General features: G+C 58.3%; 47 protein-coding genes, 1 tRNA gene and 1 pseudogene (1 of these 49 only partly in view). 12 read left to right on the plus strand and 37 right to left on the minus strand.

Annotation, left to right across the window (positions count from 1 at the left end; genetic code table 11):
* The 6 genes and pseudogenes from HMPREF2857_RS08160 to HMPREF2857_RS08185 form a co-directional block, all read left to right on the plus strand.
* Positions 1-636 (plus strand): annotated as a pseudogene (locus HMPREF2857_RS08160) (bifunctional hydroxymethylpyrimidine kinase/phosphomethylpyrimidine kinase); the annotation flags it as partial.
* 80 nt (positions 637-716) lie between these two features.
* Entirely contained in the window at positions 717-2,051 is a 1,335-nt protein-coding gene (locus HMPREF2857_RS08165; protein WP_241482410.1) for a DEAD/DEAH box helicase, read from the plus strand.
* 3 nt (positions 2,052-2,054) lie between these two features.
* On the plus strand, positions 2,055-3,440 hold the full coding sequence (locus tag HMPREF2857_RS08170) for a hemolysin family protein (RefSeq protein WP_016422831.1): 1,386 nt from the start codon (positions 2,055-2,057) through the stop codon (positions 3,438-3,440).
* Positions 3,437-4,651, plus strand: a complete 1,215-nt coding sequence (locus tag HMPREF2857_RS08175) for a hemolysin family protein (protein ID WP_049193547.1) — start codon at positions 3,437-3,439, stop codon at positions 4,649-4,651. Before HMPREF2857_RS08170 ends, HMPREF2857_RS08175 begins: the two co-directional genes overlap by 4 nt.
* Positions 4,648-5,565 carry a 3-methyladenine DNA glycosylase gene (locus tag HMPREF2857_RS08180; protein WP_070643532.1) on the plus strand — a complete coding sequence of 306 codons (918 nt, stop codon included), beginning with the start codon at positions 4,648-4,650 and terminating at the stop codon, positions 5,563-5,565. Before HMPREF2857_RS08175 ends, HMPREF2857_RS08180 begins: the two co-directional genes overlap by 4 nt.
* 97 nt (positions 5,566-5,662) lie before the next feature.
* Complete coding sequence (locus HMPREF2857_RS08185) at positions 5,663-7,261, plus strand: vWA domain-containing protein (RefSeq protein ID WP_070643534.1); 1,599 nt, start codon at positions 5,663-5,665, stop codon at positions 7,259-7,261.
* 143 nt (positions 7,262-7,404) lie between these two features.
* On the opposite strand, the gene HMPREF2857_RS08190 is transcribed toward HMPREF2857_RS08185, so the two are convergent.
* From HMPREF2857_RS08190 to secA2, 5 genes are all read right to left on the minus strand, one after another.
* On the minus strand, positions 7,405-7,908 hold the full coding sequence (locus tag HMPREF2857_RS08190; RefSeq protein WP_172620271.1) for a MerR family transcriptional regulator: 504 nt from the start codon (positions 7,906-7,908) through the stop codon (positions 7,405-7,407).
* A gap of 388 nt (positions 7,909-8,296) precedes the next feature.
* Positions 8,297-8,896, minus strand: coding sequence for a bifunctional nuclease family protein (locus tag HMPREF2857_RS08195; RefSeq protein WP_048734014.1), 600 nt, complete (start codon positions 8,894-8,896; stop codon positions 8,297-8,299).
* Positions 8,897-8,941: 45 nt separating this feature from the next.
* Positions 8,942-9,700: a transcriptional regulator FtsR gene (locus HMPREF2857_RS08200; protein WP_049170471.1), complete on the minus strand. Its 759-nt coding sequence runs from the start codon at positions 9,698-9,700 to the stop codon at positions 8,942-8,944.
* Between the two features lie 70 nt (positions 9,701-9,770).
* A complete protein-coding gene (odhI, locus tag HMPREF2857_RS08205) occupies positions 9,771-10,196 on the minus strand; it encodes an oxoglutarate dehydrogenase inhibitor Odhl (RefSeq protein ID WP_016422837.1) in 426 nt (141 codons plus the stop codon).
* A 238-nt stretch (positions 10,197-10,434) separates the two neighbouring features.
* Positions 10,435-12,714: an accessory Sec system translocase SecA2 gene (gene secA2, locus HMPREF2857_RS08210; protein ID WP_070643535.1), complete on the minus strand. Its 2,280-nt coding sequence runs from the start codon at positions 12,712-12,714 to the stop codon at positions 10,435-10,437.
* A 190-nt stretch (positions 12,715-12,904) separates the two neighbouring features.
* On the opposite strand from secA2, the gene rraA reads away from it, so the two are divergent.
* On the plus strand, positions 12,905-13,378 hold the full coding sequence (gene rraA / locus HMPREF2857_RS08215; RefSeq protein WP_016422839.1) for a ribonuclease E activity regulator RraA: 474 nt from the start codon (positions 12,905-12,907) through the stop codon (positions 13,376-13,378).
* 98 nt (positions 13,379-13,476) lie between these two features.
* Here rraA and HMPREF2857_RS08220 read toward each other — a convergent pair.
* From HMPREF2857_RS08220 to HMPREF2857_RS08280, 13 genes are all read right to left on the minus strand, one after another.
* A tRNA-Pro gene (locus HMPREF2857_RS08220) sits at positions 13,477-13,550 on the minus strand.
* Positions 13,551-13,636: 86 nt separating this feature from the next.
* Positions 13,637-14,641, minus strand: coding sequence for a PASTA domain-containing protein (locus tag HMPREF2857_RS08225; RefSeq protein WP_070643538.1), 1,005 nt, complete (start codon positions 14,639-14,641; stop codon positions 13,637-13,639).
* A gap of 157 nt (positions 14,642-14,798) precedes the next feature.
* Entirely contained in the window at positions 14,799-17,129 is a 2,331-nt protein-coding gene (gene der, locus HMPREF2857_RS08230; protein ID WP_070643606.1) for a bifunctional cytidylate kinase/GTPase Der, read from the minus strand.
* Positions 17,130-17,180: 51 nt separating this feature from the next.
* The gene (locus tag HMPREF2857_RS08235) at positions 17,181-18,032 is read right to left on the minus strand and encodes a pseudouridine synthase (RefSeq protein ID WP_042389329.1); all 852 of its coding nucleotides are present in this window, start codon (positions 18,030-18,032) and stop codon (positions 17,181-17,183) included.
* A gap of 372 nt (positions 18,033-18,404) precedes the next feature.
* On the minus strand, positions 18,405-19,094 hold the full coding sequence (bioD, locus tag HMPREF2857_RS08240) for a dethiobiotin synthase (RefSeq protein WP_070643541.1): 690 nt from the start codon (positions 19,092-19,094) through the stop codon (positions 18,405-18,407).
* A gap of 128 nt (positions 19,095-19,222) precedes the next feature.
* Positions 19,223-20,593 carry an adenosylmethionine--8-amino-7-oxononanoate transaminase gene (locus tag HMPREF2857_RS08245; RefSeq protein WP_083310539.1) on the minus strand — a complete coding sequence of 457 codons (1,371 nt, stop codon included), beginning with the start codon at positions 20,591-20,593 and terminating at the stop codon, positions 19,223-19,225.
* 296 nt (positions 20,594-20,889) lie between these two features.
* Complete coding sequence (locus HMPREF2857_RS08250; protein WP_141752748.1) at positions 20,890-22,023, minus strand: PDDEXK family nuclease; 1,134 nt, start codon at positions 22,021-22,023, stop codon at positions 20,890-20,892.
* Positions 22,024-22,398: 375 nt separating this feature from the next.
* On the minus strand, positions 22,399-23,013 hold the full coding sequence (gene scpB / locus HMPREF2857_RS08255; protein WP_049189939.1) for an SMC-Scp complex subunit ScpB: 615 nt from the start codon (positions 23,011-23,013) through the stop codon (positions 22,399-22,401).
* A 105-nt stretch (positions 23,014-23,118) separates the two neighbouring features.
* Complete coding sequence (locus HMPREF2857_RS08260; protein ID WP_210384785.1) at positions 23,119-23,961, minus strand: segregation and condensation protein A; 843 nt, start codon at positions 23,959-23,961, stop codon at positions 23,119-23,121.
* A 3-nt stretch (positions 23,962-23,964) separates the two neighbouring features.
* On the minus strand, positions 23,965-24,840 hold the full coding sequence (locus tag HMPREF2857_RS08265; RefSeq protein ID WP_049189940.1) for a ParA family protein: 876 nt from the start codon (positions 24,838-24,840) through the stop codon (positions 23,965-23,967).
* Positions 24,841-24,904: 64 nt separating this feature from the next.
* Complete coding sequence (locus HMPREF2857_RS08270; protein WP_070643548.1) at positions 24,905-25,843, minus strand: site-specific tyrosine recombinase XerD; 939 nt, start codon at positions 25,841-25,843, stop codon at positions 24,905-24,907.
* On the minus strand, positions 25,840-26,493 hold the full coding sequence (locus tag HMPREF2857_RS08275) for an NUDIX domain-containing protein (RefSeq protein ID WP_070643551.1): 654 nt from the start codon (positions 26,491-26,493) through the stop codon (positions 25,840-25,842). The genes HMPREF2857_RS08270 and HMPREF2857_RS08275 overlap by 4 nt, the downstream gene beginning before the upstream one ends.
* 48 nt (positions 26,494-26,541) lie before the next feature.
* On the minus strand, positions 26,542-28,173 hold the full coding sequence (locus tag HMPREF2857_RS08280; RefSeq protein ID WP_070643554.1) for a CTP synthase: 1,632 nt from the start codon (positions 28,171-28,173) through the stop codon (positions 26,542-26,544).
* Between the two features lie 143 nt (positions 28,174-28,316).
* On the opposite strand from HMPREF2857_RS08280, the gene HMPREF2857_RS08285 reads away from it, so the two are divergent.
* Both HMPREF2857_RS08285 and HMPREF2857_RS08290 read left to right on the plus strand, forming a co-directional pair.
* Positions 28,317-28,835 (plus strand): type 1 glutamine amidotransferase domain-containing protein, encoded by a 519-nt coding sequence (locus HMPREF2857_RS08285; protein ID WP_070643612.1) that lies wholly within the window; start codon positions 28,317-28,319, stop codon positions 28,833-28,835.
* A gap of 43 nt (positions 28,836-28,878) precedes the next feature.
* Positions 28,879-29,652, plus strand: a complete 774-nt coding sequence (locus HMPREF2857_RS08290; protein ID WP_070643557.1) for an LURP-one-related/scramblase family protein — start codon at positions 28,879-28,881, stop codon at positions 29,650-29,652.
* A gap of 73 nt (positions 29,653-29,725) precedes the next feature.
* Here the strand turns inward: HMPREF2857_RS08290 and HMPREF2857_RS08295 are convergent, their stop codons facing one another.
* The gene (locus HMPREF2857_RS08295) at positions 29,726-30,841 is read right to left on the minus strand and encodes an esterase/lipase family protein (RefSeq protein ID WP_070643559.1); all 1,116 of its coding nucleotides are present in this window, start codon (positions 30,839-30,841) and stop codon (positions 29,726-29,728) included.
* A gap of 754 nt (positions 30,842-31,595) precedes the next feature.
* Between HMPREF2857_RS08295 and phnE the strand changes: the two genes are divergently transcribed.
* The 3 genes from phnE (at position 31,596) to HMPREF2857_RS08310 (ending at position 34,276) form a co-directional block, all read left to right on the plus strand.
* Positions 31,596-32,489 carry a phosphonate ABC transporter, permease protein PhnE gene (gene phnE / locus HMPREF2857_RS08300; protein ID WP_246819668.1) on the plus strand — a complete coding sequence of 298 codons (894 nt, stop codon included), beginning with the start codon at positions 31,596-31,598 and terminating at the stop codon, positions 32,487-32,489.
* A gap of 48 nt (positions 32,490-32,537) precedes the next feature.
* Positions 32,538-33,152 (plus strand): HAD hydrolase-like protein, encoded by a 615-nt coding sequence (locus HMPREF2857_RS08305; protein WP_070643562.1) that lies wholly within the window; start codon positions 32,538-32,540, stop codon positions 33,150-33,152.
* Between the two features lie 146 nt (positions 33,153-33,298).
* Positions 33,299-34,276, plus strand: coding sequence for a zinc-binding dehydrogenase (locus HMPREF2857_RS08310; RefSeq protein WP_246819670.1), 978 nt, complete (start codon positions 33,299-33,301; stop codon positions 34,274-34,276).
* 1,108 nt (positions 34,277-35,384) lie between these two features.
* Here HMPREF2857_RS08310 and HMPREF2857_RS08315 read toward each other — a convergent pair.
* From HMPREF2857_RS08315 to HMPREF2857_RS08400, 18 genes are all read right to left on the minus strand, one after another.
* Entirely contained in the window at positions 35,385-38,396 is a 3,012-nt protein-coding gene (locus tag HMPREF2857_RS08315; RefSeq protein WP_070643565.1) for a type I restriction endonuclease subunit R, read from the minus strand.
* Complete coding sequence (locus HMPREF2857_RS08320; protein WP_070643568.1) at positions 38,396-39,739, minus strand: restriction endonuclease subunit S; 1,344 nt, start codon at positions 39,737-39,739, stop codon at positions 38,396-38,398. Before HMPREF2857_RS08320 ends, HMPREF2857_RS08315 begins: the two co-directional genes overlap by 1 nt.
* Entirely contained in the window at positions 39,736-41,820 is a 2,085-nt protein-coding gene (locus HMPREF2857_RS08325; RefSeq protein WP_070643571.1) for a type I restriction-modification system subunit M, read from the minus strand. Before HMPREF2857_RS08325 ends, HMPREF2857_RS08320 begins: the two co-directional genes overlap by 4 nt.
* A 662-nt stretch (positions 41,821-42,482) precedes the next feature.
* The gene (locus HMPREF2857_RS08330) at positions 42,483-44,165 is read right to left on the minus strand and encodes an AAA family ATPase (protein ID WP_141752750.1); all 1,683 of its coding nucleotides are present in this window, start codon (positions 44,163-44,165) and stop codon (positions 42,483-42,485) included.
* Positions 44,166-44,209: 44 nt separating this feature from the next.
* Positions 44,210-45,085 (minus strand): DNA adenine methylase, encoded by an 876-nt coding sequence (locus HMPREF2857_RS08335; protein ID WP_168165029.1) that lies wholly within the window; start codon positions 45,083-45,085, stop codon positions 44,210-44,212.
* 114 nt (positions 45,086-45,199) lie between these two features.
* Positions 45,200-46,111: a copper transporter gene (locus HMPREF2857_RS08340; protein WP_070643576.1), complete on the minus strand. Its 912-nt coding sequence runs from the start codon at positions 46,109-46,111 to the stop codon at positions 45,200-45,202.
* Between the two features lie 90 nt (positions 46,112-46,201).
* Entirely contained in the window at positions 46,202-47,386 is a 1,185-nt protein-coding gene (gene steA / locus HMPREF2857_RS08345; protein WP_070643579.1) for a putative cytokinetic ring protein SteA, read from the minus strand.
* A 25-nt stretch (positions 47,387-47,411) separates the two neighbouring features.
* Complete coding sequence (gene recN / locus HMPREF2857_RS08350; protein WP_070643581.1) at positions 47,412-49,151, minus strand: DNA repair protein RecN; 1,740 nt, start codon at positions 49,149-49,151, stop codon at positions 47,412-47,414.
* A 57-nt stretch (positions 49,152-49,208) separates the two neighbouring features.
* Positions 49,209-50,171, minus strand: coding sequence for an NAD kinase (locus HMPREF2857_RS08355; protein ID WP_049171641.1), 963 nt, complete (start codon positions 50,169-50,171; stop codon positions 49,209-49,211).
* Entirely contained in the window at positions 50,164-51,003 is an 840-nt protein-coding gene (locus HMPREF2857_RS08360) for a TlyA family RNA methyltransferase (protein WP_070643620.1), read from the minus strand. Before HMPREF2857_RS08360 ends, HMPREF2857_RS08355 begins: the two co-directional genes overlap by 8 nt.
* 5 nt (positions 51,004-51,008) lie before the next feature.
* Positions 51,009-51,260 (minus strand): hypothetical protein, encoded by a 252-nt coding sequence (locus HMPREF2857_RS08365; protein WP_070643584.1) that lies wholly within the window; start codon positions 51,258-51,260, stop codon positions 51,009-51,011.
* A gap of 6 nt (positions 51,261-51,266) precedes the next feature.
* Entirely contained in the window at positions 51,267-52,307 is a 1,041-nt protein-coding gene (locus HMPREF2857_RS08370) for an HAD-IIA family hydrolase (RefSeq protein WP_070643586.1), read from the minus strand.
* A 120-nt stretch (positions 52,308-52,427) separates the two neighbouring features.
* Entirely contained in the window at positions 52,428-53,567 is a 1,140-nt protein-coding gene (locus HMPREF2857_RS08375; RefSeq protein ID WP_070643589.1) for a tetratricopeptide repeat protein, read from the minus strand.
* A gap of 112 nt (positions 53,568-53,679) precedes the next feature.
* Positions 53,680-54,576, minus strand: coding sequence for an RNase H family protein (locus tag HMPREF2857_RS08380; protein ID WP_070643592.1), 897 nt, complete (start codon positions 54,574-54,576; stop codon positions 53,680-53,682).
* A gap of 44 nt (positions 54,577-54,620) precedes the next feature.
* Complete coding sequence (locus HMPREF2857_RS08385; protein WP_070643594.1) at positions 54,621-55,379, minus strand: iron ABC transporter ATP-binding protein; 759 nt, start codon at positions 55,377-55,379, stop codon at positions 54,621-54,623.
* Positions 55,376-56,419, minus strand: a complete 1,044-nt coding sequence (locus tag HMPREF2857_RS08390) for an iron chelate uptake ABC transporter family permease subunit (RefSeq protein WP_070643598.1) — start codon at positions 56,417-56,419, stop codon at positions 55,376-55,378. The genes HMPREF2857_RS08385 and HMPREF2857_RS08390 overlap by 4 nt, the downstream gene beginning before the upstream one ends.
* Positions 56,412-57,359, minus strand: a complete 948-nt coding sequence (locus HMPREF2857_RS08395; protein WP_070602722.1) for an ABC transporter permease — start codon at positions 57,357-57,359, stop codon at positions 56,412-56,414. The genes HMPREF2857_RS08390 and HMPREF2857_RS08395 overlap by 8 nt, the downstream gene beginning before the upstream one ends.
* A gap of 39 nt (positions 57,360-57,398) precedes the next feature.
* Positions 57,399-57,671, minus strand: the 3' portion of a protein-coding gene (locus tag HMPREF2857_RS08400; protein ID WP_070643600.1) for a siderophore ABC transporter substrate-binding protein. 744 nt of this gene lie beyond the right edge of the window; the window shows 273 of its 1,017 coding nt (coding positions 745-1,017); the start codon falls outside the window, past its right edge — the gene reads right to left on this strand; it ends in the stop codon at positions 57,399-57,401.

Raw genomic sequence — 57,671 nt, forward strand, 5'->3', positions numbered from 1 at the left:
TTTACTTCCCAGCTGTGGCAGGACATCGAGGACATCGTTGCCGAGATTGGCGGAATGTTCAGCGTCCCCACGATGCTCCGCGGCGACCTTTCCTCGGAAGAAACCAACTTCTTCGTAGCGCAAGAGGCCTGGTACTTGCACCAGGTTTTCCCAGTCCTGTCGCATCTGGCAACCAAAGCACCCTGCGCTAAGGAACAGGTTCTGTGGTCGTCACTCGCACAGGAAGCCCTGGTACGTGCGTTGGAATTGAGCAATAACGCGCTGGAAGAGACTTCTTCGGCGCTCGAGGACATCGAGCCGACAACCATCACACAGCTTTTGCTGGATGTGCATTCTTCCTGTAGCGCTTTCAATCCATATCGGGTCGCCGTAACCAGTATCGTCGCCGAAATGTGGATTGCAACCGAATTGACTCTGCAAGGAAAATCGCTGGTTGATGGGGATTCCGCGATCGCGAACTGGGTGGAGGTGTATTCCGACCCCGAGTATGTTGACAGTGTTCAGCAGGCTCTCGAGGTTCTTGAAGAGAATATGTCCACGGCCAGCGATGCGGAGCTCAAATCTATCCGCAACATCTTCCGTCGAGCCGCTGTGCTTGAGCGCGAGGCCTATGCGCAACCGGGTCGCGGTTGGTAAATCTCATGGGCTGGTAGTTTTCCAGTTCACCGGACGTGCCTATTGCATGGCAGTCCGTGGATAGCGGTATTCTAACAAGCATGCCCCCTCCTGCTGAGTCCAGTGATTTCAGACAGTTGGGCACGCCGGAAGCAATTGTGAGTATTCTGCGTGCCCAGCACATAACTTCGCCCACCGCCGTGCAGGTGGCGACTTTGCCAGATGCTTTCGCTGGCAAGGACGTTCTTGCACAGGCACCCACAGGCTCGGGCAAAACGCTCGCATTCGGCATTCCGCTGGTCGCGTTACTCAATAACGCCTCTCCAGCGCTTCCCGGCTACCCGCGCGCGCTCATTATTTCGCCAACGCGCGAACTCGCAGATCAGATTGCTGATGTCCTCGCTGACATCGGTGCCGCTGCAGGTCTGCGTGTCTTGAGCTTGGTCGGCGGTGATTCCGTGGCCAAGCAGCAGACTCTGCTCGCGGCACCAGTCGATATCGCTGTGGTCACACCGGGTCGCGCACACGATTTGCGCCGCCGCGGTCTACTCAGCCTTGAGCACGTCCTCGCTGTCGTCGTCGACGAAGCGGACATGCTCGCTGACATGGGCTTTCTGCCCGATGTTCTGGGCCTGGTCCGTGCGTGCCCGAAGTCGGCACAACGCATGGTCTTTTCCGCCACGATTAACGACGACGCCGCGGGGCTTATCCGCGATCGTCGCGCAAGTAGCACTGAAGTTGCGAAGCACAAGGTCACTGCCTCCCGGTTGACCATGCGCAATATGCGGCATCTGTTACTTCGGGTGGAGGACAACAACGAAGCCGACGAAGTGGTCGCCTGGATTGCCTCCCGCAAGGATCAGTGCGTCATCTTCGCCAACTCTAAGGCGCGTGTCGTGCAGCTGGCTAAGTTTCTACAGTTCTATGACATCAAGTTAGGCTTCCTCCACGGCGATCGCGGCCAGGCAACTCGCCGCGCAGTCCTCAAGGCCTTTGCCGACGGTGAAATCAACGTCCTCGTCACCACGGATGTGGCCGCTCGTGGCATTGATATCGATGCTCTTGACTTGGTTGTGCACGCGGATCCGCCAAGGGATTCCGCGACGTATATTCACCGCTCGGGTCGGACGGCTCGTGCAGGTGCTTCCGGCACGGTAGCGATGATTGTGCGTGACCGCCAGGTTGATCAGGCCCGCGAACTGCTGTCAGGGGCCGGCGTTGAAGCTGAAGAGCTGCGTGCCGCTCCGGGACTGCCGCGATTTGTCAAGGAACTGGGCGCACGACGTCCGCGCCGGGCTCGTCAAGATCAGAGCCAATCGGCAGGCGGTGCTAGTGGTGCCGGTTACCGCGGGCGCGGCGGTCCGTCGGCAAGCGGAAAGAATCGTGCTGGCGGTCGCGTACACCGCCCCAAGCGAGGGAAAAAGAAGAAGAGATAATCAGTGGATATTGTTCTCAATATTGTCGCGGTTGTCGGATTTATCGCGCTAACCGCTGGCACCGGCCTCTTTGTGGCGTTTGAATTCGCGCTGACGGGACTGGAGCGGTCTACGATTGACGCCGACCGCGCCCGTTCAGCGGATGCGCCTGCTGAGGCCGTTCACAAGGCGCATAATCGACTGTCCTTCCACCTCTCCGGTGCACAGCTGGGCATTACGTTGACCACGCTGGCAACTGGTTTCCTCGCGGAACCGGTGCTGGCGCAGTACTTCACGCCGATGTTGCATTGGATGGGGCTCAGCGAGTCTGCAGCGGGACCGACCGCGCTGATTCTTGCGCTCATTGTGGCCACGATGTTGTCGATGGTCTACGGCGAATTGGTGCCAAAGAATGTCGCGATTACAGAGCCGCTGGCAGTAGCGCGAGTTACGGCTCGTCCGGTGATGGCGTTTAACTGGGTGTTCCACTACTTCATCCATTCGCTGAATGCCACGGCGAACTGGCTGGTGCGCAAGCTCGGTATTGAACCGGCGGATGAGCTGGCTTCGGCGCGTTCCCCGCAGGAGCTGGAAGCACTGGTGCGCAATTCTGCGGAGCAGGGTGCATTGGATGAGTCGAAGGCCGCTGTACTCGAGTCGTCGTTACGCTTTGGCGAAACGACGGCGGAGGATCTAATGACGCCGCGGTCGACGATCACCTCCCTCGATGTCGATGACACGGCGCTGGATCTGCTGGCTGTCGCTATCGAATCGGGGCATTCCCGCTTCCCCATTACTGACGGGGACCTCGATGCCACTGTCGGTGTTGTCCACGTCAAGGACGCATTTGCGGTGCCTGCGGCGAAGCGCTCAACCACCACCATGCGGGAGATTGCACGGCCTGTGCCGACGCTGCCGCAGTCGCTGGACGGCGATGCCGTACTGGAGGCCGTGCGTTCGGCCGGTTCGCAGATTGCGCTGGTCGCGGACGAGTACGGCGGTATCGCCGGCATTGTCACCATCGAGGATGTCGTCGAGGAAATTCTTGGCGAGGTCTGGGATGAGTACGACGACAAGGAGTCCGAGCAGGAAGTCAAACGCGCGATCGAAGGGTGGAACTGCTCTGGCCTGGTGCGTACCGACGAGCTGCCGACCAAGGTCGGATACTTCGCCCCAGAAGGTAGCTTCGAAACGCTCGGTGGATTGATTATGTTTGCGCTCGGTCGCATCCCGGAGGTCGGTGACGTCGTCTTGCTGCCGGAGACCGAACGCGATTTCATGGACGAGTTCGAATCGGGTATCGCCGGACGCTGGTACGCCCGCATTCTGGCGATGGATGACCGCCGCGTGGACCGTGCCATTTTGATTCCTGTGACCAACGAGCGCGCTAAGGAGATGTTCAACCTATGAGTGACTGGTTTGGAATCCTCCTGACTTTCTTCTTGCTGTTGGTCAACGCGTTTTTCGTGGGCGCGGAGTTCTCACTTATTGCTGCGCGCCGTGACCGTTTGGAAGCGCTGCTGGCTCAGGGAAAGAAACGCGCTCGCACAGTTATCAATGCTTCTGAGCACCTGTCGATGATGCTCGCCGCCGCACAGCTGGGCATCACCATTGCCTCGCTACTGCTGGGTAAGGTCTCTGAGCCGGCGCTGGCACATCTGCTGGAAGCTCCCTTCCAGGCGATGGGTATTCCGGAATCGCTGCTGCACCCGCTGAGCTTTGCCATCGCATTGATGCTGGTGTCAGTGCTGCACATCATGCTCGGTGAGATGGTGCCGAAGAATATCGCGCTGGCAGGACCGGAAACGATGGCCATGCTGCTTATTCCGGTTCATATGGTCTTCTACCGTCTGACCAAGCCGCTGTTGCTGCTGTTTAACTGGATGGCTCGCCATACGCTTAAGCTGTTCGGCATTGAGCAGCGCGATGAGCTCGACACCACTGTCGATTCCACTGAGTTGGCATCGATGATTGCGGAGTCTCGTCAAGAGGGGCTCCTTGACAGCGAGGAGCACGTCCGCCTTCGTCGCACGCTGGCTTCGGCCACGCGCACCATTGAGGAGGTACTGATTCCGCACGAGCAGATTCGGCGCCTCCCCACCGCACCGACTGTCGGCGATCTAGAGACGGCGGTCACCGAAACTGGCTTCTCCCGGTTCCCCGTCGCTGCGGCCAACAATGAGCCCAACGAGTACCGCGGCTATGTTCACGTGAAAGATGTCCTCGACCGCGTCATGGATCCTGCCTCCGGCCCAGAGACAGCCATCCCCGATGACGAGATTCGCCCGATGATCGAGATTCCGATCGATGCCACGCTGGATGAGGGATTGCGCATCATGCGCCGCTACAGCGCCCACATGGCAGTGGCTGTACGCGCTCGCATGCCAAAGCCGCACCTGCGCGCAAACGCCCCGGCAAGCATCGCCCCGAAGACCGGTGCTTTCTCCGGCGCGGAGCAGATCGGCATCGTGGCTCTGGAGGACCTCATCGAGGAGCAGGTCGGTGTCGTGCGCGACTGGACCCACGAGGTCTCCCCGCGTCGCAGCGGTGCGCCAAAGCAGCACTCGACCGTGAACCAGCCCCGGACCCGACCGGGCAGCACGCAGGGACGCCAGCAGTGACGCCTACGCCCGATTCGTCTTTCGATTGGCGTGAAGCCAAAGCAAGGCATATCGCCCGCGTCGATGTCCTGACCCGCGATCACCTGTCCCGTCGCAGTCGCGGCCAGCGCCACCCGGTCTGGGACTTCATCTTCGAGTACTACCCCGTCAAGCCCGGCCAACTCCGCCGCTGGTCACCGGGCATCGGCGTAGATCTTCCCGGTGCGACGGCCAAGGACATCAGTCACCTGAAGTTCTTTACCCTCGACACGGGCAGCGCTACCGACAGTCCTGCCAGCAAGGACCCCACCGATACCGCCTCTGGGACGGCGCGCATGGATGTTTCGGCGTACGTCGATAAGCGAGGTACGACGGTGGCGTACATCGGCAATCTGTTGCGTTCGACGCGCGCGAATCCGGCGCACTTTGACTGCTTCGGTCTGCATGAATGGGCGATGGTGTATCGCCAGCCCGAGCATCGTCATCCGGAGCCACTGCGGCTGGGTCAGGCAGGCACGGACGAGGTCGTCGAGGCCCACACGGTTCGATGTACGCACTTCGACGCCTTCCGTTTCTTCACGCCCGACGCCGTGCCGCTCAACGAGTTTGCCCCGACGCGCGAGACACAGCCGCACTGTGAGCAGATGGGGTGTCTGCACGCCAACATGGACTTGTATAAGTGGGCGACCAAGCTCGGCGAGGCGGTCCCCGGCGACCTGTGGCTGGATACTTTCGAGCTCGCGTGCAGTGCCCGTGAGTTGGATATGCGCGCCGCTCCCTACGATCTGCGGGATTGGGGTTTTGCGCCCATTCGCATCGAAACGCCCGAAGGCAAGGCCGAGTACGTCCGCCGCCAGCGTGAGCTCAGTGCGCGTGCCGATGTTCTGCGCGGCCGTCTTCTCGAAGTGGTAGATGTCGCATTGTCCACGCAGTAAAGTTGGCAGGAGTTACGTGCGCGTTTGTGCTTTACGACGAGGTCTGCTGCGAGTCGACAGTGCCGAGCACACTCAGCATAGAAAGGGCTAGAACGACATGGGACGACACGCCTCGGGTGAGAACAACTATCGAGTGGCTAAGGGGCCTTTTATTGCCGTCTTGGTCGTAATTGTTTTGGTCGCTGCGGTTTTTGCCTGGGTTAATCTGCGCAAGAGCAACGATTCGTCGATTGATGCTGACCGTGCACGGTGTACGAAGGGTGACCTGACGCTGGTGGTGACCGCTGATCCTGCTGCGGTGGGCTCGGCACAGAAACTTGTGCAGGACTATGGCGAGTCGAATCCCGTGGTGAGGGACTTCTGTGTGCGGCCACAGATTACGGTGGCGGGCTCGCAGGAGGTTGTGAACGCCCTGTCTGAGGCTGGCGGTGCTGAAGCTGATGAGGGAGCTCCGGAGGACCCCGCTGCGGATGAAGCCGGTACCGGAATTATGACTCCGGGCGTATGGATTCCCGCCGATATCTCTTTCGTTGACCGGGCGAAGAACTCAGACAAGGTCAAGGTCAACAACCCCAAGACGTGGTTGCCGCCGATTGCTAGCGGCGTGGCCTTCACAACCAATCGTGCTGACCAGCTGAACAACGCCACCTGGGAAGAGCTTGCAGGATTGCGCGTGGCCGCCCCCGGTGGCTCCGATGCGGCGCTGTCGGCCGTGATTAGTGCTCGACTTGGCGGTGGCCCGGATGTCGCTCGCGAACGCGCAGACTTGGGTGAGGTCTACACCTCCAATACCCTGCTGACCATGCTCAGCCAGAATGTCGCTGACTTCGACGGCGTGGCCGCGACCCAGCCCATGCTGCAGATGGCCGGCGAAGGGCTGAAGCTGGTCTCCCCTGCGGATGCACCCCAGTTGCACGCGCCAGTTGTCACTTTTGGCTCCGGCGGCAAGATCGACGAGAACACGGCTCGCGCGGCCGAGGACTTCCGGAACTTCGCAGCAGATCACGGCGCCGACGGCGAAGCTGCTGAAAGCACTTTCAGCCCTGAAGTAGCGGAGAACTTTGGAGTGCTCTCGCAGATTCAGACGGATTCTTTTGCGCTGCCGCCAGCACTGGAGCAGCCGGACGCGCAACAGCCCGCAACTGCGGTGGGTTCGGCGCTCCTGCTCGCTGATACCTCCGAGGGCGTCGATGTTGGGGCGCTGTCTGCGGCACTGACCGGCGCTATCGATGCGGCACCTGGTGGCCGCTACGGCCTGTGGACATTCGCACCTGAGGTGAACCGCCTCGCGGAACTTCCCGCGCCCGATGACGAGGCCAACAACGGCGCGGACGCCGTAAAGGGTTCGCTGGCCGAACTTCCGGCTGGTGGTGAGGCACAGTTCTGGCCAGCGCTTATCGATGCCTACCAGGCCGCCCGCGACACCTACTCCCCTGACAAGCCGAACCGTCTCGTCGTGCTCACCTCGGGTCGCGATGCCTCGGGCGCCGATGCCGCCGAGTCTGTCGAGAGGATCAAGGAACTCATTAGCCCGGACCGCCCGGTAACGATTGAGGTCATCGTGCTTCCCGACGGGGACAGCTCCAGCCCCGAGCTGCAGGAAGTGGCAAATATGACCACTGGCTCTCTGCGCATTGCGGCTGACTACGGCGATGGCCTGGCCTCTCAGTTGGCTGCGGCTATCGGTACGGAGTAAGTAGAAAAACCGCCTCCATCTGGTCCAACCTCGGGAGAGGTAAGACGGAACCAGTTGTGGAAGGCGGTTTTCGTTTAGTTTGTTTCGGCTATTTGAGCGGCGGCCGTAGCAGCAACGCCGCTATCCAGCCAAATAGTTGGCTGTTAGGAGATGCGACGGCGACGACGCTCAGCCAGCTCGTCGATGCCAGTGCCTGGGTTCTCCTGAGTACCGTCGATACGCTCAGACGGGAAGGAGGCGATGGTGCCAGTCAGTTCCTTCATAATGCCCGGAACAGCAATGCCGAACACTCCCTGGCCACCGTTGAGCAGGTCGATGACCTCTTCATTGGAGCGGCACTGGTAGACGGTGCGACCGTCGGAAACCAGCGTGATGGTAGCCAGGTCATCGACGCCGAGGTCGCGCAGGCGGTCGACAGCCAGACGGATATTCTGCAAGGAAATACCGGTGTCCAGCAGACCGCGGACAATCTTCAAAACGAGGATGTCACGGAAGGAGTACAGACGCTGGGTACCTGAGCCCTTGGCGGTACGAATAGAAGGCTCCACCAGCTTGGTGCGTGCCCAGTAGTCCAGCTGGCGGTAAGAAATGCCCGCTACCTGACATGCGATAGGAACGCGGTAGCCAACCTGCTCGTCCGGCCCCATGTCGAACAGGGATTCCTGGACCGCGCGCGGCTCTTGCGAGTCCGACGCACGGAGCTCATTGTCGCCAAAGAGCGAACCGCTGTTGTCGTCGACCATATAAATTCTCCCGAGGTAGTTTCACTGCCGTTATTTATCTTTCGCCAAGGTTAATCGGCTGTCAATACATCACAGCACGACACGCCGAATCTCTAAACCTAAAGTTTAGGTTTAGAGTTTGGAGTCACAGTTTCCCCAGCTCAAGCACGACCCGGGAGCAAAACCGCAGGACGGGATGAAACTATAACTTACGAAAAGTTACCCCTTTTATGGGGTCATTCAGCGACACGCCGGAGGAAATAAGCGTCACAACTACCTCAAAAGTAGCCAGCTATTCACTCCAGTCACACGTTTAACGGTCGCCATCGGAAGCTGAATCGGCGCCACCGTCGGCTTCACCATCAGACTTCTTGTCCTCCGCATCACCATGCGGCTCGGCGAAGTAGTCAGCATCAATGCTGTCGAGGAATTCCGCAAACTCCGACACCGATGCCTCGACGGAGTCGGTCTCCGACTCGTCGGCAAGTGAACCGCCATTGGTTGCGACGAGACGCGCCGCTACCGACGTGGCGTCGAGCACATCACGCGCGACATACAGCGGAACCTCAAGCTCGCTAGCGATAAGGATGAGGTCGGAGGGCCGCATATCAATCTCTGCGCCACCTTCGAGCACCAGGCTGGCGATGAAAACGCCCTCATGCACGCCCGTAATCTGGCCGCGCAGGGCGCTCTGCCCCACCATGTCCAGCGTATCGACGAAGACCTCATGCATGCCCGGGCGACGCTGCGTAGCGCCGGTCTCACGGGCGGAGTACTCCGTCGCCGTCGCCAAATCAATCCAAATCGGGATAATCCGATTGGTCTCTTCGGCATGCAGGAGCAGCACTGGATCGTCCTCAGGAGGATGCGCCATCCAGTCTAGAAACTTGACTTCTACGAGTTTTTCGTCCATAACAGCGATAATTGTAGCGAGCCGCTATTTACGCGGGACTACCGACTACTTCCCCAGGTCCTTGTTGACCTGGCGCTTGACCAAAGTGCCGTGCAGCGTGACCATCAGCGCAGTCATCTCACGGCCCATCTCCACAGCCTTCTGCTTGCCGCTAGCCGCACGCGACTTACTCAGCGGACTAGCAGCGAGCGACACCAAATCTGCCTCACGGGCCGCAGCGGTACGCACAGTTTTGAGGTGGCGGGCATCCAGGCCAAACTCAGCCAGCTTGACCGCCGTCTCAGTGATGAGCAGGTCATCGCCGTCGAACATGTTCAGCGTGTCCGGAGTAATCAAGCCGACTCGAACCAGTTCAGTGATGAACTTCTCGCTAGCGCCGGTGCGCTCTGCCAGCTCCGCCTGCGTCAGCGAAACCACTGCGGCTTCGCGGAACTGATCCGCCGTCACCAGCGGCGTGACCGATGCCAGCCCGTCGCCGCCAGCGTTGCCCGCATCAATTTCGTCGAGCTGCTCTTTAATAACCTTCAGCGGCAAGTAGTTATCGCGCTGAACGGTGAGAATGTAGCGCAGGCGGTCAATGTCCGCCTGGCTGTAGCGACGATAACCCGAGGAGCTACGCGACGGGCACAGCAGCCCCTCCGACTCGAGAAAACGAATTTTGGACAGCGTTACATCAGGGAACTCAACCTTGACTTCCTTCAGCACAGCACCGATGGTCTTCTTCTTGCCCACCGAGCGTGCTTGCTTCGCAGTGCTTTCCGACGACGCCGGCTGCGCAACTGCTGATTTGCGTACTGCTGCCACTGGTCTTTTCCGAGCCTTTACAAAAATAAGGGGTTAATGCCGACAGGCGTCGACATTAACCGATGTCGAATTAGTTACCGATCAGGAAGACGAGGCGGAACTTACCGACCTGAACCTCGTCACCATTAGCCAGAACCGCGGAGTTCTTCGGCTCGCGGTTAACGTAGGTACCGTTCAGCGATCCCACGTCGACGACCTCGTAGGAGTCACCGTTCTTGCGGAACTCTGCGTGACGACGGGAAACAGTCACATCATCGAGGAAGATGTCGCTGTCCGGGTGACGACCAGCGGTGGTGACTGCCTGATCGAGCAGGAAACGCGAACCCGCATTTGGCCCCCGCTTGACAACCAAGAGTGCCGAGCCCGCCGGAAGTCCTTCAACACCGGAGACCGTGGAGTCCGTGTTAGAGCCGGACTCCATTTCCTTCAGCAAATCTGCACGGAAGACCGAGGTGGTCTCGACCGATGCCTCTGGCTGGCCGCTATTGCTAGTCATATCTTTCCCTCCGGGATAACCTTGGGCGATTTACTCGTTACTTTTTAGATAATAGCGCCCCAACCGCTTTCATGTTGTTATCTAATCCCAACCATGTTGTGACGCAGCTCACCGACAGGGTATGTACAACATGATTGATATGCGTAAATACCGACATCTGAGAGCTTTCTCTGTGGGTGTACCTAGGCCGGTCACCTGAGAAATATTTTCAAATTGTTACCAAACTTGTGGTTACGGCTTACCTAAACATCGCGGCAATCGAGCCGACGACCGAGCCACCACCATTGCTCAATGGGTTGTCGTTGACCATGTAAGTCCACGTCGAGCTCGGGCGAGCAAGACCCGTGTCCTCCAGATGTGCGCCTTCGCCGTCGATTTCGACCTCTTGGAAGGTCTGCACCGACTCGGTAACGGCATTGTTCACCAGGTTCTTAAAGGCGCCGATGGCGGCGCGGTGGAACTCATCAATGGGGCTTTCCTTAGCCAGCGCGCGCAGGTGAATCGACTCCCGCAGGTCATCCAGATCCGCCAGGTGGTCCGACCATCCGCGATCCAGGTGGCTCAGCATAATTTCCCGGGCAGCGTCCTCGGCGACATCGCGCCCGACTGCAGCTTCGACTTCCTTCGCCCGCGCCGATGCCAATTTGGACAGTTCTTCCCAGGCAGCATTAGTAGTCAGCAGTTTCTCCCTGCGCTCATCCAGAATCTCGCGCTGGTCACCGATGAGCTTGTTGTACTTCCATGTCGTCGCATGAATCGACAGCATGGTCGCCTCTGTCACTCGCTGCGCGCGGTCGATGAACTGATAGGCCCTCTTATCCCGGACGCGGCCATCTTCCTCGGGAAGCACACTCAGCGTCTCGCCAGCAGCGCCTTCGGAAATCACTGGGTCATCCAGGGAGACAAAGAACACCGACGAGCCCGGATCGCCCTGGCGCCCGGCGCGGCCACGCAGCTGATTGTCCAGTCGGTCAGTGCGGTGCTTGCCCAGGCCAATAACGCATAGTCCACCGCGTTCGACCACCGCATCTCGGTTGGATTCATCTGCCCCACCGAGGCGAATATCGGTTCCTCGTCCGGCCATCTGGGTGGACACCGTCACGCGGCCAGTATCGCCAGCATTGGCGATGACTTGGGCCTCCAGCTCGTCATTTTTCGCGTTCAGCACCGAGGATTCGATACCACGCAGAACCAGTGCGTCGGCCAGGCGTTCCGATTCCGCCACGTCACGGGTGCCTACGAGTATTGGTCGACCAGTGCCGTTGAGTTCCACGACCTCGTCGACAAGCGCGGCGAACGCGTCGTCGGTGGTGGCGTAGATGCGGTCGGGCTCGTCGTCACGAATGCATGGGACGTTGGGTTCGATGACGGAGACGTGGAGTCCGTAAAACTCGCGGAACTGATCGCCCGCGGAGGTGGCGGTGCCGGTCATGCCGCAGGTGATGTCATAGCGGCCGACGAGTTGCTGGATGGTCATGGAGTCTAGGATGCGACCGCCCTCCGAGACTTGCAGGCCCTCCTTGGCCTCTACCGCCGCTTGCAGACCGTCCGGCCAGCGCTGCAGTTCCGCCACGCGTCCCTTCGAGGCGTCAATGAGCTGTACCTTGCCGTCGCGCACGATGTAGTCGACATCGCGCTGCAGCAGCTCGTGGGCGTGCAGTGCAACGTTGACCTGAACCAGAGTGGTACCGACATGTTCGGCGTCGTACAGCGAGCCGATGCCAAGCAGGCGTTCGACGCGTGCGGCGCCGGTATCGGTGAGGAAGACGTTGCGGCGGCCTTCGTCGACGGTGTAGTCGTCGCCGAGCTGCAGGCGGCGCACCACGTCGGTGATCTGACCGGTCGGTGCGGTGCCCGGCTCATTGCCGGCAAGCACAAGCGGGACCAGCGCTTCATCCACCAACACGGAGTCGGCCTCGTCGATGATCGCGACATCAGCGGGCGACTGCACGCGGTCTTCGATGGCCGGCGCGCAGCGGTCGCGCAGAACGTCGAAGCCGAGTTCGTTGACGGCGGCGTAGACAATGTCTGCCGCATATGCTTTACGACGCTCCCCCGGTCCCTCCTGCGGCGAAATAGCCGCCACCGAGAGCCCTAGGAACCCGAACAACGGTTGCATCCACTGCGCGTCGCGGCCTGCGAGGTAGTCGTTGACGGTCACGGAATGCACGCGGTGGCCACGCAGCGCGAACCCTGCTGCAGCCAGGGCGCCGGAGAGGGTCTTGCCCTCACCAGTGGCCATCTGGACGACGTCTCCCTCCATGAGCGCCAGTGCGCCTTGCAGCTGCACATCGAAGGGACGCATAGACAGGGTGCGCTGGGAAACTTCGCGGAGCGCGGCTAAAAGCTCCGGTGCGTCGGTGGCGTGTTGGCGGGTGAAGTCGGCGAGGTCGGCGTCGGAAAGCGCCTGTACCTGCGGCTCGAGCTCAGCGGCGCGTGCCACCAGCCCTACGCTGCGTTTTTGGTTGCGCCCTTGCTTGCCGCTAAGAGCCTTCCAAAACCAATTAAACCCAGCCATCTTCTACCCTTCCTGCGCGCGTGTGGTTGTCGGCGCGTTCTGACTCACCAGAGTAATCAATCTGGGCCGGCCTTCGGAGTGTCAATCGCTGCCAGCGAATTTGCACCATATGTCTTTAGTCACATCTTGAGTTTGAAACAATGGGTTTAACACTTGATGCGAGCAATTTTCGGAAGGACTTGAATCCCCTATGGCAATCGAATTCATCCCCACCGCTGACCTGGTTGACGAGATCGGCCCGGACGTGCGTTCCTGCGATACCCAGATGCGCAACCTCGGCGGTCGCGTGGAGTTCTGCGGCAAGATCTCCACGGTCAAGTGCTTCCAGGACAATGCGCTGCTGAAGAAGGTTCTCTCCGAGCCGTCTGAAGGCGGTGTCCTCGTCATCGACGGTGACGCTTCTGTGCACACGGCTCTGGTCGGTGACGTTATTGCGGGGCTCGGCAAGGACAATGGCTGGGCTGGCGTGGTCGTCAACGGCGCGATTCGCGACTCCAAGCTGATTGGCGAGATGGACTTCGGCTGCAAGGCGCTTGGCACCAACCCGCGCAAGTCCACCAAGACCGGCGAGGGCGAGCGCGACGTCGTTGTCTCCTTCGGCGGCATTGACTTCGTTCCGGGCGAGACGCTCTACGCTGACTCCGACGGTATTGTCGTGCGCTAGTAGCATCGCGCGCTAGACGGCAAACAAAAGCCTTAAGCAATAGCCGTAAACAAAACCGCCGCCTCCCGGAATCTTCCAGAAGACGGCGGTTATTTTTGTCGGGCTGACCGGATTTGAACCGACGACCCCCTCACCCCCAGTGAGGTGCGCTACCAAACTGCGCTACAGCCCGCGTGCACGAAGGTGCAACGAGCTATAGGTTACATCATTGGAGTTTGAAGGCGAAAATCGCCCCAGACCCCTGCCCTGCCTACCGCATTACTGCAGGTAGATGGTCACTGGAGTGGATGTCTCCGCCATCTGTCCCTCCGGCGGATCAATCGAGGCGACCTTGCCCATAATCGCGGCCACAGAATTGGTCGGATTGCCCTCGGCGTCGACGACAGTCACGTTCTGGTAGCCGTTGGTACGCAATTCAACCTCAACCGATGCCGGACTCTTGCCCACCACGCCCTGCGGGATGGTGCCCCAACCGCTGCTGCGCTCACCGGGGCCGGGGATAGCTGGCGGCGACTCGCGAAGTTGGTCGAGCTCCTGCTCAAGGCGCTCACGGGTGTCGTTAATCGTGCCCGATGGGTCCAAGCGATCGGTTGGGCTTGTCGTGGTTTCTTCCGGCGAGGTTGTCGTCGGCGTCGGGCTTGACGACGTCTCCTGAGTCGGCTCCGCCGCATTGTCGTTTTTGTCCTCGGTTCCGGAAGTAAAGGACAAGACCAGGGCTACCAGCGCGACTACGGCCACCATGGCGGCGATGGCCACGATGGCGACAGGCTTGCCCCAGCCCTTCTTGGAGTCATCATTGCCACTGTTGCCACGGTTATTACCGCGGTTGTTGCCGTTGTTCATGTCACCGTAACCGCCTGCGCCACCTGCGGCGTACTGCTGGGTTGCGCCTGCCTGCTGGCCCGCCTGACCATAGCCGCGTTCTTCTTCAGAAAGCGGCGCCCAGTACTGGCCGCTCCCCTGTGCGCCACCGCCTTGCGCCCCGGCACCTGCACCAGCACCGGCACCGGCACCTCGCGAGTTCTCAAAACGTGTTTCATCGCCACGCTGCAGGAATTGCGTCTCAGAGGAGTCGCCACCGAAGTATTCGGTCGGCTGCTCACCCGCGAAGTCGGCATCTGGGTTGTATCCGCGGTATCCCTCGTCCCGCGGAATGTAGCGAGTCGCGGAGTCATCGCCGTACGAGCTTGAGGAATCGCGTCCGTAGCTGTTGTCTCGGCCATCGTGCTGAGAGCCGTCACGGTTATTGCCGCGCCTGACCATTGTCAGTTCTCCTTATCGCTAATTTACTGAAACTCTAAAATGCCAACGAAAAGCCCAAAATGCAATTGCCTAAATCACATCTTGGGCTTTTCTCAGCTCGACTCGAGCGACTAGCAGGCCTGAACGGAACTACCTAACGGAGCTCCCTAGCAACTTCCTAGCGGCGCTTCTTCTTCTCGCGGACACGCACCGCGATGCGCACCGGCGAGCCCTCAAAACCGAATTCTTCACGCAGCTTGCGCTCCAGGAAGCGACGGTAGCCATGCTCCAGGAACCCAGTTGTGAACAGCACAATCACCGGCGGGCGCGAGGATGCCTGGGTGGCAAACAGCACGCGCGGCTGGCGGCCACCACGCAGCGGTGGCGGGTTCTGCTGCATAATCGCACGCAACCAAGTGTTCAGGCGACCAGTGGAGATACGCTTATCCCACGACTCCACGGCCTCCAACATTGCCGGCTCCAGCTTCTGCACAGCGCGACCAGTCTTGGCGGAGATGTTCACCCGACGAGCCCACGGCACATGCGCGAGCTGCTCTTCAATTTCGCGCTCGAGAAGATCGCGGCGGTCCTCATCCATGAGGTCCCACTTGTTGTAGGCGACCACAAGTGCCCGACCGGAATCGAGAATCATGCGCAGCACGCGCTGATCCTGTTCGGTAATCTGCTCGGAGGCATCGACCAGAAAGATCACGACCTCGGCGTTGTCAATCGTCGAACGGGTACGCAGCGAAGCGTAGAACTCGTGGCCCTTGGCGGTCTTGGTCTTCTTGCGAATACCAGCGGTATCCACGAAACGCCACAGCACCTCGTCCATCTGCACCAGGGAGTCCACCGGGTCAACCGTGGTACCGGCCACGTCGCTGACCACTGCGCGATCTTCACCGGAGAGCTTGTTCAGCAGCGAAGACTTGCCCACATTCGGCTTGCCCACCAGCGCCACACGGCGCGGCCCGGTCGGCAGCGACTTCGCACGCGGCACCTCCGGGAAGGAGGACACCACTTCGTCCATCACGTCGGCATTGCCACGGCCGTGGAGGGCCGAGGTTGGGTGCGGCTCGCCGAGCCCGAGGGCCCAGAACTCCGCGACGTCGCCAAGCTGCGAATCCGACTCAAACTTGTTGGCGGCGAGAATAACTGGCTGCTCCGCGCGCTGCAGGCGGCGGGCCATGACCTCTTCCGTGGCGGTGATGCCGACGGTGGTGTCGACGACCATGACAATCACATCGGCGGTCTCCATGGCGGTCTCCGCCTGACGAGCAATCGCCGCATGCATGCCCTTGGCGTCCGGGTCCCAGCCGCCGGTGTCCTGCACCCAGAAGCGACGTCCGCCCCATTCCCCCAGGTAGGAGATGCGGTCGCGGGTCACGCCCGGGAAGTCTTCGACAACTGCTTCACGACGGCCAATGAACCTGTTAACCATGGTGGACTTACCAACATTCGGTCGTCCCACAATGGCCACGGTCGGAAGAGCTTCTTCCTCCTCGTCGCTCACGCCAAGCGCTGCGAAGGCGTTTTCCAGTTCTTCCCAGTCGGCATCGTCATCGATCTGGCCGGTTTCGGCGCGCTCGATGGCTTCGGAGATGATCGTCTCGTGGTCGGCAATCGTGCGGTCGATGAACTCATCTGCGCTGGTGTGGCTGCCTGCGGTGCCCGGCGCGTTTTCGCTCTCCACGTTTGCGACCAGGTGTCCGGCGGTGTCGTCCTCGGAGTCGTCAGCGTCCTCGTAAGAGCCCTCATAGTCCTCGTAAGAGCCCTCGAACTCCTCGTTGTCCACATCGTCCCAGTCCATGGTGGACCCCGGGTAGCCGGCCTCAACGACATCGAGGACGTTTTCCACGACCTCTTCAATGTCCATCTCAGAGGTGTCCAGAATGAATGCGTCCTCGGCTGGCTTCAGCGGAGAGGTCGCACGGTTGCTGTCGAGTTCGTCGCGGCGGATGACGTCGGCAAGCACGGTGTCGAAGTCGGCCTCACGACCAGCGGCGATGTCCTGGTCGTAGCGGCGGCGAGCGCGGACCTCTGCGGACGCGGTCATGAAGATCTTCGCCGGAACGTCCGGGAGCACGACCGTGCCGATGTCGCGGCCTTCCACCACACAGCGCACAGCCGATGCGGCCAGCGAACGCTGGAGTGCGACCAGGTTGGTGCGCACGGCCGGAATCGCGGAGACCGCCGACACGTTGCGGGTGACCTCCGGGCCGCGAATCTCGCCGGAAACATCCTCGCCGTCGAGGAGGACGGCGGTGGAGTTCGGGTCATCGGAGACTTCCAGCGGCAGGTCGGCCGTCGCCTTGGCCACGGCTTCCTCATCAGTCGGGTCAATACCCTGGCGCAGCACCCACAGGGTGGCCACGCGGTACATAGCGCCGGTGTCCAAGTACTTTGCACCCAGCTCGGTTGCGACCATCCGAGAGACAGTCGACTTGCCGGTGCCGGAAGGGCCATCGATGGCAACCAACAGCATGTCGTCAGTGTTCTGCTCGCTCATGTGGGCTCCTTCAGCTCCTTGGTTCTCTTCGTTCTTCTTCACTAGTGCCATTTACAGCCCCACCGCGTTGTAGAGGGAGGTCAGCTCAGCGCGGTTGAGTGCGCGGAGAGCGCCCGGGGTCTGCTCGCCCAGCTGGACAGTGTGAATCTTAGTGCGCACCAGGCGCTCGACCGGGAAGCCCGCAGTCTTGAGCATTCGGCGCACGATGTGCTTGCGGCCCTCGTGCAGCTCGATGCGGACGATAGAGCGGCCCTGCCAGACATCGATAATCTGCGCCATGTCCGCCTTAGCAATGCCGTCATCGAGCTCAATGCCCTTTTCCAGCTCACGCATAACCTTGGCATCGACTTCGCCGACAACGGTGGCCATGTAGGTCTTGGTGACCTCGTAGCTCGGGTGCATCAGACGGTTAGCCAGCTCACCATCGTTGGTGAGCAGCAGCAGACCCTCAGTGGGCGCATCCAGGCGGCCCACGTGAAAGAGGCGCTGACCAGCGCTGATCTTCTCACCGATGATGTCGCCCACGCACGGGCGGCCCATGTCATCATGCATGGTCGACTGCACGCCACGCGGCTTGTTCAGGACGAAGTACTGCATGTCCTCATTGACGATGACGCGGGAACCATCAACTCGAATCACAGACGTGTTCGGGTCCACCCGCACGCCCTGTCGTGTCACGATCTTGCCATCGACCTCGACGCGGCCTTCGTCGATAAGCTTTTCCGCCATACGACGCGACGCCACGCCTGCCTGTGCGAGGACCTTCTGCAGACGCACGCCCTCGCCTGCTTCGCTGTGCACGCGCTTGCCCGAGCCGCGGCGGTCGGAGTCCACGTGCTGGTGGCGCGCCGGGCGAGCGTTGGATACGTAGATGTCCTTCGCGTGGACGTTGGAGGTCTCCACCTTCGCGCCGCTGTCGCGACGGCTGCGGTTGCGCTGGGCGTTAGTGGAGCCGCGGTTGGATTGATTCTTACGGTTCTTGTGTGCCGGTGTGCCTTCTCGGCGAGCGGGTTTAGCCACTTGACCTACATCCTTTTCAAGCGTTGGAGAATGTTCTGTTTGTTAGAACGTCAGCGCCAGGCGACGCTGTTCTCTCCCCCGTGGGCCCAAAATGGCCGGTGGAAGCAGGTTCATAAAGAGAATTACAGAGAAAGCCTCGCGCCTTGTCGTCTAGCCACATTAGCACGTTTTTCGCAAAACGCCAGCTTAACGACGTCCCGCGCGGCCTCTACTTCGAGGCGCCGCAAGAGCGCCCATTAAAGCGCTGCGGCTCCCCTACAGCGCTGCGGCCCACTCTCGCACGCCCGGCAGCCACTGCGTAGCTTTCGACACAAACTCCTGCTGACCCAGCGTGCCCGCTCCCGCCTGCACCGACCCCAGCAGTGGCACCCCGGTGATGCGTGGCAGTTCTTCCAGGTTCGTCTCGATGATCGGATCGACCTCCGCCGGCAGCGAACCGCCCACCAGCGCCGTGACATTGACCCCACGGCCCCGCGCCACCTCGACGGTGAGCTCGGCCTCGTTCAGGCACCCCAGGTCCAACCGCGTCACGACCACCATCTGGCTCCCCGGCAGCAACGCCGCCAGCTCCGGCAGCGCCCAGTCCTCGCCGAGCCTCACTAGCAGCCCGCCCGCGCCCTCCACGAGGACAACGCGGTTCGGCCCGTCGATAAGCTTGACCTTCTCCGCAATTTCCGTGGCCTTCGGCAGTCGCATGCCCGCGCGCTGCGCCGCCGCCACCGGCGCCATCGGCTCGGGGTAACGCTCGAAACCATGCAGGTTGTCGATCCCCGTCAGCCCCGCGACAGTGTCCAAATCGCCGCCATTTGGGCCCGGGAAGCCGGTCTGAATTGGCTTGACGACGTGCACCTCCTTGCCCTCCCCGCGTAGTGCCGCCGCCAGGGCTGCCGTGCCGATGGTCTTTCCAATATCGGTACCGGTGCCGGTGACAAGGACGATGCTCATGGTGGATGATGCTCCTTCTGCTTGTGGTGGTGTGTTGGTTGTGCTTCTTGTTGTGACGCTGTTGTGTTGCCTTGCTGCGCGGTTGGTCGTCGTGCCGATTGCGCTTCTTGTTGTGCTGCTTCGCTGCACTACCTACGTTTTTCCTCCGCGGCGACGATGGCGGCGATGGCCTCGCAGATACGGTCGACCTCGTCATTGGTGCTGATATACGGCGGCATGGTGTAGACCAGCTTGCCGAATGGGCGCAGCCACACCCCGGCATCAACAGCCGCTGCGGTAGCCAGGCCCATATCCACTGGACGCTGCATCTCCACGACACCGATAGCACCGAGGACACGAACATCGGCCACGGCATCGCTGCCGGCTAGGGGCTGGAGCTGGTCGCGGAGTCGGGACTCGATGCGCGGGACATCCTCACGCCACTGCCCTTCTGCAATCAGGTCGAGCTGCGCGCAGGCCACCGCACAGGCCAAGGGGTTGCCCATGAAGGTCGGACCGTGCATGATGCCTCCGCCTGGCCCACTGGAAATGGTGCGGGCTACGTCGGCGGTAGTGAGGGTGGCTGCGAAGCTCATGAAGCCGCCGGTCAGCGCCTTACCGACACACATAATATCCGGCACAATCCCGGCCGCCTGCGTCGTGAACAGATCACCAGCACGGCCGAAGCCGGTGGCAATCTCATCCGCAATGAGGAGAATACCGTGCTTGTCACACAGCTTCCGGAGCCCCACAAGCAGCTCATGGTCATGGAACCGCATGCCACCAGCTCCTTGGACTACTGGTTCTACGATGATGCCGGCGACGGAGTCGTCGATAAGCGAATCGAAGTGCGCGAGATAATGTGCGCGTTCCTCTTCGGTTGCGCCGCGGGCGGGTGGCTTGTCGGCGAAGACCTGCGGAGTCCACTGGCCCGTCCACAGCGAATGCATGCCGCCCTCGGGGTCGCAGACGGTCATGGGCGCGCGGGTGTCGCCGTGATAGCCGCTGCGCCAGGTGGCCAGGCGGGTGCGCTCGGGATGGCCTTTGGCCTGCTGATACTGCAACGCCATTTTGATCGCCACCTCGACGGAGACCGAGCCAGAGTCCGAGTAGAAGATGGCATCGAAGCCGGGGCCCGCGAGCTTCAAGAGTTTCTCCGCCAGCTCAATAGCCGGGCGGTGTGTCAGTCCGCCGAACATGACGTGCGACATGGTGGTGGCCTGCTTCTTCGCGGCTGCGACCAGCTTCGGGTGCGAGTGGCCGTGGCATGCGGCCCACCAGCTGCTCATGCCATCGATCAGGGTGCGGCCGTCTGCTAGGTGGAGGTTGACGCCTTCGGCGGACTCGACCAGTTTGGGCGCGACCGGTGACGGGATGGGGCCGTATGGGTGCCAGATGTGGTCGGCGTCGAAGGCTGCGAGGTCGGCGGCGGATGCTTGCGTTGGCTGCGGTGTAGGCGACTTCGCGGATGCTGGTGCAGACGACGGTACAAGCGGCTGGGTGGTTTCCGAGGCTGTCATGATACTCAAGCATAGTACCTGTACAGCGCCAGACTTGAACACTGTTCGGGGTTGGCGTTTGGGACTTTTCGCAAGGATTACAGACAGTCTCAGCGACTTTACGACACCCATGTCACCTCGTGGCAGCTGTGGAGGTGGCATGAGGTGACAGGGGTGTCGTGAAGTGAAATTTTGGGCTCGAGGGCAGCGGCAGCGGGCCGGGCGCGGCAGCGGCAGGGGGGCCGGGCGCGGCAGCGGCAGGGGGGCCGGGCGCGGCAGCGGCACCGGCAGGGGGCTAAACCCGATAAGCCAGCCAGCTAGTACAACCGTCCCGCTTGGCTCCACACCTGTCGGCGACGCATAGCCAGCTCAGCCGCCTTTCCTGTGATCGTGATGGGCGGCCGAGCGAAGACGTAGTTACCGTTGTAGCGGTTCCCGCCATTTGCCAGGTGACGTCGGATTTCCGCGGCCGTTTGCCTCAAGGTGGCTACTGCGGAGCCGTCGAAAAGCTGTGACCAGACAATCCGGATGACATTCAGCCCGAGATTCTTCAGGCGCTTTTCGCGCTCCAGCTCCTTTGCGATTGCCACCTGCGTGTCCGCAACCCCACCGTCGGTGTATTTCATACGGCCATCGAACTCGACGACCAGCCCAAGTTCGGGCAGGTAGAAGTCCACGCGTGCGATGAAGCCACGATCATCCCGAAAGGAAACCTGCTGAAGCAACGGAGCCCGAGAATCGTCGACAGAAGCTAGCCCCGCCTGGACGATTGCTTCTTTAGTGAGCGATTCCCCAATGCTTTCCGACGACGCTGTCGCTTGCCTCAACAACCTCCTGGCCTGTGCATTTCCTGGAGCACGCGGATATGCAGCCAACGTGGCCAACAGCTCCTCGGTGTCGGTGTGGCGCTGGAGGGCGGCGTCGGCAAGCACTAGTGCATTGTGCGGGGTGCGGGAACGGCAGACGTCGATGACGGACTTTGGGACATCGGTGACGAGGCGGCCATCGACTTCTACGATGTCCTCGGGGAGAATCCGGCCGGAGACGCGGATGAGGCGTTTGTGCGGCTGGTACGGGCCATTCGGTGTGCTTCGCGATTGCCCGCGCTTGCGGCCGGAGTTGGCTACCGCGATCGGAGTGTTGTGCGTGAGTAGAGGTAAACCGTGGAGAGCAGCGGCGGCATCGCGGGTGACTACGGTGGCGGTGTCGCGATGGACGAGCGCTTTGATTTCCAGGACGTAGCGTTCGGTGCTGTTTAGGGTGAGCCACCTGTCGACAGGCGCGTACGCGCCGTGTGCGAGCCACAGGAGGCTGCCGCTTTTGGCTCGCTGGCGGAGATCTCGGTCGGAGTGCTGGCCGATTCGGGAAATTGCGAATGTGCTGGGGCGGGCGCATTCGCGCTGCTGGCCGGTACGGATGATGTCGTCGGCGTCGAAGATCCACTGCGGCATCGGATTGCGCTCCTGAGGTCCAGGCAACTGCTGGTGGGTGGTGGTGTGCGTGTTTGCGTGTTTGCGAGTGTTTGCGAGTGCTACGTTCTCATTTTTGGGCTCACACGGAGACTCAGGAGGCATCGATTTGGCGTCGACTGTGGATAGTTTGCAGTTTTCGGGAGTTATCCACAGTGTGTGTGGTGGGTGCGGAGGACGTGGTGAGCCGTCGTGAGCGGCAACCGCAGCCCGACATACGACTTCACGACACCCATGTCACCTCGTGGCAGCTGTGGAGGTGGCATGAGGTGACACGCGTGTCGTGAAGTGGGTTAGCCGATGGTGCGAGCCTCGCGGCCCAGCTAGGCCCCCTGTCCAACCGCCCCAGAACCCCACCTAGTCCAACGGCTCGTCGATCAAGTCGACTTCAGGCAGCAGCGGAGCCAAATCAGGCAGCTGGTCCAGCGAATCAATCCCCAAAAGCTCCAGGAACAGCGTCGTCGTAACGTACAAATGCGCGCCGGTTGCCGGGTCCTCTCCGGACTCCGCAATCAGACCGCGCGCGACCAGCGTGCGCATCACCCCATCGACATTGACACCGCGTACACCGGAGACCTGCGCACGCGTGGCCGGCTGTCGGTAAGCCACCACTGCCAGCGTCTCCATAGCTGCACGTGAGAGCTTCGACTGCGAGCCATCCAGCAAGAATCGCTCCACCGCGCTGGCGTGCGCGGGAGCCGTGTAGAAGCGCCAGCCCTCATCCGTTTCACGCAGCTCAATGCCGCTGCGACGTGCACGGTATTCGTACTCGATCTCGCGAAGCACGTCACGGACATCACTTGCGGAAACATCCAGCGCCCGCGCCATATCCTCCGCCGCCACCGGCGTATCGACTACCAGCAGAATCGACTCCACGCCTGCTCGCAACGGGTCAATGGGCGGCAATTGCGCCGAAGAAGCAGACACGGGCTCCACGGCCTGCTCGGATGGTGCGGAACTGGTTTCGCTCATGCGCGTCAGATTACGCAACCTCCCGCGCCGGGCGCTAATTGGCCGGGCGCTAATCAGCTGTTAGCGCCAGCCCGACCAAGCCCACGCCCAACGTAGCCCAGCCACCTACTCCCAGTTCGCCGCCGCCACGACGGCCGGGTCCACGTCGAGCCCTGTCCAGGCCACGTGGATTTCCTCCAGCGCTTCCTCCTGCTCCACACCGATCGCCTTGGCTCGGTAGAGCTCCAGCAGCGCCAGGAACCGTCCGACAACTTCCATGGACACGCGGCATTCGCTGGTCAGCTGCGTAAACGTCAGCCAGGTCCCCTCGCCTGCGAGCCGCAGCGAGTCCAGAATTTTTCCCGCCTGCTCCGGCACGGACACGGGCACGCCGTGGATGTGCCCGACACCAACTTCCTCCGGCGGCTTCGGCCGCATCACGACGGCCGCAAACTCGGCGAACTCCCTGAGCGTCATGCCCAGGCGCACGGGCGGCAGCAGCTCCTCGAACTGCTTGTCCGGCCCCACAGCTCGCGGATAGCGCCGCGGCGCGGTCTTTTGCCACTCCTCGAACTGGTCGGCTACCTTGCCATAGGCCTGGTATTGCAGCAGTCGGGCGAATAGCAGGTCGCGTGCTTCTAGCAGTTCGAGGTCTTCTTCGCTGTCGACGTCGCCACGCGGCAGAAGCCGTGCAGTCTTGAGGTCGAGCAGTGTCGCTGCCACGACGAGGAATTCGGTGATTTCGTCGAGATCGCTGACTGCGTCGAGGCTGCGCGTGTACGAGATAAACTCGTCCGTCACCGCCGCCAGCGCGACCTCGGTGACGTCCATCTTTTTGCTGCTGATCAGCTGCAGCAGCAGGTCGAAAGGCCCGTTGAAGTTCGCGAGCGCGACGCGGAAGCCGGTGATCTCTTCCTGCACGCCCTCGCTTGACGACGGTTCGGGAGTGTAACTATCCGGGGAAGTCACCTATTATTTGCGGCCTTTGCGCTCGATGACCTCGCGGGCCAGGTTGCGGTACTGTGCCGCAGCTGGGGTGTTCGGTGCCCAGGTGGTGATGGGCTCACCAGCGACGGAGGTTTCCGGGAAGCGGACGGTACGGGTGATGACCGTGTCAAAGACCTTGTCGCCGAAGACCTCGATGAGGCGTTCCATAACTTCCTTGGCGTGGCGCGTCCGGCGGTCAAACATGGTCACCAGGATGCCGGAGACTTCCAGGTTGAAGTTCAGGCGGTCGCGGACCTTGGCCACCGTGTCGGTGAGCAGTGCCAGACCGCGCAGGGAGAAGTACTCCGCCACCATTGGGATGATGACACCCTCGGAGATGGTCAGCGCATTGACGGTCAGCAGGCCTAGCGACGGCTGGCAGTCAATGATGATGAAGTCGTAGTCATTCATCACTGGGCGCAGCGCGCGTCCGAGGGCCTGTTCGCGGCCGACTTCGTTGACAAGCTGAATCTCCGCAGCCGACAGGTCGATGTTGGCCGGAACGAGGTCCAGGCCGGAGACCTTGGTGTGATGAATGGCATCGCGGACATCGGTGGTGTCGTCGACGATGAGGTTGTAGACCGTCAGGTCGAGTTCCTCATGGGGAACACCGAGACCGGCGGATAGTGCGCCTTGCGGGTCCAAGTCAACGAGCAGGACTTTACGGCCAAACTCTGCCAGCGCCGCTCCCAGGTTAATAGTCGAGGTGGTCTTACCCACGCCGCCCTTCTGGTTACACATTGCCAGGATGACTGCGGGGCCGTGACTGTTCAGGGGTGCGGGTTCCGGCAGCTCACGTGCCGGACGACCGGTGAGACCGAGTTCAACTCGATCGGCCTCAAACAACCCTTCTTCAGCCACAGTCAATCCCTCTTCCTTGAAGATTTCTCATCAATTCTACTGCGCGATATATTACCGCCACATATTACCGCGAGTATTCAGCCCGTGGGTGAGCCCCCGCCCAGACTCGGCGCATATTCTCCGCGGTAATCATGGTGTAGATCTGGGTCGTCGTCACCGAGGCGTGCCCCAGCAGCTCCTGGACAACACGCACATCGGCACCGCCCTCGATGAGATGTGTGCCGAAACTGTGGCGCAGGGTGTGCGGGGAAATTTTCACCTTCAACCCGGCGCGCTCACCCAGCTCCGCAAGTGTATTTCCCGCCGATTGCCGAGACAGCCTGCGCCCCAGCGAGTTAATAAACAGTGCCGGCCCGGAGTTCGCCCGCACCCAGCTCGGCCGCCCGCGCGTCAGCCACGCATCCAGCGCCGCCATAGCCGGCGATCCCACGGGCACGATGCGCTCCTTGCCGCCCTTACCGCGCAGCAACACGAGGTTGGTTTCGCGATCCACGTCATCGATATCCAGGCCGGTGACCTCGGAAACGCGCGCACCGGTCGAGTACAAAAACTCCACCAGTGCACGGTTGCGCAAATCCGTCACGTCGGCGGTCTCATCGTCGGGGATGGACTCGATAAGCCGGGTGACCTCATCAATGCTGAGTGCCTTCGGATACCGAGAGGGCTGCTTCGGCGGCGCCACCCGCTTGGCGACATCCACATCCAACGCGCCCTCACCCACCGCGAAATTGTGGAAACTCCGCACGGCCGACAGCGACCGCGTCACCGAGGTCGGGGCCAGCGCTGGCCTTCCCGCCGACTTATCTCCCCGCGCGAGATACGCCAGGAACTCTGACACATCCTGCTCGGTGACCTGTGCCAATCGCGTACGCCCAATCTCCCGCAGATAGGTGCGGTACTTCTCCAAGTCGCGCTTATAACTGGCGAGCGTATTCGCCGACAGGCCCTTTTCCACCGCGAGGTAGGTGACGAAGGCGTCGACAAGCGGATCGATCGAACTCATCGGATACGTTTCAGGTCCGCGCCGGCGCCGAGCTGCTCTGTTCGACGCTTCGCCAGGGCCGTCGGTCGAATGTCGAACGGCTCCGCGACCGAGCGCGGCGTCGCACCCCTCAGCAGCATCTCCGCCACCAGCAGAATGCCGGACAGCGCGATGCCGTTGAGGACCTCTCCGCGCAGCGCCATCGCCACCGCCTCATCCACCGGAACCCACGACGCAGTCATGTCCGCTTCCTCATCGTGGGCTTCCGGCTTATCGACGGCACGGAGACCCCTGGCCAGATAAATCCGAACCGCTTCCTCTGCGAAGCCTGGCGAGCTGAACATATCGGTAAGCAGGGACCAGGACTCGGCCTCCAGCCCGGCTTCCTCGACCAACTCGCGCTTGGCGGCCTCCAGTGGGTCTTCGTCCGCGACATCGAGAAGTCCGGCCGGCAACTCCACCAGGCGCTTCCCTGCCGCCTGCCGCCACTGATTCAGCAGGTAGAGGCGGTTATCTTCATCTGCGGCAACGATAGCGACAGCGCCGAAATGCTCCACGATCTCGCGGGCGGATACTTTCCCACCCGGCATTCGCACCTGGTCGCGGCGGACCGCGATGATAGGTGCCTCGAGAACGATCTCGGAATCAACAACGTCAAATTGGTGCGCCATGAGATTTACTCTAATAGGTAGGCCGGATTCGCCCTCGCGGAGTCAGGGCTAGTTGCGCTTGAGGGCTGCGGCGATGAGGCCGTCGAAAAGCGGATGGGCGTTGGTGGGGCGTGACTTCAGCTCCGGGTGCGCCTGCGTGGCCACGAGGTATGGGTGCACGTCCGTGGGGTACTCGACGAATTCGACGAGCTTGCCGTCGGGCGAGGTGCCCGAGATGACCAGGCCTGCCTCTTCGAGCTGCGCGCGGTAGGAGTTGTTGACCTCGTAGCGGTGGCGGTGGCGCTCGGTGACATCGGTGGTGCCGTAGAGACCGGCGACGACGGAGCCTTCGGCAAGCTTCGCCGGGTAGGAGCCCAGGCGCATGGATCCGCCCAGGTCAGCCTCACCGGAGACCACCTGGAGCTGTTCCTCCATCGTGGCGATGACAGGCTCGGCCGCGTTCTCGTCGAACTCGGTGGACGAAGCGCCTTCAACGCCTGCGGTGCGCGCCGCCTCGATGACGACACACTGCATGCCCAGGCAGATTCCCAGCAGCGGCGTGCCGGTTTCCTTGGCGTAGCGGATGGTCGCAATCTTGCCTTCGATGCCGCGCCCGCCGAAGCCGCCGGGGATGACGATCGCGTCAACGCCGGCCATGTTCTTCTTCAGCCCCTCCGGGGTTTCGCAGTCGTCCGAGGCAACCCAGCGGATGTTCGCCTTCACGCGGTGGGCGAAACCGGCGGCACGCACAGCTTCCGCGACGGACAGGTAGGCGTCCGGCAGGTCAATGTACTTGCCGACGAGCGCCACCGTGACCTCGCCCTTCGGGTTGTGGACGCGCTCGAGCAGGTCTCCCCACACGGCCCAATCCATGTCGCGGAACGGCAGGTTGAGGCGGCGGATGATGAAGGTGTCCAGGTGCTCTTCATAGAGGACCTCCGGGATGTCGTAGATGCTCGGCGCATCCGGGCAGGACACCACTCCCTCGCGGTCGATGTCGCACATCAGCGCAATCTTGTTCTTGAGGGAGTCCGGGACGTCGCGGTCGCATCGCAAAACGACGGCATCGGGAACCAGGCCAATCGAGCGAAGTTCGGCCACCGAGTGCTGCGTGGGCTTGGTCTTCAGTTCCTTGGAGGGGCCGAGGTACGGAACCAGTGACACGTGCAGGTAGAAGACGTTTTCGCGGCCGACGTCGTGACGCACTTGGCGTGCGGCTTCCAGGAAGGGCTGCGATTCGATATCGCCGACGGTGCCGCCGATTTCGGTGATGACCACGTCGGGCTTTTCGCCGTTCGCGTCGGCATTGCCCATAGCGACGATGCGGGATTTGATCTCGTCAGTGATGTGCGGGATGACCTGAACGGTCTGGCCGAGGAATTCGCCGCGGCGCTCCTTGGCGATGACCGAGGAATAGACCTTGCCGGTGGTGACGTTGCCGCCGGCGGAGAGGTTGCGGTCGAGGAAGCGCTCGTAATGACCGAGGTCAAGGTCGGTCTCTGCGCCGTCTTCGGTGACGAAGACCTCGCCGTGCTGGAAGGGGTTCATGGTGCCCGGATCCACGTTGAGGTAGGGATCGAGCTTCTGCATAGTCACTTTGAGACCACGCGAGGTGAGCAGGCGGCCGAGCGATGCCGCAGTTAAGCCTTTGCCGAGGGAGGAGGCAACGCCTCCCGTAACGATGATGTATTTCGTAACCACGGGACTTCAGAATATCGCTTGCGCGGGTGTGAACGCAAGCGACTTTTCATAATGGCGGATGTTGATTACGCAACTAGGTAAGACTTTCAAAAATCATGGTCGCCTGGATGCATAAACGCGATCACGTCGTTACCCTCGGGGCTATGACTGATCTAACGAATAAGACCATTGCAGTTTTGGCCACTGACGGATTCGAGGACTCCGAGCTGACGAGCCCGGCTGAGGCCGTGAAGGACGCCGGTGCGACCGTGCACATTATCTCCACCGAAGAAGGCTCCATTGAGGGCAAGAATGGCACGAAGGTGGAAGTCGATAAGCTGACCAGCAGCGTTTCTGCCGATGATTACGATGCTCTGATCCTGCCGGGCGGCACCATTAACGCTGACCAGATTCGCATCGATAAGGATGCCGTGGCCCTAGTGAAGGGATTCGCCGCAGCTAACAAGCCAATCGGCGTGATTTGCCACGGCGGTTGGATTCTCACCGACGCGGATGCGCTGAAGGGCCGCACGATTACCTCCTACATCAGCGTCAAGACCGACCTGGTGAACGCTGGCGCTAACTGGGTCGACGAGGAAGTTGTCGTTGACGGCAACCTGATCTCCTCCCGCACCCCGGCTGACCTTGAGGCTTTCAACAAGGCGCTCGTAGAGAACTTCTAACCCCCTCGCCTGCCTCAAGACTCATCAAAGGAGGGCTGTTGCCATGACTTCGTATTGGGATAACCCAAAGTCACTGTGGGATCAGATTCCACAAGATGATGCGGAAGATGCTTCCGAGCAGCCGCCTTCCGCGCAGCAGCCGTCCGCGCCGCAGCCCTCCACGACCGAGCAACCTCCCGCACCTGAGCAGCTTCCGCCACAGCAAGGGCGTTACCGGGGATTGCTCTCGCACAACAGCATCGTTATCCAGCAGATTCGAAACTTCATGGCGGATGATTTCGACATCCTGGATACCGAGGGCGATTGCATCGGCAAGATTGAAACTACTGGCGGCACGTTGAGCCGTATGTTTATGGGCTCTCGTCGTCTGACAGTGTCCGAACCAGACGGCACTCCGGTGTTCGTCATTACCGATCCGACCGATTTCGCCCTTGACAGCTACGAGATCTACTACCCCGACCCGCAGGCGACATCCTCTGAAGGCAAGCAGCAGGTCGGAGCAGACTCATCGCGCCTATTGGCAACTATTCAGCAGAAGTTTGCGTTCTTTAAGCGGCGGCTGGAAATTTCCATCCCCGGTTTTGCCAATTGCGAGGTCGACGGCGACGTTTGGCATTACGACGCAACCTTCAAGATTAATGACATCGAAGTTGCGCAGATGTCCCGCAAGTGGTCGGGGTTTACAAATTTCCTATCCGGCAATGAGCGCTACATGCTCCAGCTCAAAGATGATTTGCCGCCACAGCTACGCGCGGCCATTATTGGTGCCGCCATTGCCCTGGATTTGATGGCGAAAAAGGCGCGTTCCGACAGCTAGTGACTGCTGCCGACAACGCGCCCTAACTCTTTCCGGCTCTGACTACCGGTTACTGTCGCACTCGCGACTATCGCTACCGCGATCCCGCAGCCCCAGCGATGCGTCCGTCGATTTCCGTGATGCCATCAGAAACGGCATTGACATGTTCTGGGCGAACATTGGCATTGTCATTGATGCCGCCTTCCACAAAGCCGGTTACCGGCACGCACGGAACTTCTACGTTGCGCCCCAGCGCATTGGCTACCTGCGCAATTGCCCGTGGCGAGAAAGTCAGTCCGATGTGGCCCGACAGGTCCGCAGAGCAACCGTCCTGCAGAAGAATGTTGTTGGCGCTCGGTGCCTGCCACTGGCTTGCAGCCATTGGAGTGACGGCTTCATCAACCTGGGTAGAGATTGCAACATAGTTGACACCTGGCTGCTCCAAGCCGCCCTCATTCATCTTGGCCATGAACTCGCTATGCCGCAGCAGATCCACCAGACTCGGGCTGACAATGTACCCCGCAGCCTCATTGCCAGCATTGTCGAACTGGTCAAGCTGCTCCAAACCATAGGAGATACCGAGCAGCGATGTGCCGTGCAGGACGCCCGCCAGGGACACTACCGTGCCTATACCCCGGCCCTGCTCCTGCTTGGCGTATGCGGCAGCCAAGGTGCCACCAGCAGAGTGACCAACAATATCGACGGCGTTAGCACCAATTTCAGCCTTGAGGGTGTCAATCTTCGCAGTCAGCTGAGCCAAAGCGGTATCCAACGGGGTCATGTTGCGCATGGTTGGAATAGAGCCCAGCACCGAAAACTCGTCAGGCCCCAGCTTGCCGACGTTAAATGCGTACAAACACTTACCCATTGCCTTTAGCTCCGGCGCCATGCGCGCATAGGTCTGGTACGAGTTCGAGTTCATTCCGTGAATCATGACCACAGGATTCTCACCGGGAGCAGGAACACACTGCACATTTGTGCCCCCTGGACTGATGTTTTCCGTCATCCCCTGATTGACCATGACAGTGGGGAAATCATTTGCCTTTGGCCCCCACTCACCCATTCCGGTCCAAGACAGGACCTGATCATTACCAGTTGCCGAAGCCGGTGCGGCAGCCGCGATAGGAGCCGCTGCCATAGCGACACCAGCTGCGGCTACCAGTGCTGTGGCCGACCGTGCCAGCTTCGAAAATGCCCGATGAATGCCCATGATTACTCCTTGCATAGAGCAGTGAATAGTAAAACGGTTCCAATAAGAACTACGGCATGGGCAAGAGCAAAAAACAGGCTATGAATCGCTATCGTACCCTGAAAGACGGCCGATTAAAGCCCCTAAATAGGGTTAGTAAAATGTGAACTAAATATAACTATAATACTATCCACCTCCAGCTCTGCAGGCTTTTCAAGTGATATCGCTCATAGGCCAAAACAGGCCGCACTTTCGTTGCAATGCCACAGAATCACTGCCGATACCTAAATCGCCGGTATGGATAAACGTCTACTCCACGATTATTTCGAACAGCCAGCGCTACGTTCGCTCGATGCCACCAGCCCAGAAAGCAGCACAGAATCGACGACACAATCCACTACCAAGACTCCTAACCCGTCGACACCCCCGACCCGGACAATGGAAAGCCCCGGGGCCACTGGTTACACCGGCGCTCCCACTGGTGAGCCGACAGCTATAAACAAAACAATTTCGCATTGTGCGAAATCCTCGCAGGGACTCTACGAACAAGGCACCACCTGGTTTACCGACGGCACCTCCGGTTGGACACAATATTGCGCCAACAATTTTTATGACGGTCCTTCCACGAACACTGCCCCGGAACCTCAGAACAACGAGCCATCCCCGTGGGTTCAAGGCCAAATCGACTGGGCCGATTGCCTGAACTCTGGCCATTCCGAGGAAGAGTGTCGCGCGATGTTGAATTAGGCAGCCCCGCCGCCTTCCACGAGATATTATGCGCAAGTCCGACTCTTCTCTCCTGGCCGGCACCTGGGTCGACCGCATGTGGGGCACCAAGGTCAAGGACAAGCGCAAGGCAGCCAAGCAGGATGCCACCGACAGTAAGCTGTCGATTAACCCGCCGTGGACCGCAGCTCGCGTCTCCCGTGTGCTGACCACCATCGCACTTGTGGTCATCACCATTGCTGCATTTGCCGAGGCAGAGATCTCCGCCTCGAACTTCTTCACCGGCCTGGCCAACCTGCCAGAGACCATGGCGCTGTTCCTGCCGCCGTCCTCCGGTGGTATTGCCGGCGAGATCTTCCAGCTGCTTCTCGATACCCTGCAGATCGCCTTCGCCGCCACCTTCCTCGGCGCCATCCTCGCCATCCCAATTGGCATCATGGCCGCCTCCAACGTGGTCGCCAACAAGTGGGTACACGGCTTCTTCCGCGTGCTCATCGTGATCATCCGCGGCATCCCGGAGCTGATTCTGGCCATCATCTTCGTGGTCATCTCCGGTCTGGGCCCGGTCGCCGGTACGCTCGCGCTGGCTCTCGGCGCCGTTGGTCTGCTGTCCAAACTGGTCGCTGACTCGCTGGAAGAAACCGACACTGACGTCCAGGAAGCCCTGCGCACTACCGGCGCCACCGAGTCGCAGATCTTCTTCGCCGCCACCGTCCGCCAGGCAATCCCGTCTTTCATTGCCCACTGCCTCTACCTGTTGGACACCAACATCCGCTCGGCCACGTTGCTGGGTGTCGTCGGCGCAGGTGGCATTGGCTTCCAGCTGCTCAATGCCTCTCGAGTCAACCAGTTCGACGTCGTCACCTACATCCTCATTCTCATGGTCGCTGTCGTCCTCGTCGTCGAGGCGCTGTCCATGTGGCTGCGTGCCGCCGTCCGCTAATCCCCTCCACCCCAGTCCCCGTCCCCTTCTACCGAAAAGGAAAACTCCATGACTTATCAGCTCGCTATCTTCGACATGGCTGGCACCACCATCGACGACCGTGACGAGGTCTACCGCGTCCTCCGCGAAGCCACCGAACGCGAAGGGGCCCACTACTCCGATGAGACTTTTCAGCGCTACATGGGTACCGAGAAGTTCGGGGCGATCGGCAATCTGCTGCGTGAAGGCGGCATCGAGCCGACACCGGAGATCCACAACCACGCGTGGGAGTTCTTCCGCGCCGAGCTTGCTCGCACCTACAAGGAAAACCCGCCGACCCCGCTGCCAGGCGTCGAAGAAATGCTGAAGGCACTGCACGAAAAGGGCATCAAAGTCGACTTGACGACGGGCTTTGCGCACGAAATCGTCGATATCATTGTTTCCCCTATGGGGTGGGACAACGGAATCATCGACACCGTTGTCGCCGGTGACGAAGTCGAGCACGGCCGCCCCGAGCCCGACCAAAACCTGGCAGTCATGGAGAAGCTCGGTATCACCGACAAGGCAGCCGTCACCAGCGTCGGTGTGATCACCGGCCACCTGACTCGCGAACAGTTCGAGTCCCTCGGTGCCGACCATGTTCTGGATTCGTCCGCGAACCTGCTGGACTTTGTTGGAAAGTAGGATCCGGACTGTAGATCTGACCAAGTAAGTACCAAGTAGGCTACACAACGCTGATGACGACTCCGGATTCCTCAATGACTTCCGCTTCAACTACGCCGACGGAAATGGCCCAGGCGCTTGTCTGGCTGGGCTGTAGCGACTTTCGCATGCAGGAGGTTCCTATTCCTGAACTGCAGGAAGGCGAAACCCTGGTGGAAATCACCACCGCCACCATCTGTGGCTCCGACCGTCACACCGTGCTTGGTCGCCGCAGCGCACCGTGCCCCTGCATTTTGGGCCATGAGGGAGTCGGACTCGTCCGCGACACCCGCAACCCAGACTTGCGGGTTGGCCAGCGCGTTGTTTTCTCTGTCACCGCGCCATGTATGAAATGCGACCGGTGCAAGAAAGGCATGACCGCCAAATGCCGGAACTTGAAAAAGACTGGTCACGAGGCCTTCGATAGCGGCTGGCCACTTTCGGAAACCTATGCTTCCCACATTGTGCTGCGCAACCACCAACCCGTGGTAGTAGTTCCCGACTCGCTTCCCGATGTCGCCGCCCCCATCGCCACCTGCGCCGGCGCCACTGTCATGGCTTGTATGGAGCAGGCTGGCTCTCTTGCCGGTAAGCGGGTCCTAGTCATGGGCATTGGCATGCTCGGTCTCATCGCTGTTGAGGCAGCTGTTCGGGGTGACGCCGCTGAGGTTAGGGCCATTGACCGCAACCAGACGCGCCTCGAATGGGCACGAGAGCTGGGGGCGTTTACTTCTGACTCTTCAGCTGCTGGTGCCGATTCCGAACCAGAGCCTTTCGATATCACCCTAGAGTTCTCCGGTAGCGAATTCGGAGTCACTACCTGCATCGACAACCTCGACATCGGTGGCCGCGCGGTGCTAGCCGGAAGCGTTGCCACATCCCATACTTATGCCCTCGATCCGGAATGGCTCGTCCGTGGCTGGCGCACCATCACCGGTGTCCATAACTACGAGCCACAGCACCTGGAGCAGGCGGTAGAATTCCTTGCTAATTCCCAGATTGATTGGGACACGGTTGTGTCGGACCCAACTGCGCTGGAGGAAGTGCCTGCGGAGGCACGGGGTACGGCGGAGACTTTACTACGGGCTGCCATTCAGCACTATTAAGGAAAAAGAAAACGAGAAAATACGGCCTGGACTACTGCTAAGACGCCAATTTTTGCAGACCCTCCGTATATAGTCACCCAAAGATAGAAACTGCAAAAAGGTATCATTAATGAGCCTCGGAGGAAAAGCGAAAACCCACCCAAGCTCGCGAAACAATCACCTGCTTACAGCATCTCCGTCTAGGATTACTAGGCACCTACGTACGCATGCAACCGGACATGATAGCCGACCAATACCATAAAAGCACAGGTTAATTTTAAGAGTACGGATAACCAAGCGTTCTCAGCTAGTAATTAGGAAAACTCCCAGTTTCGTCAACCCGCTCCAAATCGTTCTGGACTAAAGATTCAGAAACTTGTGTCCACGAACTCCTCCGCACAAGATGAAGGCCAAAATTTTGAACGCTCCTGAAGCTACGACAGTGAATTCACTACTGGTGAGTGGATGAACACAATCCGAAATTACACGACGTCCAGGCGTAGGTGGTCAGAGAATTCATCAATAGAAATCGATTACTGCGTCCGCCCAGGTCTCCATCCAATCGTCATTCTGCGCGCCAAGCCAATCACGAACCCTCAGTGCGAAACGCCGAGGACACAAAACACTTTTGCTGAGTAAAAACTTGACCTGCCTATTCATTCCTGACGATTTTCTCTACGCAATTGGCCAGTTTTTGCCGAGCCCCGAGTAGTCCTTGCCTCAGTTATCTATCATGCCCCAAGTTGGGTGCAGACGATAGGAATGGCCAGAGCTCTAGATGAGATTTTGATTTCTAGAAGCATTTTTCATAACAGGGTTGATTGGAAAAGAACGGAGCCGCGAATCGGGTTTTCTTTCCGAATTGTATGGCTCCGAGTTTCCTAAAGGCGAAAGGCACCTTGACCTAGGCGGCTCCAAGCACCGTAGCACAATTGGCCACAATAGATAAAAGCCCAGCTTGGGAAAAGGAGTCCGGGAATGCGCGACCGCACTGTGCAATTAGAAATATCCATACTTATTCCGCAGAGTTAGTGGGAGCATAGATCTGAAGAGGTCCTGCTAGGTAATCCCATCTAATTTCGAAGCAAGTCCGCCAGTCGGAATTGTCGCGCGCAATAAACAATAGTCGTTACGCTTTCTTGAACTTTGCTTTCAGAGCGTCAAAGATATCATCAGAGAACGCTTGAATGAGCTCCCTACGAGCATCATCTTCATTAAGCAAGAATTTGTGCCACTCGGTGTTCTGTGAGTATCCAGCGATGAGTGCATCTTGGGTTTGCTCCTCAACCGTGTGTCGGAAGCTACTCTTGCTGTTTACTCTCGCGCTTTGCTGAACCTTCGGGTCTTTGGCAAGGGTGGCCTGCAATGAGACTAGTGAACCAGCAGCAATATCGGTATCGAATGCGGTCCCAAAGCGGGAGTTCCAATCCTGGATAATTTTCGACAATTTCTCCAGTTGTGTCTCAGTTAGACCGCTACCGGTACCTTTTGCAATCTTTAACTCGGGCTTTGCGCTGAGTCTTTCGTTCTTGTATTCACCGCTTTTCTCGACTTTGAAGCCCTCGATTTTGATTTTATCGCTGAGATCAAAGTCCAACCCGCCTCCATGCCCGGCATCGATTGCTCGAATCAGGCTGGTGCAGAAGTTGTAATCCATGTGCATAGCTTTGTCTTCAAAGGGCATCACCTGGAGAAGGAACGTGTACTGTTTGATGAAGTTGCGAACCACCCGCCGTGCCTCGTCAGCAGTCTCTTCTTCCATGTCGGTGACCACTCGAGCAGCAGCGTCAATCAACGACCACATTTGCTGCTTGTCGCGGTGGCTCAGTTTCTCTTTGGCGAGCAGCTCGTTGTACTCCTCCACACTATCGATGTCGAGAATCTGCAGTTCTGTAAGCCGTCGATATGTTTCACGTACATCGTTAATCGTCAACGGATCGCTGAGCGCCGTTGTCTCGTAGTAGGGAGCGAAAGCCCTTTGGATATCCTCGAAGGCATTAGTGAAGTCCAAGATAAAAGTGCGCTTGTCGTAGACAATCCGGTTGAGGCGTGACAGTGTTTGAACAGCTGTGACACCACGCAACGTCTTGTCGACATACATTGAGCAGAGCTTCGGTTGATCAAAACCCGTCTGATACTTGTCCGCGACTATAAGCAGACGGTAGCTGTCAGTGTCGAACTCGTCAGCAGTGAGGTCATCGCTGAAACCGTTCAGCCCTGCTTCGCTCCAGGTCTTGCCATCAACCTCGACTTCGCCAGTGAAAGCCACAAGCGCCTGGTACTTTCCCAGGCGTGGCATGTCTGCGGCTCGTATCTTCTGATATTCGAGAAAATACCGAGCCGCCTGTTGACGCCCAGCAGTCACAATCATTGCCTTAGCTTTACCGTGAAGTGTCGGAGCCACAATAGAGGTAAAGTGTTCGATTATCACATGCAGCTTTTGGGCGATATTTTCCTCCGCCGTGGAAATCATGTGCGTGAGCTTGCGTTTTGCAGCCTTGCTCTCCAACTCGGGATCATCGTCGACTGCTTTCACAATCTTGCAATACGCCTCGTATGTTATGTAATTCGCGGTGACGTCGAGGATGAATCCTTCATCAATCGCCTGACGCATACAGTACAAGTCGAAGGCCTCATACTTTCCTTCCTCATTGAGTCGTCCGAATTGCTGCAACGTGCGTCCCGTTGGGGTTGCTGTGAATCCCACCATGGAAATGTTGGCCTGCCGAGACGACGAGCGCATCCCTTGAGCCACGAACTGAGCAAGCTCGTCCAGAGAAGAATCTGGCGCATTCCTACTGGCGAGAGCAGCATTGATTGATGCCATGTTTTTGCCGCTAGTCGAACCGTGTGCCTCGTCGATTATCACCACGAAGCGTTTACCAGATCCGGACAACTCACCTGCAGATAAATACAGAAACTTTTGCAGCGTCGTGGCCACGATTCGATAGCTGCTCTTGCGTCGGGTTCGATCAAGGCCAAGAGCCTTTCCAAGATCTGCTGAAGTCTTGTTCTTGTCCATGACTCTGACGATGCCGGAGTCTTTAGCCATGTCGACCACAGCGTCTTGGAGCTGCTTGTCTACGACTTTACGGTCAGTGGCGATGATGACCTTGTCATACAGCAGTTCGTCCGTGCCTGGCTTGTACAGGCTCGCGAGTTTGTGGGCCAGCCATGCAATGGTCTTCGTTTTGCCGGATCCTGCTGAGTGTTCGATTAAGTAGTTAAGCTGCAGCGGGCTGCGGAGCATGTCACTAGAGACTGAGCGTACTGCACGAATCTGCTGGTAACGCGGGAAGATCGGACGCTCGCCAATTTTACGTCCGTGATTGTCCCTACTCGTCTCGATGTAGATGAAGTCGTAGAGCAGGTCGAAGATTGTTTCTTTCGTCCAAATCTGCTCCCACATATAGGATGTATTGATTCCCTGCGGGTTATGTGGGTTGCCGCCGGTTACAGTATGTAAATCTTCGCCAACAGGCTGCCCTTGGTTGAATGGTAGGAAGAAAGACTCTCGACCTTTGAGCTCTGCACACACGTAGACCTCGTTAGTGTCCATTGCGAAGTGTGCGAGTGCTCCGATTTTCGGGGAAAGCAGTCGCGTCCTGCAGTCACGCTCCATTTGGTACTGGGCAATAGCATTGCGATAGTCGCCCGAGGCTGAAGTGTTGCACTTGAGTTCGACGGTAAATAGTGCCAGGCCGTTCAAGAAGATGACGAGGTCAATCCGCTCACCGTCTTTGTGATTAACCTCTTCCATAATCGACAGCTGGTTCGCGTCGAACAGTTCGCGTGACTTCAGGTCGAACCCAGCCGACGGGCGTGGATACACCAGGTCAAGCTGAATCCCTCCATCGAAGTCCACGCCATTCCAGATTGCATGAATCAGCCCATCGGTGCTGATCTTGTGCGTTATCTTGCGACGAACAGTAGCGTCAACCCCGCCTTTATATGTAGCCCGCAGCATCGCGAGTGTCTCCCCCTGTGTGCGCTCGAGGAAGTTAAAGAGCAGCTCTTCGTCGAGTGCCCACACCGGATCAAACACAGCATGAGGTCGCTCAATGTATTCAGCAGTCCCAACCAACTCGTCAATTATCAGACGCTGAAATGCCTTCTCGTTCAACGGATTATCCACAGCCATCAGACGACCTCGCTCACACGCCGCTTACCTGTCACATACTCAAAAACTATCGATGTCTTTTGCTGTTCCAAAAGAGAAAGCTGAGTTCGCTTCTTTTCAATCGCTATGTCGAACGTTTCGCATCTCATGTCGAGCCTCTGGACGACTTTCAGTTGCTCGAGGGTAGGAGGCAAAGTCACCATTAGGTTTTTTAGGTATTCGCTACTGACGTTATCGACCGTCGATTTGTCCTTAACCAGCACCTTCAGTAAGTTTTCGTTGTTTCCTTTAACAAAGTACATCAAGAATTTTGGGAGAATTTCCCCCTTCGTTACTAATGCTTTCACATCTTGGTTGATAGCCATGGGCCGGCCTAGTACAGCAATCGGCACTGTGTGTTGCAAAACTCCGGACCTCACGACGAGGATAGGGGTCCCTTCCGAGAGAACCTTTGTCGAGCAGCTAGCAACTGCAGCCTGAGATATTTGGTAGGTTGTCGCTTCGATCACGTTACTTTTCACTTCTTGTGATGAAACCCACGGGATATCGCCATTCCAAAAATCTAAGTTGTCCTTACTGGGTGTCGCTCCACTCTCGAAGGCAACTAGGTTTCTAAGCCTATTCACGCCCCAGTGTTCCGGGATCTCGCCAATCCACTCAACACCACTGGGCTTCATCGGCACCGTCGAATCGAGCCCCTTCGTCACAGCTTCATGAATAATTGACTTCTTAAGCTTCTCGAGAACCTCTAGTTCTTGCTGCAAGAGCTCAATAGCGCGGTCAATCTTAGCGGTCGCAGCGTCTAAGAGGGCAACAATCTGTTGCTGTTCCTTTAAGCCAGGAAGGGCAATGGCGTTGTGAGAAAGCAACTTAGAGGTGTTCAGATTCTGAATACCTGTTGTCTGGTTAAAAAAAGGGACAAACGAGGAAGACTGATATCCTGCTGTCCACCAATACGCAAAAAAACCTGGGACGCAACAATCTTTACGTATCGTAACCCGTTCTAAGAAGTTAGAGAAGGCAGCTCGTATAGGAGATTTTATTAGAACTGCTCTGCCTACAGGAGTTTTCTCTCCGCCGCCTGATTTTTCAATCAGCAAATCTCCTGGGCGAACCATCACTTTTTCAAAATCGTTCGTCGAGTAGAGTCTACGAGTAAAGTTCTCCTGAGATTTCAGCCCGAGAGTTTCGTAATTGAAGTCAGCTGCTCGGAGGCAAAACTCACCATCATCGATGACCAGCGGCGTCTCGCCCCAGTTTCCGTTTTGTCGCGATTCGATACAGTATCGAGCTGGCATCAAGGCCCATGATTTGGGGACTTCGGGCATCCACGGGGATTTCGTCTTCTTTGTTTCAAAGTTCATAGTATTTCACCCAAGATTCCGGCGAGTTCCTCTTCTAGCTGAAAGAAACGCTTCATGAGAGCCTCAGATGGTTCAGGTTCCTGGAACTGGTAGAAGTAGCGAGCGAAGGGAATCTCAGCTCCAGTCCTAATCTTGTCTTCATCTTCTTCGTCTACCCACACGGCATCGGGCACGTACGGGAGCACTTCGCGCTCCATATAGTCTTCGATGTCTACTGTGAGCGGCACGATTTCAAGGTCTTTCGTGGTTGGGTCGAGAATGATGTTGCCCTTGCGGTCATGCCGGATGGGCGCAGTCTTATCTGGTTCAGAGAGCCGGTCTGCGATTTTTTCCAGCATGGCTTTCGTCTGGTTAGAAGTTTGTTTGACCCGGTGGTCGGGTAAATCCGCTAGGACGGCCCGGAGGTGTTTAATGAACTCTGTCGAGTCCTGCCAAATTTGATCGGTGATGTTCTCCCGAAGCATGTCCAGTATTTGCTCGAAGACTGGTTCGGCCATTTCCAATGCAGCAAGGTTTTTACTTTGCTTAGTATCCCGATCGGCAGGGTCAATCAAGCGCAGCTCTTCAAGCTTGGCAGGATTGTGCATGGTGTCAGAAAACTTGCCCTCGGCAAGCTTTGCGATGCGTTCTTCCGTGATGCAGTAGTTGCGTTGAAGGGGCTTGTAGATAGCGTACTCGTGGTAAAGGAACTCATCAGCATCAACAATCTTACTTTGTTCGGTTTCTGCAAAGTCCGTGTACATGGCGACAATCTGGTCGATTTGGGAATCTGCAATGTATCGACGTTTTTTGCCAAGAGATCGGCGCATCGGGGTCCACAGATTGCTGGCATCGATAAGCTGAACCTTGCCCTTGCGATTAAGACGCTTGTTTTTGGAAAGCACCCACACATAAATCGAGATGTCAGTGTTGTAAAACAAGGAGCCAGGCAGCGCGATGATGGCCTCGATGTAGTCGTGTTCGAGTAACCAGCGTCGCACCTGCGATTCGCCAGAAGAGGTGCTACCGGAAAACAGTGGGCTTCCGTTGGAAATCACGCACGCCCGCCCCACCCTCTCTTCCATCTTGTACACAATGTGTTGCATAAACAGTAGTTGCATATCGCCCTTGGCAGGAAGACCTGCGGGAAACCTATTGGCCGAGGCAGATTTGGAGTGCTCAGCCTTTACGGCTTTCTCTACACCAGTCGCAGCATCCTTACCACCCCAAGGTTGCCCAAATGGAGGGTTAACAAACTGCAACCGCATATATTCACCAGGGAAGCAGTCTTCTTTCATTGTGTCAGCCAACTGAATACTGTTCGCGCGCTGATTCTTAATCAGCATGTCGGCCAAGCAGATTGCGTGCGATTCGGGATTAACTTCTTGCCCGTAGACGTAGACCGAGGCCTCCGGACACATGTCACCGAGTTCTTCCCTTGCAACAGAAAGCATCCCTCCTGTACCGCAGGCGACATCTGCCACGTTAATGTTCTTGCCCGGTTCAAACAGGTCCTCACTTCCCTCTGCGAGGCCAAGACGTACGAGCAAACGCACGACTTCACGTGGTGTGTAGTGGTCACCAGCTTCAGCGTTTTCAGAGAAACGGCGAATAATTTCTTCGAACATATACCCCATGGCCACGTTGCTGATGCGTTCGGGAGAAAGCTCGAGTTCAGAAAATTTACGCACGACTCCCGTGAGCCGTGCCCCCTTATGCATCTTATCGATTTGGGCGCCAAAATCGAGACCGTCGTTCTTGTCGAGAATCATACGAATGTTCGGAGAGAAGGCATCGAGATACGTCTTTAAATTACGGTGCAACTGAGCAGGCTCGGCAAGCAACTTTTCAAGGGTGTAGCGGCTCGTATTATAAAATGGATATCCGCTAACCTTTTTCAGGATAACGTCAGGTGTGCTCTTATCCTGCTCATAAACCGTACACACCGCGTCTTTTGATTCTTCAAGTGCGCATTCGAGTCGTCGGATAATAGTCATCGGAATGATAACGTCTTTATACTTGTCAGCTTGATACGTGCCACGCAACGAGTTAGCGATGCTGAACACATGATCGACTTGTTTTTGCACATCAAACTGAGACATAGGTGGATTCCTTTAAGTCCATTCTGTTAAAACGGTTTCAACGATGTCAACAACCTAACAATCAATGACTTGGCAACGATGTAGGGTTATGTCGTACAAAAAGATTCATATCTTGTTTAAGTACACCATGAAGATGAGTAAAAAAACCAGAATGCCCTTCTCTGAGTAATGAAGCATCTAGTAGGGCCGCACGCAAAGCTCTTCCAGCAGCTAATGGAAAAACCCTAACAAGACTCGCCATGTCGGGCCAATCATTTCAAATACCCCTCAACACGTCTCTCTTATTTACACCCAATAAGTGAGCGAATAGACCTATGTGGAGGCACCAATTGCCGTACCCAATAGCAGCAATTAAAGAATCCAGACCCGGCCAGCTTCGACTCTATATCAAATTCGGCAGCAAAGCCACAAAAGCGTTAAAACGGTGCAGAATGTGACTTACCATTATCTGTTAGAAAAACCGAAGGCTTACGGAAGAATAAAGTACTTAGACAGAATCATATGGAAATTGCCGTCTAAGACTGCCCGGTACTTTACTGAGAAAAGATATTGCAGCCTGTAAGCTCCAACTCAATAACGGATTAAATGAAGCAAAATTTGAAAATTAACCAAATAAAGCCAAGACCTATACCGAAGATTTACGCAAGGCTAAACAAACACAATTACCCATTATCAAAATCCCATGAATCCGACGGAATTCCTGCAACCGCCGACACTTTCCTGAAAATGATAACTAACCCGGAACAAAATTCCTCAAGGTAATCCTTACCTGCAGCAGAATTAAGCCAATGCTTAAACAGCATACAGAAAAACTCCTGGTTTTTGTTAAAGACCGATTTAAAGACCTCTCGCTCCTTTTTATTACCTCTTTTATTTTGCTCCTCAACAGAACCCAAAATATGGCTGATGAAGTACTCAGGACTATACCCGAGGTTATGCAGTTTAGGACTATCCCAAAAATTATCAGCAGCCTCAATTAGCGATTGCCCCACACCGAGAAGAAACTTTTCAGGCGAAACGCCATCGCCTGGGAGAAATAGAATTCTCGATCGATAATTAGCGTAATTCTTATCAGGCCGTTTATCCCCATCTAATACTGCAATAAATGGTATTTGAAGCGACAACAGATCATTCTTCATAATATTACGTATTTGATCACCCCCGACATTTATATCTAATATTTCGAGTAGATTGACAATCCGTTTCACTCGCCCGTCATACTCCCCTTCTTGCGCGATAGCGATTTTATTAAAAACCAATTGTAACAATAATCGCGCTTCTCGATCTTCAGACCATAAAAAAACCTTAGTCGAAACCGTTAAATCCTTAACCGTCTGCTTTCGTAGACTAAGCCGAATTTTATGAGAGGTAGGGTCGTCCATCGATTTAATCATTGGACCGACCTTTCTAAGGTATGTTACACTCCCTTTACATAGCAGCGCATGCTCTAACAAATCAATACTATGGGTAGTCGCAATAGTTTGAATATTGTACTCTTCCGCAACATCGGTTAATAAATCATACAATTCAAACTGCATAGAAGGATGTAGAGTTGCATCAATCTCATCGATTAAAAAAAGTGCGTTCTTAAATTCAGGATCATTAACACTATCGACATAGTCAATCAGTAGCGCCAACGAATACAAAATAATAAACAGATTATCTTGTCCCGCAGATATTGTGTTGGAATCAACACCGTCAATATCTGTATCAAAACTTCCGCGAGTCTTGATTTTTGATAACCCCTCCAATGAAAGATTGGCCAGTCCTTTCAAGCCGGTCAACCGTTCATAATTGCTAACCAGCCATTCATGACCTTTATTAGAAATTTTCGCTACTCTAATTCTCCTGGTGTCCACATCCATCTCTTCACCAAATGGAATTAGCCGAGACAGGCCAAGATAAAGAACAGGAGTCGACGGCAAATTCATTCCCTGCTTTCCTTTATACGGAGGCTTTACAGCAAATCTTTGGGCCTTTACTGAGTTATGCTTTCTAAAATTGAGTTCGGCACCATTCTGATAGTTGACACGGTATAACGGGCCTTTCCCAGATTCACTATTCGGGTTCGCTTTGCTAGACTTAAGCAATTTTTCAATTTTAGGATTCATTTGATTTGATATCGATGAAAAGTTCTTTACAACCCTTTCTTCATTAATCCAAGAAGAATTGGCATTAACCTTTTTAAAAGAGTTTGCGACCGCAAATAGAATTGACGATTTCCCGGTTCCATTTTCCCCAGAAATTAAATTCACGGATTCAGAAAAATTGATGTTAATACCTTTTACATTTCGATAATTGTAAAAATCAATAGACTCTATAACGCTGGACCAATTCTTGTTCACGGTTACAAATCCCTTTCCGAAATACTAGTTTTGATTAAACGATATTATTTTGAAGGTATCAGATTTTTTGAAAACATCATAACTTCATTACCCTGATAGCTCCTGTTTGCCGTATACCGGAGATTAAATCTAGCCATCGGTTGATTCCGATACAGGTTATGAATCAACGGAACATCGTCATAAGACAACATCCAATTCTTAATCGCTGAGTCTTTGGATGTGAGCTTTCGGCTCAATTCCCTATGAGAATTATCATTGAATTTGCATGTATATAGTTTCGACCCTTTTTCGATATACGGAGGATCTAGATATATCAAAGTGCTTTCATTATCTCTAATTCCGTTAAGTAGCTCAAATATATCTTTATTCATCACCGTTAATTTACTTGAGTTGTTGCCTATAACCTCTATTTTCGATATCAGACTTTTCTTGTTAAAACGTGCGTCGATTTTGTCTCTACCGTTCTGGGAAACACCTCCGATTACACCTCCATTAATTACTCCTGATCTACTTGTCCGATTGAGGAAAAAAAATAGTTTTCCAAGTTCGTCATTCGGAGTATTTTGTTTGTAGTTTTCTTTGTACTCAACTTTCCATCGCTTCCAATTTTCTAGCGAGATATCTTCTTTTTCAATTGCCTTAATTAATTCTTCGGGCCTATTTTTAACTAATCTCCAGAACGAAAATACGGCAGCATCTATATCGTTAATTGTAACTTTGTCAACAGAGTTGTTGACAAGAAGGTTTATTGCTATCCCTGCTCCACCCGCAAAGGGCTCTATATATTCATTCAAATGTGGGTTGTCGCTCAAAATACTTCGGAAATAGTTGCCTAATACACCTTTCCCGCCTGGATACCGCAACGGGGAATAATATTGACGTTTGAGCGATCTTTCTATTTCAAGAATGTTAAATTGCAACAGCTTAAATCCCCTCTATTTGGGAGTTTCCTGTTCGACATAACTTTTATATATATAATCGAATTTGCTTTTTTGAAATATTTGGTTTTAGTGTTTCTACCATTGGCTATACAGTTAAGAATGTGCATATCCCCCAACAACCCCAACCTGCCCCGCAGCGTCAGACACCGCGTCTACACGCTTCACAGCAGGGTCGGCGCCCCAACGTTCGTCAGGAAGAGCGCTGACACCTTCGCGGCCGAAGCCATCAGTCCCCACCACAACGTGACCAGCAGCATCCTCACCAGCGTCGAAGCCCTCAGCAAGCGCCACAGCCAGATCCGCAACCAAGCCCGCACCGAACTCCGGATCCTCGCCCTTATCAATCGCAGCGCGCGAGACCGTGCCGTGATTACCAATAATCACAATGCCAGCAGCGGGGCGGAGCGTCCCCTCCTCATACTCGACGAAACCGCCGCCCTTCAGGGCCTCTAGCAGTAGCTTTCGGTCAGCAGCGGAAGCCCGCTCTCCCCCATCCTTATCCAGCTCCAACACTGGAGCCAGCGCTTGGCCAGCCTGGCGGCCCGGCTCGCGGCGCTCAGGGTCCAGCTGCACATCAGCAGGCAGCGAAGTGGAAACCGTGTCCTTCAGCTCATCTGCACCAGCGGCAGAGAGGAACTTATCCGTCAGATTCAACACGCCGGCATCGGGGGCACCGGCAGCGCGCAGGGTCTCGGAAACCCCTGCAAGCTGCTCATCCGTGGCATCGGGAGTGGCGACAACAAGGACCGGCACATCCTTCAAAGAGTTCTTAACAATCTCCCCGACGATGGGCTCGATGATGCGGTTGGCTTCATCGGCACGCGCTTGCTGCGCATCAGCGCGGGCAACGGCGGCATCGCGCTCAGAGGCGGCACCAGTGCCGAAATCAATGCCAGCACCAGCAGGGTTCAGCACATAAGCACCCAGCGCAGCACCTGCCGCAATACCGAGGGCAGCACCTGTCACACCGGCTGTAAACTTCCCGCTCCTGCGCTTCTTCGCCATCGCCCGTCCCTTTTCCTTTCGCCGACGCCTCAATCAGCTCTGACAGCCGAAAACTTTTAGGCGCTCATAGTGCTCAAAATACCGCTAAAACTACTTAAACAGCCCCTGGAACCACAGTGCAATGGAGTTCCAGGTATCGATCAGATTCTCGCTGACAGAACCATCACCGGAGGTACCAGCGATAGCGAAAATCACCGCAACGGCGACAAAGATAGCCAGGATTGCCCAGGCCACACCGAAACCACGGCTATTGACCTGGTAGAGGTCGGCGACCATGCGACCGTCGACAAGCTTCTCCCCGACCTTCAAACGCGACAACAACGCCGACGGCACACCGCTCTGGTTCTCAGCGTGGTAAATGCTGTCGATGTTCTGCGGAGCGCCGACGGAGACGACCATGTCGGCGTCGTGATGCGCGGCGAAGACCAGCGCCAGGTCAGTGGCGGAATCGGACAGCGCCGGGAAGGTCATGGCGCCAATGCCGAGGTCCTGGATGCGCTCAAGGCCCACCGCGTGACCGTCCGGGTCGGCAGGCAGAATCACGCAGCCGGCAGACCGCAGCGCCTCGGAGTTAATGTTCTCCGGATCGCCGATGATGTAGTCCGGCTCGTACTTCAGGTCGAAGAGCGTGTCGGCACCGGCGTCGACGCCGATGAGCAGCGGCTCGTACTCGCGGATGAAGTTCTTTAGATCTTCCAGCGTCTTGCGGTGTCCCTCACCGGGGCTGACCACAACGACCTTGCGGCCGCGCAGCGGCTCTGTCTCGTCCGGAATGCCCAAGCCATCGATGTAGAGCGGAGACTCGGTCTTGGCGAACTCCACCAAGTTGCCGGAGAGAGCTTCCAGACGGTCGACCATGCTGGTGCGGCCCTCGTCGAAGGCGCGCTCGAGCTCGTCCTGGTCGACCTCGTCGCCCTGTCCAATCAGGCGGTCACCGTGGTAGAGCTTGCCGTCGTCAAGCCTGCCGTTCTTGCCGTCCTTGAGCTTCTCAAAGACCTCGTCGCCGACGTTCTGCACCATTTCGATGTCGGCGTCGCGCATCATCTGCGGGCCGTAATTCGGCATAAAACCCGTGGTAAACGCGCCGGTGTTCACCACTGCGGCGACCTTGGCATCAATCAACTGCTGTGCCAGTGGACGCGAGATATCCGGCGCATCGATCACCACGATGTCGCCTTCGCCCATGCGCTTGAGCGCACGATCCAGGCGGGAACCATCCCGCACAGTCCCCGAAATGCCAGGAAGATCTTTTTCGTTCCGAGAGAACAGACTCATGGCACTTAGTGAAACATAAGTGCAGCTACTTGGCCGCGAAGGCGCGCCGAGCTTGATCCAGAAGATCTTGCGCGTGCGCCCGTCCGGAGTCCGAATCGTCCAAGCCCGCCATCATCCGCGCGAGCTCGTCAATCCGCTCCTCATCGCCCAGGCTCGTCACCTTCGACGACACCGCACCCGAGCGCGCATCCTTGCTGACCACCAAGTGGGTATCCGCAAACGCCGCCACCTGAGGCAAGTGCGTGACGACGATCACCTGGTTGTTCACCGCCAACTGCTTCAGGCGCTTGCCAATCTCCACAGCCGCGCGCCCACCAACACCGGCATCGACCTCATCGAAAACCATCGTGTGTCCGGCCTGTCCTTCGGCGAGGACAACTTCCAATGCCAGCATGATGCGGGAGAGCTCACCTCCGGATGCGGATGAGGCCAGCGGGCGTGGTTCAGCACCTTCGTGAGCGCGGAGTTTGAACTCAATGTTGTCCACACCAGCGGGGCCAAAAGTGTCGGCCTTGTCGATCTCCACCACCAGAGAGGTGTGTGGCATGGCCAGGCCCTTGAGTTCCTTGGTGACGGCCTGTTCCAGGTGCTTTGCGGCTTTCGCGCGGGCCTTCGAGAGTTTCCGCGCGGTGGTGCCGAGTTTCTTCTCCGCGGTCTTGATCTCTGCGGTGAGTTTGTCCAGGGCTTCGCCGGAGACATCCAGCGTGGCGAGCTTGCGCTCCGCCTTATCCCGCCAGGCCAGGACACCTGCGATATCCGGGGCGTATTTGCGGGTGAGGTTCTTGATCTCCACCTGGCGCTGCATGAGCTTGTCCAAGGACTCGGTTTCCTCCGGCAGACCAGAGAGGAACGCGCCAAGGCCAGCGGAGATCTCAGAGAGCTGGCTGGTCAGTTCATTGAGCTGGTTGGAAAACTCGGTGAGTTCCTCGTCGTCTGCGGCGGCGAGCTCGTTCGCGGCGGCGCCGAGGAGTTCGGCGGCACCGGAGTCCTCGTTGGCGGCATCCATGCCGGTCGTGCTCACGGCGGCGGCGCCATCGATGGCGGCCAGCGCCACGGCTGCAGCGTCGCGGAGACCATCCAGGTCCTGCATGCGGCGGATCTGGGAGGCCAGGTCCTGGTCTTCGTCCGGTTCGGGTGAGACCGCATCGATTTCTTCGATGGCGAAGCTGAGCTGGTCGGCACGCATGGCCAGTTCGCGGCGCTTGGAGGTCTTCTCTTCTAGTTCTTTGGCCAGGGCGCGCCAGTGTGCACGCTGCTGCCGGTAGGTTTCCAGCGTTGGTGCGATGGTGTCGGCATCCATGCGGTCGATGGCCGCACGCTGCTCATCAGCGCTTTGCAAGCGCAGCTGATCATTCTGGCCATGAATGGCAACCAGACGGGTGGAGACATCCGCCAACGCCGCAGCCGAGGCACTGCGGCCTCCAACCCACGCCCGGGAGCGGCCCTTCGCGGAGACCTGACGGGCAAGCAGGTACTCGTCATTCTCATCGCGTTCGCCGCCGAGTTCAGAAACCACAGCATCGATGGTCGCTGACTCTTCCTCCGAGAGGTGCTCGGTGGACACGCGACCTTCCACCAACGCCTTGTCTGCGCCGGTGCGCACGCGGCCGGCGTCGGCACGCGCGCCACAGAGCAACTTGAGGCTTGTGACCACCATGGTCTTACCCGCACCGGTTTCACCTGTCAGTACGGTCAGGCCTGGGCTGAATTCAAGCGTTGCATCGGGGATAACACCGAGGTCGCGGATGGAAATCTCAGTCAGCATGGCGCCTGCAATCAGTCCTTCCCTTGAAGTTGGGGTCTCGTCTGCCGTGTTTGGAGGCTATTGGGCTTCGGCGGGGCCGCGCCACCCGGACGTCGGCAAGCGGAACTTGTGCACCAGACGATCGGCGAACGGCTGATCGTCCAGACGCACCCAGCGAACCGGCTGCGCGCCGCGCTCGATTTCGATGCGGCTACCCGGCGGCATGGTGATGTTGCGGAAGCCGTCGAGCACCGCGATGGCCTCGGCGGTGTCGTGGTTGGTCTCAATCGCGATAGTCGAATGCGGTGAGATCACCAGCGGGCGGGAGAACAGCGCGTGGGCGTTGTTGGGCACGACGAGCATAGCGTCGAGCTCCGGCCAGAGTACGGGACCACCTGCGGAGAAGGCGTACGCGGTGGAGCCGGTCGGCGTGGAAATTAGCACACCATCGCAACCGTAGGAACTCACCGGGCGACCATCGACTTCCAAGATGACGTCCAGCACGCCACGGCGGTTGACATTTTCGATGCTGACTTCGTTCAGCGCCCAGCCCGAGCCAATGACGCGGCCGGTGGTGTCACGGACGGTGACGCGGATGGTCATGCGGTCTTCAATACGCCAGGAACGCTTGATGACGCGGCTAATTGCCTCCGTCATGGACTCCTGCTCCCACTCGGCGAGGAAGCCCACGTGCCCCATGTTGATGCCGAGCACCGGCAGGTCAGCCGAGTGCGCAATGTCAGCGGCGCGTAGGAAGGTGCCGTCGCCGCCGAGGACGAGGACGAGTTCGCATCCCGACGCCGCCTGCGGGGAATGCCAGTAGCGCGGGTACTTGCCGAGCGTCGGGTGCGCAGCCAGCGCCTCCGGGTTCTTACCGGCCAGCACGCGGATATCGATACCCGCGGCCTCTAGCAGCTCGGCAGCCTCGGCGGCCATTTCCAGGTTGGCGCTGCGGCCGGTGTGCGGGACCAGCAGAATCTCGCGCTTGCCGGCGCTGGTCTTGGGCTTGCTTTCCCGTGAGTGAGTCTTCGCGCTAGTCATTGTGCGGCCCCTCCTCAACAGCCTTGGCGATGGCCGCAGCCATAGCCTCATCACCAATATCGCTGGCGCCGCCGTCTTTCACCAGCCACAGGAAGAACTCCACGTTGCCGCTCGGACCCGGCAGCGGGCTGGCCACGGCTGCGCGGAAGGACAGCCCCAGAGTGCGGGCGTATTCGGCGACTTCCTGGACAACTTCCTGACGCAGTGCATCGCTGCGCACGACACCACCGGAGCCAAGGCGCTCCTTGCCCACCTCGAACTGCGGCTTGACCATTGGCAGCAGGTCAGCGCCCTCGTCGAGGCAGGAAACAATCGCTGGCAGGACCAGCTTCAAAGAAATAAACGACAGGTCGCCAACCATGACATCGGCCGTGCCGCCAAGTATCTCCGGGGTCAGCGTGCGGACATTAGTACGGTCGAGCACAACCACCCGCGGGTCATCCTGCAGGCGCCAGATCAGCTGACCGTAGCCGACATCGACGGCGTAGACGGTGTCGACATCGCGGCGCAGGCACACATCGGTGAAGCCGCCCGTGGAGGCACCGGCATCCAACGCCTTCCGGCCCTTCAAGTCCAGGCCCTGCGGCTCGAAAGCTTCCAGCGCACCGAGCAGCTTGTGCGCACCGCGCGATGCCCAGTTCTCATCTTCTTCCAGACCACTGACGCGAATGGACACGTCGCCTGTCACCGCAGTCGCAGGCTTGGAGGCGACAAAACCGCCGACCTCCACTCGGCCGGCCTTAATCATGTCCACTGCCGCTTCACGGGAGCGAGCAATCTTCCTTCGCACCAACTCCGCATCGAGCCTGCGCTTAGGAGCTTTCTTTGCCACCGCGTTCACTTTCCTTCCCTGCGTGACGAGCCCAGGGCCTCATACAAAATCTCATGCGCCCGCTCAAACTGCGCGACTCTCTCCTGCGGAGTTGGCGCAGGTGCAGACAGTGCGGCCGCCACCTGCTCGCGGACATCCTCCGGAGTTACCTCGCGCGCGCCGGGCATCGCTGCAGGGCTAGGTGCAGGCCCGGGTTTCGGCCCTGGCACAGGACCAGACCCCTGCCCCTGCCCCGGCTTCGGTGCAACCTCACTCATCGGCTATCACTTCCGCCAGGCAGCCAGCGCCGCCTCAGCAGCCGGGCCCTCCGCGCGGACCTGCGCGACCTCGACCGCGCCAGCACGACCAGCCTCAGAGTTCCACACCACATCCACGACCGTCAGCAGAGCCGCCACCGCAGCCTCCGCTGGGTTCGCCAACCGAGGATCTTCCGAGTCACCGCCAGAAAGAACAATGACACCGGCCTCCGCGTCGTCGTAACGCGCGGTGAAACCAGCCTGCGGAGCCGGACGTGCCTGATCCAGCTCACGATTCAGTGCGGTCATGTCCGCACCGATGAGCGTCGGACGGTGCTCGGGCGGCGCTGCGACGACATCCATATGCGTGGAAACACCCGTGACCACCATAAACGTGTCCATCTTTGCGGCGTTCCCGCCTGCGATGTCGGTATCCAGGCGGTCCCCAATCGCCAGCGGATTCTTCGCGCCCACACGCTCCGCAGCCTTAATGAACATCGGCGGCTTCGGCTTACCCGCCGACAGCGGCGCCACGCCCGTGGTCGTCGAAATCGCCGCAGCGACCGCACCGTTGCCAACCAGGAAACCGCGCTCCGACGGCAACGTCGTATCCAAATTCGATACCAGGAAGCGCGCACCTCGCGACACCGCCAGCGCCGCCTCCGACATCTGCTTCCACGTCATCTCACGGTTGAGCCCCTGGAACACCGCCGCAGGATTGTCATCAGCAGAATCCACGAGGTTGTACCCCGCCTCACGAGCCAACTGCTTAAACGACTCCGCACCCAACACAAAAACGTTCGAGCCCGGCTCAATGACCTCCGCCGCCATCTCGATGGCCGCCTGCGCCGACGTCATCACATCGTCCGCGTGAACGTCATAGCCCAGCCCATTGAGCTGATCCGCCACCGTCTGTGGCGCGCGCGAGGCATTGTTGGTAATAAACACCATCGGCAGCGCCGCCTCAGTCAGCCCCTCCAGCGCGTTCGGAATCGCCGCGCCACCCTCGTAAATCGTGCCATCCAGATCCAGCAGAGCGGCATCATAGGAAGAAGCGACAGAAGCCATGGGGGTTCATTTCTCCTTTTACGAAATAGGAACGCTTTACGACGAATTGTAGATGCGCAGCCCGATTGCGCCAGCGGTGCGTTAGCGGTGGCTGATGTTGCGAGCCGGCAGCTGGGCTGATTACTTGCTCAGCTCTTCGATGCGCTCACGAGCATCGAGCATCTGGTCCACATCGATCTTGGCGCAGCGGGTAAACCACACCTTGGCATCATCTTTACGACCGGCCTCCACCAGCGCATCAGCGTAGGCGTAGAACAGACGAGCTGCTTCGAAGTCCTCGCGGTCCGGGTTCAGATCCTGGGTCTCCAGCTCAACCAGAGCCTCATCGATCTGGCCCATATCTCGGCGAGCACCGGCGGCGACGATAGCCAGCTCAGTCTTGGACTCGTTGTCCAGCTGCTTGGCTTCCTCGGAGCGAGCCAGCTCGATGGCCTTCTCTGGGCGGCCGAGGCCGCGCTCACAGTCCGCCATGACCGCGAGCATACCCGGGCCACCGGAGATGCGGCGAGCCGCACGCAGCTCCGCCAAAGCTTCCTTCCACTCACCTGCGTGGTAAGCGGCAACACCAGCGGTCTCACGAACGACACCGACGCGACCAGCGCGGTCCTTCGCTGCGCGGGCGTGCTCCAGGGCACGCTGCGGGTCTTCAGCCATCAGGATTGCGGACATAATCATGTGACGAGCAACCTTGTCGGCGTTGTCCTTAGCCAGGCTCTTCAGATCCTGGCGCACGCTCGGGTCGAGCTCGTCTGCGCGAATGTCATCTGGCAGCTTCGGCTCGTTCTTACGGGCCTCAATGCGCTCCTCGCGGAAGCCTGGGCGCTGCGGGCCGGTGCGGTGCGTACGCTTCTCATCCTGGAAGCGGCCACCACGGTTGGAGCGACGTGGCTTGCCACCACGACGGTCGAAGTCGCGACCTCCCTGGCCACCGCGCCCGCCCGGGCCGCGACGATCATTGCGGTCATCGCGATTGTAACCACGACCGCCACGGCCACCGCGCTCATTGTGGTCGCCGCGGTTAAAGTCACGATCATCGCGATCATCACGACGGAAGCCCCGCGAACCACGGGAATCGCGGTTACCGCCATGACCACCGTGACCACCACGGCCACGACCACCTGGGCCACCACCCTGTCCACGACGATCGTTGCGGTTGCGCCCGTTAAAGCCGCCCTCGCCACGACCATGGGAACGGTTAGACCCGCGGTTTCCGCGATTTCCTCGGCCTTCGCCGGAACGAGGACCTTCGTGCTCAGCCATGAAGTCGGAGCTCCTTATATGTAATGAGTAAAAGAATTTATGTGTTTTCAGGCTACCAGTAACCTCGGATTGCCTGGTGGTCTACCTAAAAGACCAAACTTTCATACTACTGCTAAGACCTGCCCACATTCCAGCCCAGCAAACGTGCGGAACCTGTGGCCTTCCCCACTGCCTCCGACAAATCCCAGACAACCAGGCCCACCCAGTCGTCAGTGGTGAACTGCGCGGTGGCGGTGGTTCCCTCGACGCGGAGCTCATGCTCGGCATCCGAAAGCCCGTCTGGCACGGCGAGGTTGGCGCCCAGGGCGTCGTCAAGCAATGCCTTGAGTGCGCGGGCATTACCCTGCTCAGCGCGATGTGCGGCGCGGCGGAAAATGGTGAGCGCTTCCTTGGCGGCGTCTTCGGGTGTCACGGTGGTGTCGACGGCGAGGTCAAAGAGGCCTTCCTGCTCGAAGGTTGCAGCCTTGGGCGTCTTGGGCTCGGAACTAGGCGCGGCGGGCGCGGTTTTTGTCGGCGCCGCATTCGTCTGCGCGCGACTACCCGCGCCAGCGAACCCTGGCCCCTCGGGTACGGCGGTGCCCTTCTGATACGCAGTGGCGGCGGCGCGGGCGCGCTGATCAGCGGCCTCGTTCATGTCGTGGCCGGAGTGTCCCTTAACCCACTCGAGGTGGATATTGCGGCCGACGAGCAGCTGGTCGATGTCCTGCAAGATATCGACGTTGAGGACGGGCTTGCCGTCGCGCTTCTTCCATCCCTTGCGCTTCCACCCCGGCATCCACTTGGTAACGGAGTTAATCACGTACTGCGAATCACACAGTACGAAAAGAGGTTCGTCGGGGATGTGCGCGGTAGCGCGGAGCAGCTCGGCAAGAGCAGTGAGCTCCCCGCGGTTGTTGGTTCCCTCTCTCCATCCGCCGGCGGCCCAGCAGCTGTCGTCGATATACCAGCACCACCCGGCAGGTCCGGGGTTGTGCAAGGCGGAACCGTCAACGGCAGCAGTAATAGTCATGAGGCTAGATTGTATCGGCTGCGTGGGGCCGGCTCGGAATTGGCTTAAGAACCGTAGCAGGCGACCGGGCCGTGCGGGCCCTCGACGATGTCAATCTGAGTGTTGAAGATTGGGCTCAGAACCTCCGAACGCATCAGCTCTGCGGTTGGGCCGTGCTCGACAATCTGGCCATCCTTGACCGCACAGATGTAATCGGCGTAGCGAGCCGCGAAATTGATGTCATGCAACACCACCACCATGGTGCGCCCCAACTCGCGCACTGCAGTGCGCAGGTACGACATGATGTCGACCGAATGAGAAATATCCAGGTTGTTCAACGGCTCGTCGAGAAGCACGTAATCCGTCTCCTGGCAGAGCACCATTGCGACATACGCGCGCTGACGCTGACCGCCAGAGAGCTCGTCGAGGTAGCGGCCCTGGAGCGCCTCAAGATTGAGGAACTCGATGTACTGGGAGATGATGCGCTCGTCCTCAGCGGTCAGGCGCCCCTGGCTGTACGGGAAGCGGCCGAAACTGACCAGCTGGCGCACGGTGAGACGCGTGACGAAGTGGTTGTCCTGGCGCAGAATCGACAGCACCTTCGCCAGATCCTTCGACTTGGTCTTGCCCACGTTGTATGGGCCGACGTTGATGTCGCCGGAATCGACTGCAAGGAGACGGCCAATCATAGTCAAGAGCGTGGACTTGCCCGCACCGTTCGGACCGATCAGAGCTGTAATTGCGTTGGCTGGAATTTCCAGGTCAACGGGGCCAATTGACACCTCGCTGGTATAGCTCTTGCTTACACTGTCGAGGAGAATCATAGCCGTCCCTTCTTCAAAACGACGTAGAGGAAGATCGAACCGCCAACCAGCTCGATGATGATGGACACCACGCCCTGGGCATAGAAAACGTGATTGAGGATGAAATACGCACTGGCCAGCGTGACGTAGCCGATCAGCGCCGCCAACGGCAGTACAAAGCGGTGGTCATAGGTATCCGCAGCCTGGTACGCAATGGTCGCGACCAGGAAGCCGAGGAATGTCATCGGGCCGACCATAGCCGTCGATACTGCCATCAGCACCGACACCGCAACCAGCACGGTGATGGACCGAACCTGGTAATTCACGCCCAGATTCGTCGCGACTTCACGCCCCAACGACATGACATTGAGGGCCCGCGAATGCAGCGCAATCACCACGATTGCCGCAATCACCAGCGGGATCGCCACCGGGAAAAACTCCGGGTCCGCGTTGTTGACAGAGCCGAACAGCCGCGCCGTCAGCAGGTCAAAATCCGAAGGCGTCAGCATGCGCTGCATAAATGTCGATACCGAGCCCAGCCCGCCTCCGATGACAATGCCCACCAGGAGCATGCTGTGCATATCCGCGCCCTGCCCGGTCAGCAACCAGGCGTACAGCACCAGCGACAGCCCCACCATCAGCGCGAGCTGCAGCACAAACGCGCCAACCGAGCCAGCTTTCATCAGCCCCGTCGCACCAAAGAAGTACACCGCGGCGGTGCTGATAGCCACATACAGCGCCTCAAAGCCCATAATCGACGGCGTAATAATCCGGTTATTCGCAATCGACTGGAAAGCCACTGTCGCGATGGCATGGCAGCAGGCAACCACGATCATGGCAATTACGGCATCAAGACGCCGGCGCGCGATCAGCCAAAACCCATCCGTACCGAACGGCAACGGGTTGTCCCACGCAAGCAGACCCGCGGTAAACAACGTCGCCAAGCCCGCCAGCACAGCAATGATAATCCAGTACCTGCGCGCCGCCGCACCCGCGCTAAACGACGTCGTTTGCGGGCCAACCTGGTTGGTTCTAGCTGTAGTTGAACTGAGATTAAGCACGACGTCGCTCCACAATCAGATAGACGAAAATTGCAGCACCCAGGATGCCGAGAATCACCGATACCGGGATCTCGAACGGGGCGATAATGACGCGGCCAATCAAGTCCGCGACCGTCACAATGGCAATGCCCACCAGGCATACCCAGGGCAGATTGGAGCGCAGATCATCGCCACGGAACATGGAGACAATGTTGGGGACAACGAGGCCCAGGAAGGGCAGATTGCCCACCACTACCGTAACCAGGCCCGTTGCAATGGCAATCAGGCCGGTGCCCAGGAACACGATTCGCTTGTAGTTCAGACCGACGTTGGTGGCAATGTCCTCACCAAGCCCCGCAACCGTTAACCGATCGCTGAATACGAAGACAATCGCAACCACAATGACGACCAGCCACAGGAATTCGTATTGCCCTTTATAAATGGCAGTAAAAGAGCCTGCGAACCACACGCCTAGCGACTGCAGCATGTCCGTCTGCAACGCAAAGAAAGTCGAAATCGAACTGACTACCGCACCCAACATGATGCCCACGATGGGCACAACCAGACTTGACTTCAAAGCGACACGGCGCAAGAACAGGAAGAACACTGCCGTGCCGATGAAAGCGAAGATGATTGCCCCGCCCATCCGGCCAAGCATCGAGGCCGAAGGAAAGAAATACATCACGAAAATCAGGCCGAGACCAGCCCACTCCGTGGTTCCCGTGGTGGTGGGTTCGACGAACTTGTTGCGCGTAAGTAGCTGCATGACCAAGCCACACATCGCCATCGCGGCACCCGAGAGCACTAGTGCAATGGTTCGCGGTATACGCGTAGTGGCGAACATCTCCCAGCCGTCGTCGGCGCCCAGGATGTCGTATTGGCCTACAAACAGCGACATAGCCACCAGGACTGCCACAAAGGCAATCCCGATGGCTAGTCGGGAATCCAGTAACTTCTGCATAGAGTTGGTGAGGTACTCCTGTGACTGGTCAGAGAACTATTAGGCCTGCTCGAAGGCGTCGGCAAGCCCGTTCAGAATCTCCGTGTACGTGATAATGGACTCGTTGGTGTAGGTGTCCTCTGGGGCGTAGTAGATCTTGCCCTCCTTGACTGCCTTCACGTTCTTCAGCGGAGCAGCCTCCTCGACCACAGACTGTGCCGAACGGTACTCATCGGTACCGCGGACAGAGGTGCCGGCATCGCGGTCAAGCACCATGATGAAGTCCGGGTTCGCCTCAGCGATGGACTCGGCGGAAATCTCATCACCCTGGTG

The organism is Corynebacterium sp. HMSC076C10 (genome assembly GCF_001812455.1).
GTDB classification, from domain to species: Bacteria; Actinomycetota; Actinomycetes; order Mycobacteriales; family Mycobacteriaceae; genus Corynebacterium; species Corynebacterium jeikeium_D.

What these genes read in the sequence shown, in the direction of transcription:
- HMPREF2857_RS08385 (WP_070643594.1), bottom strand. Translation starts at nt 55,379, where the DNA reads ATGATTCTCCTCGACAGTGTAAGCAAGAGCTATACCAGCGAGGTGTCA.
- HMPREF2857_RS08365 (WP_070643584.1), bottom strand. Translation starts at nt 51,260, where the DNA reads ATGAGTGAGGTTGCACCGAAGCCGGGGCAGGGGCAGGGGTCTGGTCCT.
- HMPREF2857_RS08320 (WP_070643568.1), bottom strand. Translation starts at nt 39,739, where the DNA reads ATGAACTTTGAAACAAAGAAGACGAAATCCCCGTGGATGCCCGAAGTC.
- der (WP_070643606.1), bottom strand. Translation starts at nt 17,129, where the DNA reads ATGAGCGAGCAGAACACTGACGACATGCTGTTGGTTGCCATCGATGGC.
- HMPREF2857_RS08340 (WP_070643576.1), bottom strand. Translation starts at nt 46,111, where the DNA reads ATGGCGAAGAAGCGCAGGAGCGGGAAGTTTACAGCCGGTGTGACAGGT.
- HMPREF2857_RS08245 (WP_083310539.1), bottom strand. Translation starts at nt 20,593, where the DNA reads ATGACAGCCTCGGAAACCACCCAGCCGCTTGTACCGTCGTCTGCACCA.
- HMPREF2857_RS08175 (WP_049193547.1), top strand. Translation starts at nt 3,437, where the DNA reads ATGAGTGACTGGTTTGGAATCCTCCTGACTTTCTTCTTGCTGTTGGTC.
- HMPREF2857_RS08190 (WP_172620271.1), bottom strand. Translation starts at nt 7,908, where the DNA reads ATGGGGCCGGACGAGCAGGTTGGCTACCGCGTTCCTATCGCATGTCAG.
- phnE (WP_246819668.1), top strand. Translation starts at nt 31,596, where the DNA reads ATGCGCAAGTCCGACTCTTCTCTCCTGGCCGGCACCTGGGTCGACCGC.
- HMPREF2857_RS08270 (WP_070643548.1), bottom strand. Translation starts at nt 25,843, where the DNA reads ATGAGTTCGATCGATCCGCTTGTCGACGCCTTCGTCACCTACCTCGCG.
- recN (WP_070643581.1), bottom strand. Translation starts at nt 49,151, where the DNA reads ATGCTGACTGAGATTTCCATCCGCGACCTCGGTGTTATCCCCGATGCA.
- HMPREF2857_RS08375 (WP_070643589.1), bottom strand. Translation starts at nt 53,567, where the DNA reads ATGGCTGAGCACGAAGGTCCTCGTTCCGGCGAAGGCCGAGGAAATCGC.
- HMPREF2857_RS08195 (WP_048734014.1), bottom strand. Translation starts at nt 8,896, where the DNA reads ATGGACGAAAAACTCGTAGAAGTCAAGTTTCTAGACTGGATGGCGCAT.
- HMPREF2857_RS08285 (WP_070643612.1), top strand. Translation starts at nt 28,317, where the DNA reads ATGACTGATCTAACGAATAAGACCATTGCAGTTTTGGCCACTGACGGA.
- HMPREF2857_RS08275 (WP_070643551.1), bottom strand. Translation starts at nt 26,493, where the DNA reads ATGGCGCACCAATTTGACGTTGTTGATTCCGAGATCGTTCTCGAGGCA.
- HMPREF2857_RS08325 (WP_070643571.1), bottom strand. Translation starts at nt 41,820, where the DNA reads ATGTCTCAGTTTGATGTGCAAAAACAAGTCGATCATGTGTTCAGCATC.
- HMPREF2857_RS08310 (WP_246819670.1), top strand. Translation starts at nt 33,299, where the DNA reads ATGCAGGAGGTTCCTATTCCTGAACTGCAGGAAGGCGAAACCCTGGTG.
- HMPREF2857_RS08370 (WP_070643586.1), bottom strand. Translation starts at nt 52,307, where the DNA reads ATGGCTTCTGTCGCTTCTTCCTATGATGCCGCTCTGCTGGATCTGGAT.
- odhI (WP_016422837.1), bottom strand. Translation starts at nt 10,196, where the DNA reads ATGACTAGCAATAGCGGCCAGCCAGAGGCATCGGTCGAGACCACCTCG.
- rraA (WP_016422839.1), top strand. Translation starts at nt 12,905, where the DNA reads ATGGCAATCGAATTCATCCCCACCGCTGACCTGGTTGACGAGATCGGC.
- HMPREF2857_RS08305 (WP_070643562.1), top strand. Translation starts at nt 32,538, where the DNA reads ATGACTTATCAGCTCGCTATCTTCGACATGGCTGGCACCACCATCGAC.
- HMPREF2857_RS08395 (WP_070602722.1), bottom strand. Translation starts at nt 57,359, where the DNA reads ATGCAGAAGTTACTGGATTCCCGACTAGCCATCGGGATTGCCTTTGTG.
- HMPREF2857_RS08185 (WP_070643534.1), top strand. Translation starts at nt 5,663, where the DNA reads ATGGGACGACACGCCTCGGGTGAGAACAACTATCGAGTGGCTAAGGGG.
- bioD (WP_070643541.1), bottom strand. Translation starts at nt 19,094, where the DNA reads ATGAGCATCGTCCTTGTCACCGGCACCGGTACCGATATTGGAAAGACC.
- HMPREF2857_RS08290 (WP_070643557.1), top strand. Translation starts at nt 28,879, where the DNA reads ATGACTTCGTATTGGGATAACCCAAAGTCACTGTGGGATCAGATTCCA.
- HMPREF2857_RS08355 (WP_049171641.1), bottom strand. Translation starts at nt 50,171, where the DNA reads ATGACTAGCGCGAAGACTCACTCACGGGAAAGCAAGCCCAAGACCAGC.
- HMPREF2857_RS08250 (WP_141752748.1), bottom strand. Translation starts at nt 22,023, where the DNA reads ATGCCGCAGTGGATCTTCGACGCCGACGACATCATCCGTACCGGCCAG.
- scpB (WP_049189939.1), bottom strand. Translation starts at nt 23,013, where the DNA reads ATGAGCGAAACCAGTTCCGCACCATCCGAGCAGGCCGTGGAGCCCGTG.
- secA2 (WP_070643535.1), bottom strand. Translation starts at nt 12,714, where the DNA reads ATGGCTGGGTTTAATTGGTTTTGGAAGGCTCTTAGCGGCAAGCAAGGG.
- HMPREF2857_RS08315 (WP_070643565.1), bottom strand. Translation starts at nt 38,396, where the DNA reads ATGGCTGTGGATAATCCGTTGAACGAGAAGGCATTTCAGCGTCTGATA.
- HMPREF2857_RS08380 (WP_070643592.1), bottom strand. Translation starts at nt 54,576, where the DNA reads ATGACTATTACTGCTGCCGTTGACGGTTCCGCCTTGCACAACCCCGGA.
- HMPREF2857_RS08225 (WP_070643538.1), bottom strand. Translation starts at nt 14,641, where the DNA reads ATGGTCAGGCGCGGCAATAACCGTGACGGCTCTCAGCACGATGGCCGA.
- HMPREF2857_RS08295 (WP_070643559.1), bottom strand. Translation starts at nt 30,841, where the DNA reads ATGGGCATTCATCGGGCATTTTCGAAGCTGGCACGGTCGGCCACAGCA.
- steA (WP_070643579.1), bottom strand. Translation starts at nt 47,386, where the DNA reads ATGAGTCTGTTCTCTCGGAACGAAAAAGATCTTCCTGGCATTTCGGGG.
- HMPREF2857_RS08165 (WP_241482410.1), top strand. Translation starts at nt 717, where the DNA reads ATGCCCCCTCCTGCTGAGTCCAGTGATTTCAGACAGTTGGGCACGCCG.